The sequence below is a fragment of the Burkholderia sp. 22PA0106 genome, from assembly GCF_047497155.1.
Lineage (GTDB): Bacteria > Pseudomonadota > Gammaproteobacteria > Burkholderiales > Burkholderiaceae > Burkholderia.
Genome location: NZ_CP163162.1, coordinates 2,750,934 through 2,806,454, shown reverse-complemented (window position 1 = coordinate 2,806,454; position 55,521 = coordinate 2,750,934). Strand labels below are relative to the sequence as shown.

The 55,521-nt window shown below is 68.6% G+C and carries 54 protein-coding genes (2 of these 54 running past the window's edge); 22 read left to right on the top strand and 32 right to left on the bottom strand.

From position 1 onward, the window contains the following. On the bottom strand, positions 1–874 hold the 5' portion of the coding sequence (locus AB4850_RS12065) for a winged helix-turn-helix domain-containing protein (protein ID WP_414440035.1). The gene continues 341 nt to the left of window position 1, outside the view; the window shows 874 of its 1,215 coding nt (coding positions 1–874); the start codon lies at positions 872–874; its stop codon lies off the left edge, out of view. 705 nt (positions 875–1,579) lie between these two features. Here AB4850_RS12065 and AB4850_RS12060 point away from each other — a divergent pair. Together AB4850_RS12060 and AB4850_RS12055 are read left to right on the top strand one after the other, a co-directional pair. Beyond that, complete coding sequence (locus tag AB4850_RS12060; protein ID WP_414440034.1) at positions 1,580–1,813, top strand: FitA-like ribbon-helix-helix domain-containing protein; 234 nt, start codon at positions 1,580–1,582, stop codon at positions 1,811–1,813. Continuing rightward, the gene (locus AB4850_RS12055; protein WP_414440033.1) at positions 1,800–2,219 is read left to right on the top strand and encodes a type II toxin-antitoxin system VapC family toxin; all 420 of its coding nucleotides are present in this window, start codon (positions 1,800–1,802) and stop codon (positions 2,217–2,219) included. The genes AB4850_RS12060 and AB4850_RS12055 overlap by 14 nt, the downstream gene beginning before the upstream one ends. 27 nt (positions 2,220–2,246) lie before the next feature. Here the strand turns inward: AB4850_RS12055 and AB4850_RS12050 are convergent, their stop codons facing one another. Continuing rightward, entirely contained in the window at positions 2,247–3,644 is a 1,398-nt protein-coding gene (locus AB4850_RS12050) for an MFS transporter (protein WP_414440032.1), read from the bottom strand. A gap of 367 nt (positions 3,645–4,011) precedes the next feature. Between AB4850_RS12050 and treA the strand changes: the two genes are divergently transcribed. Continuing rightward, positions 4,012–5,706 carry an alpha,alpha-trehalase TreA gene (treA, locus tag AB4850_RS12045; protein WP_414440031.1) on the top strand — a complete coding sequence of 565 codons (1,695 nt, stop codon included), beginning with the start codon at positions 4,012–4,014 and terminating at the stop codon, positions 5,704–5,706. 205 nt (positions 5,707–5,911) lie between these two features. Here the strand turns inward: treA and AB4850_RS12040 are convergent, their stop codons facing one another. The 7 genes from AB4850_RS12040 to AB4850_RS12010 all read right to left on the bottom strand — a co-directional run bounded on the left by AB4850_RS12040 (position 5,912) and on the right by AB4850_RS12010 (position 13,536). Continuing rightward, positions 5,912–6,316, bottom strand: coding sequence for a winged helix-turn-helix domain-containing protein (locus AB4850_RS12040; protein ID WP_414440030.1), 405 nt, complete (start codon positions 6,314–6,316; stop codon positions 5,912–5,914). A gap of 515 nt (positions 6,317–6,831) precedes the next feature. Then, complete coding sequence (locus AB4850_RS12035; RefSeq protein ID WP_414440029.1) at positions 6,832–7,194, bottom strand: DUF3564 family protein; 363 nt, start codon at positions 7,192–7,194, stop codon at positions 6,832–6,834. 301 nt (positions 7,195–7,495) lie between these two features. Next, positions 7,496–7,936, bottom strand: a complete 441-nt coding sequence (gene hpaR / locus AB4850_RS12030; protein ID WP_414440028.1) for a homoprotocatechuate degradation operon regulator HpaR — start codon at positions 7,934–7,936, stop codon at positions 7,496–7,498. A 261-nt stretch (positions 7,937–8,197) separates the two neighbouring features. Further along, a complete protein-coding gene (locus tag AB4850_RS12025) occupies positions 8,198–9,292 on the bottom strand; it encodes a porin (RefSeq protein WP_414440027.1) in 1,095 nt (364 codons plus the stop codon). Positions 9,293–9,465: 173 nt separating this feature from the next. Continuing rightward, positions 9,466–10,533, bottom strand: coding sequence for an ABC transporter ATP-binding protein (locus tag AB4850_RS12020; RefSeq protein ID WP_414440026.1), 1,068 nt, complete (start codon positions 10,531–10,533; stop codon positions 9,466–9,468). Beyond that, positions 10,526–12,295 carry an ABC transporter permease gene (locus AB4850_RS12015; RefSeq protein ID WP_414440025.1) on the bottom strand — a complete coding sequence of 590 codons (1,770 nt, stop codon included), beginning with the start codon at positions 12,293–12,295 and terminating at the stop codon, positions 10,526–10,528. The genes AB4850_RS12020 and AB4850_RS12015 overlap by 8 nt, the downstream gene beginning before the upstream one ends. Positions 12,296–12,417: 122 nt before the next feature. Further along, positions 12,418–13,536 (bottom strand): ABC transporter substrate-binding protein, encoded by a 1,119-nt coding sequence (locus AB4850_RS12010; RefSeq protein ID WP_414440024.1) that lies wholly within the window; start codon positions 13,534–13,536, stop codon positions 12,418–12,420. A 138-nt stretch (positions 13,537–13,674) separates the two neighbouring features. On the opposite strand from AB4850_RS12010, the gene AB4850_RS12005 reads away from it, so the two are divergent. Together AB4850_RS12005 and AB4850_RS12000 are read left to right on the top strand one after the other, a co-directional pair. Beyond that, positions 13,675–14,376, top strand: coding sequence for a response regulator (locus AB4850_RS12005; protein WP_414440023.1), 702 nt, complete (start codon positions 13,675–13,677; stop codon positions 14,374–14,376). After that, complete coding sequence (locus tag AB4850_RS12000; protein ID WP_414440022.1) at positions 14,373–15,791, top strand: sensor histidine kinase N-terminal domain-containing protein; 1,419 nt, start codon at positions 14,373–14,375, stop codon at positions 15,789–15,791. Before AB4850_RS12005 ends, AB4850_RS12000 begins: the two co-directional genes overlap by 4 nt. Before the next feature lie 24 nt (positions 15,792–15,815). Here the strand turns inward: AB4850_RS12000 and AB4850_RS11995 are convergent, their stop codons facing one another. The 8 genes from AB4850_RS11995 to AB4850_RS11960 all read right to left on the bottom strand — a co-directional run bounded on the left by AB4850_RS11995 (position 15,816) and on the right by AB4850_RS11960 (position 24,211). Further along, positions 15,816–16,685, bottom strand: a complete 870-nt coding sequence (locus AB4850_RS11995) for an MOSC domain-containing protein (protein WP_414440021.1) — start codon at positions 16,683–16,685, stop codon at positions 15,816–15,818. An 88-nt stretch (positions 16,686–16,773) separates the two neighbouring features. Further along, entirely contained in the window at positions 16,774–17,754 is a 981-nt protein-coding gene (locus AB4850_RS11990) for an ABC transporter substrate-binding protein (RefSeq protein ID WP_414440020.1), read from the bottom strand. Positions 17,755–17,833: 79 nt separating this feature from the next. Beyond that, the gene (locus AB4850_RS11985; protein WP_414440019.1) at positions 17,834–19,042 is read right to left on the bottom strand and encodes a c-type cytochrome; all 1,209 of its coding nucleotides are present in this window, start codon (positions 19,040–19,042) and stop codon (positions 17,834–17,836) included. 27 nt (positions 19,043–19,069) lie between these two features. Continuing rightward, positions 19,070–19,894: an ABC transporter ATP-binding protein gene (locus AB4850_RS11980; protein WP_414440018.1), complete on the bottom strand. Its 825-nt coding sequence runs from the start codon at positions 19,892–19,894 to the stop codon at positions 19,070–19,072. Then, on the bottom strand, positions 19,888–20,973 hold the full coding sequence (locus tag AB4850_RS11975) for an ABC transporter permease (RefSeq protein WP_414440017.1): 1,086 nt from the start codon (positions 20,971–20,973) through the stop codon (positions 19,888–19,890). Before AB4850_RS11975 ends, AB4850_RS11980 begins: the two co-directional genes overlap by 7 nt. A gap of 4 nt (positions 20,974–20,977) precedes the next feature. Beyond that, the gene (locus AB4850_RS11970; protein WP_414440016.1) at positions 20,978–22,054 is read right to left on the bottom strand and encodes an ABC transporter substrate-binding protein; all 1,077 of its coding nucleotides are present in this window, start codon (positions 22,052–22,054) and stop codon (positions 20,978–20,980) included. Between the two features lie 116 nt (positions 22,055–22,170). Next, a complete protein-coding gene (locus AB4850_RS11965) occupies positions 22,171–23,010 on the bottom strand; it encodes a class II aldolase/adducin family protein (RefSeq protein WP_414440015.1) in 840 nt (279 codons plus the stop codon). 115 nt (positions 23,011–23,125) lie between these two features. Next, entirely contained in the window at positions 23,126–24,211 is a 1,086-nt protein-coding gene (locus tag AB4850_RS11960; protein ID WP_414440014.1) for an LLM class flavin-dependent oxidoreductase, read from the bottom strand. Positions 24,212–24,476: 265 nt separating this feature from the next. On the opposite strand from AB4850_RS11960, the gene AB4850_RS11955 reads away from it, so the two are divergent. After that, positions 24,477–24,683, top strand: coding sequence for a hypothetical protein (locus AB4850_RS11955; RefSeq protein WP_414440013.1), 207 nt, complete (start codon positions 24,477–24,479; stop codon positions 24,681–24,683). A 44-nt stretch (positions 24,684–24,727) separates the two neighbouring features. On the opposite strand, the gene AB4850_RS11950 is transcribed toward AB4850_RS11955, so the two are convergent. After that, positions 24,728–25,639, bottom strand: coding sequence for a LysR substrate-binding domain-containing protein (locus AB4850_RS11950; protein ID WP_414440012.1), 912 nt, complete (start codon positions 25,637–25,639; stop codon positions 24,728–24,730). 62 nt (positions 25,640–25,701) lie between these two features. Between AB4850_RS11950 and AB4850_RS11945 the strand changes: the two genes are divergently transcribed. The 3 genes from AB4850_RS11945 (at position 25,702) to AB4850_RS11935 (ending at position 29,853) form a co-directional block, all read left to right on the top strand. Further along, positions 25,702–26,307, top strand: coding sequence for a cysteine dioxygenase (locus tag AB4850_RS11945; protein ID WP_414440011.1), 606 nt, complete (start codon positions 25,702–25,704; stop codon positions 26,305–26,307). Positions 26,308–26,374: 67 nt separating this feature from the next. Further along, positions 26,375–28,036 carry a rhodanese-related sulfurtransferase gene (locus AB4850_RS11940; protein ID WP_414440010.1) on the top strand — a complete coding sequence of 554 codons (1,662 nt, stop codon included), beginning with the start codon at positions 26,375–26,377 and terminating at the stop codon, positions 28,034–28,036. Positions 28,037–28,647: 611 nt separating this feature from the next. Then, the gene (locus AB4850_RS11935; RefSeq protein ID WP_414440009.1) at positions 28,648–29,853 is read left to right on the top strand and encodes a porin; all 1,206 of its coding nucleotides are present in this window, start codon (positions 28,648–28,650) and stop codon (positions 29,851–29,853) included. 141 nt (positions 29,854–29,994) lie between these two features. Here AB4850_RS11935 and AB4850_RS11930 read toward each other — a convergent pair whose 3' ends face one another. The 3 genes from AB4850_RS11930 to alr form a co-directional block, all read right to left on the bottom strand. Continuing rightward, positions 29,995–30,213, bottom strand: coding sequence for a hypothetical protein (locus AB4850_RS11930; RefSeq protein ID WP_414440008.1), 219 nt, complete (start codon positions 30,211–30,213; stop codon positions 29,995–29,997). Beyond that, on the bottom strand, positions 30,213–30,569 hold the full coding sequence (locus AB4850_RS11925) for a hypothetical protein (protein WP_414440007.1): 357 nt from the start codon (positions 30,567–30,569) through the stop codon (positions 30,213–30,215). Before AB4850_RS11925 ends, AB4850_RS11930 begins: the two co-directional genes overlap by 1 nt. A gap of 448 nt (positions 30,570–31,017) precedes the next feature. Further along, positions 31,018–32,148: an alanine racemase gene (alr, locus tag AB4850_RS11920; protein WP_414440006.1), complete on the bottom strand. Its 1,131-nt coding sequence runs from the start codon at positions 32,146–32,148 to the stop codon at positions 31,018–31,020. 469 nt (positions 32,149–32,617) lie between these two features. Here alr and AB4850_RS11915 point away from each other — a divergent pair, with 469 nt between their 5' ends. From AB4850_RS11915 to AB4850_RS11895, 5 genes are all read left to right on the top strand, one after another. Continuing rightward, positions 32,618–33,001, top strand: a complete 384-nt coding sequence (locus tag AB4850_RS11915) for a DUF427 domain-containing protein (protein WP_414440005.1) — start codon at positions 32,618–32,620, stop codon at positions 32,999–33,001. A gap of 146 nt (positions 33,002–33,147) precedes the next feature. After that, positions 33,148–34,413 carry an ergothioneine biosynthesis protein EgtB gene (egtB, locus tag AB4850_RS11910; RefSeq protein ID WP_414440004.1) on the top strand — a complete coding sequence of 422 codons (1,266 nt, stop codon included), beginning with the start codon at positions 33,148–33,150 and terminating at the stop codon, positions 34,411–34,413. 1 nt (position 34,414) lies between these two features. Beyond that, a complete protein-coding gene (gene egtD, locus AB4850_RS11905) occupies positions 34,415–35,392 on the top strand; it encodes an L-histidine N(alpha)-methyltransferase (RefSeq protein ID WP_414442018.1) in 978 nt (325 codons plus the stop codon). 147 nt (positions 35,393–35,539) lie between these two features. Continuing rightward, positions 35,540–36,580 carry a bifunctional nicotinamide-nucleotide adenylyltransferase/Nudix hydroxylase gene (locus tag AB4850_RS11900; RefSeq protein ID WP_414440003.1) on the top strand — a complete coding sequence of 347 codons (1,041 nt, stop codon included), beginning with the start codon at positions 35,540–35,542 and terminating at the stop codon, positions 36,578–36,580. 95 nt (positions 36,581–36,675) lie between these two features. After that, the gene (locus tag AB4850_RS11895) at positions 36,676–38,130 is read left to right on the top strand and encodes a nicotinate phosphoribosyltransferase (protein ID WP_414440002.1); all 1,455 of its coding nucleotides are present in this window, start codon (positions 36,676–36,678) and stop codon (positions 38,128–38,130) included. Between the two features lie 88 nt (positions 38,131–38,218). On the opposite strand, the gene AB4850_RS11890 is transcribed toward AB4850_RS11895, so the two are convergent. From AB4850_RS11890 to AB4850_RS11880, 3 genes are all read right to left on the bottom strand, one after another. Further along, positions 38,219–39,229 carry a sterol desaturase family protein gene (locus AB4850_RS11890; protein ID WP_414440001.1) on the bottom strand — a complete coding sequence of 337 codons (1,011 nt, stop codon included), beginning with the start codon at positions 39,227–39,229 and terminating at the stop codon, positions 38,219–38,221. Positions 39,230–39,240: 11 nt separating this feature from the next. Then, complete coding sequence (locus tag AB4850_RS11885) at positions 39,241–40,245, bottom strand: beta-propeller fold lactonase family protein (protein ID WP_414440000.1); 1,005 nt, start codon at positions 40,243–40,245, stop codon at positions 39,241–39,243. Between the two features lie 349 nt (positions 40,246–40,594). Beyond that, positions 40,595–41,173, bottom strand: a complete 579-nt coding sequence (locus AB4850_RS11880; RefSeq protein WP_414439999.1) for a TetR/AcrR family transcriptional regulator — start codon at positions 41,171–41,173, stop codon at positions 40,595–40,597. Positions 41,174–41,262: 89 nt separating this feature from the next. Here AB4850_RS11880 and AB4850_RS11875 point away from each other — a divergent pair, with 89 nt between their 5' ends. The 3 genes from AB4850_RS11875 (at position 41,263) to AB4850_RS11865 (ending at position 43,543) form a co-directional block, all read left to right on the top strand. Next, positions 41,263–41,682 carry a rubredoxin gene (locus AB4850_RS11875; RefSeq protein WP_414439998.1) on the top strand — a complete coding sequence of 140 codons (420 nt, stop codon included), beginning with the start codon at positions 41,263–41,265 and terminating at the stop codon, positions 41,680–41,682. Positions 41,683–41,938: 256 nt separating this feature from the next. Continuing rightward, positions 41,939–43,009, top strand: a complete 1,071-nt coding sequence (locus AB4850_RS11870; RefSeq protein WP_414439997.1) for an AI-2E family transporter — start codon at positions 41,939–41,941, stop codon at positions 43,007–43,009. 162 nt (positions 43,010–43,171) lie between these two features. Beyond that, entirely contained in the window at positions 43,172–43,543 is a 372-nt protein-coding gene (locus AB4850_RS11865) for a hypothetical protein (protein WP_414442017.1), read from the top strand. Positions 43,544–43,736: 193 nt separating this feature from the next. Here the strand turns inward: AB4850_RS11865 and AB4850_RS11860 are convergent, their stop codons facing one another. Continuing rightward, a complete protein-coding gene (locus AB4850_RS11860) occupies positions 43,737–44,531 on the bottom strand; it encodes an SDR family NAD(P)-dependent oxidoreductase (RefSeq protein ID WP_414439996.1) in 795 nt (264 codons plus the stop codon). A gap of 300 nt (positions 44,532–44,831) precedes the next feature. On the opposite strand from AB4850_RS11860, the gene AB4850_RS11855 reads away from it, so the two are divergent. After that, positions 44,832–45,608: an alpha/beta hydrolase gene (locus AB4850_RS11855; RefSeq protein ID WP_414439995.1), complete on the top strand. Its 777-nt coding sequence runs from the start codon at positions 44,832–44,834 to the stop codon at positions 45,606–45,608. Between the two features lie 74 nt (positions 45,609–45,682). Here AB4850_RS11855 and AB4850_RS11850 read toward each other — a convergent pair whose 3' ends face one another. Together AB4850_RS11850 and AB4850_RS11845 are read right to left on the bottom strand one after the other, a co-directional pair. Next, positions 45,683–46,549 (bottom strand): alpha/beta fold hydrolase, encoded by an 867-nt coding sequence (locus AB4850_RS11850; protein WP_414439994.1) that lies wholly within the window; start codon positions 46,547–46,549, stop codon positions 45,683–45,685. Between the two features lie 142 nt (positions 46,550–46,691). Then, positions 46,692–48,188: a PLP-dependent aminotransferase family protein gene (locus tag AB4850_RS11845; protein WP_414439993.1), complete on the bottom strand. Its 1,497-nt coding sequence runs from the start codon at positions 48,186–48,188 to the stop codon at positions 46,692–46,694. 96 nt (positions 48,189–48,284) lie between these two features. Between AB4850_RS11845 and AB4850_RS11840 the strand changes: the two genes are divergently transcribed. Then, positions 48,285–48,950, top strand: a complete 666-nt coding sequence (locus tag AB4850_RS11840; RefSeq protein WP_414439992.1) for a pyridoxamine 5'-phosphate oxidase family protein — start codon at positions 48,285–48,287, stop codon at positions 48,948–48,950. Here the strand turns inward: AB4850_RS11840 and AB4850_RS11835 are convergent, their stop codons facing one another. Beyond that, complete coding sequence (locus AB4850_RS11835) at positions 48,951–50,108, bottom strand: hypothetical protein (protein WP_414439991.1); 1,158 nt, start codon at positions 50,106–50,108, stop codon at positions 48,951–48,953. Between the two features lie 136 nt (positions 50,109–50,244). After that, entirely contained in the window at positions 50,245–50,502 is a 258-nt protein-coding gene (locus AB4850_RS11830) for a hypothetical protein (protein ID WP_206127907.1), read from the bottom strand. Between the two features lie 417 nt (positions 50,503–50,919). Between AB4850_RS11830 and AB4850_RS11825 the strand changes: the two genes are divergently transcribed. Continuing rightward, positions 50,920–51,618 (top strand): hypothetical protein, encoded by a 699-nt coding sequence (locus AB4850_RS11825; protein WP_414439990.1) that lies wholly within the window; start codon positions 50,920–50,922, stop codon positions 51,616–51,618. Between the two features lie 95 nt (positions 51,619–51,713). Here AB4850_RS11825 and AB4850_RS11820 read toward each other — a convergent pair whose 3' ends face one another. Then, positions 51,714–52,472 carry a TerC family protein gene (locus AB4850_RS11820; protein ID WP_414439989.1) on the bottom strand — a complete coding sequence of 253 codons (759 nt, stop codon included), beginning with the start codon at positions 52,470–52,472 and terminating at the stop codon, positions 51,714–51,716. Between the two features lie 135 nt (positions 52,473–52,607). Between AB4850_RS11820 and AB4850_RS11815 the strand changes: the two genes are divergently transcribed. Further along, positions 52,608–53,495 (top strand): LysR substrate-binding domain-containing protein, encoded by an 888-nt coding sequence (locus tag AB4850_RS11815; protein ID WP_414439988.1) that lies wholly within the window; start codon positions 52,608–52,610, stop codon positions 53,493–53,495. Between the two features lie 103 nt (positions 53,496–53,598). Here AB4850_RS11815 and AB4850_RS11810 read toward each other — a convergent pair whose 3' ends face one another. Beyond that, on the bottom strand, positions 53,599–54,132 hold the full coding sequence (locus AB4850_RS11810; protein WP_414439987.1) for a flavin reductase: 534 nt from the start codon (positions 54,130–54,132) through the stop codon (positions 53,599–53,601). Between the two features lie 192 nt (positions 54,133–54,324). Next, positions 54,325–55,239 carry an AraC family transcriptional regulator gene (locus AB4850_RS11805; RefSeq protein ID WP_414439986.1) on the bottom strand — a complete coding sequence of 305 codons (915 nt, stop codon included), beginning with the start codon at positions 55,237–55,239 and terminating at the stop codon, positions 54,325–54,327. Positions 55,240–55,341: 102 nt separating this feature from the next. Between AB4850_RS11805 and AB4850_RS11800 the strand changes: the two genes are divergently transcribed. Further along, a protein-coding gene (locus AB4850_RS11800; protein WP_414439985.1) for an SDR family oxidoreductase crosses the window boundary here: on the top strand, positions 55,342–55,521 show its start. It continues 579 nt past the right edge of the window; 180 of the gene's 759 nt are visible here — the first part of the coding sequence; the start codon lies at positions 55,342–55,344; its stop codon lies off the right edge, out of view.

Sequence of the window (55,521 nt, the reverse complement as noted above, 5' to 3'; positions counted from 1 at the left end):
ACGGCGAGAGCAGCGTGGTGACCGAGGGGCGCAGCGTGCCGTCGTCGGCGCGCGCCAGCAGGTCGGCCAGCTCGCGATGCACGAACGCCTGCTCCTTCCAGCCTTCGACCGCGACCGGCAGCAGTTCGCCGGCATCGGCCAGCGCGTGCAGCTCGTCGCGATAGGCGCGCTTCGGCAGCCGATAGTAATCGGCCACCCAATCGGCGCGCACGATGCCGAGCGCACGGCAGGTCTGCTCCAGCAGTTGCGGCAGCACCTGTTCGCGCGAGGGCAGGTCGCGCGCGTCGTCCCAATGCGGCAGCACGCGTTCGAGCACGTCGTAGACGCGCTGGAAATTCTGACGCGCCGCCACCATCAACTGGCCGGTCGAGAACAGCACCTCCAGGTGGCGCTTCTCGGGCTTCCAGTCCCACCAGCCCGCGCCCTTCGCGCCGTCCTCGCGAACGAAATCGGACGAGCGCACCGGGCCGCCCATGCGCACTTGCGCGAGCAGCGTGTCGATCGCGTCGCGATGCGTGTCGTGCCATGCCGACGCGTATTTCCAGCCCATGCCGACCGGGTTCAGCATCTTGTGACGCATCAGCCCGAAGCTCTCGATCGGCAGGAAGCAGGCCTCGTGCGACCAGTATTCGAACAGGCTCGCCTCGGCCAGATGCTCGTCGAGCCAGCGCTGCTCGTAAGGGCCGAGCCGGCTGAACAGCACGAGATAGGGGCTGCGCGCGACCACGTGGATCGTGTCGATCTGCAGTTGCGCCATGCGGCGGATGGCGTCGAGCACGTCGGCCTTCACGGCCTTGCGGCGCGGCGGCGCGAGCAGGCCTTGCGCGGCGAGATGCAGCGAACGGGCGGTGTTGAGGGAGAGGATGGGCGACACGGACGAGCGGGGCAGGGAGCGAACGGAAGGTCACTCTAGCGCGATTCCCGGTGCTTCGCCGGGCGTGCGCGATGGTGCTGCGCATTGGGTATCGGGTCAGGCAGCGGACCCGCGAGATCGACGGAACACCGATGTTCCGTGCAGCCTGAGCCGGTCATGACACGATTCGGCCACACTTATCACAATCGTTGACACATCGGCGCGGCGAGTTTCCCTATAGTTGTTTCCACGCCGTGACAACTGATCGTCACAGGTTTTGCTCCCGACGCACATATGTCCATGGCACGCAGGGAGCGAATCCGGGCAACGCGATTCGTCGCCGAACCCGGAGAATTAATTCGCGCGGGCATCTGCCCGGCCTTCGGGCCGACGTGGATGTCCGCCGATTTCTTTTGGGCGCGTGAATGATGTGTGGTGGGTTGGGGCTGCCGTTGCCAGGCCTGCCCCGCTTTGTCCGAGGAAATTCGCGAGCTCTGCCGGGCTACTGACGACTACCTCGCGTATCGGCTCGCCGCACGACATGGCGCTACCACCACTCCGGCTGAGGATCCCAAGGCGCAGCCGCTCCAAGCCACCCTCTGCATGCAGAGATGACCTCGATCGCGCGGGGCGTGCTTGATCGAGTGGCCCCGGGCTGTGCTATCAATGCTTGCACTTCACGCTCCGAATGCTATCATTGATAGCATTTAAGGTGCGGAGCAGATCATGGCAAATCTACTGGTTAGAAATGTGGATGATGGGCTTGTCCAAAGCCTGCGCGAGCGCGCCGCAGCGCACGGACGCAGCGCGGAAGCCGAGCATCGCGAGATCTTGGCAAAGGCGCTGCGCGCGCCGCAGCGCAAAACCTTCGCCGAAGTGTTGATGAGTATCCCGAACGTCGGCACCGATGCCGATTTCGCGCGCGTGGATGATGGAGAGGCGCCGAATGTATTTGGTTGACACCAACGTCATCAGCGAGGTTCGGAAGCGAGATCGAGCGGACAAAGGCGTGACGGCCTTCTTCCGCAAGGCGGCACAGGACGATGTCGATTTGTATCTTTCGATCGTAACGATTGGTGAACTGCGGCGAGGGGTGGAGATTATTCGTCACCGTGGTGACAAGGCGCAGGCAACGCGACTCGAAAAGTGGCTCGTTGGCATACTCCAGGAGTTTGACCAGAACATTCTGGCCGCAGACGAGGAAGTCGGGCAATTGTGGGGGCGCTTGCGTGTCCCCCACCCGGAGCATGCGTTGGACAAGTTGATCGCCGCAACCGCGTTGATTCACGACCTGACCGTGGTGACGCGGAACGTCGAAGATTTCACCGGCACAGGCGCTCGCGTGTTGAACCCCTTCGAAGGGTAGCGCTGGACGAACGAAAGGCCCGCCCGATCACCCGCGCTTGCCGCGCGCGATCTCGTCGCCGGCATTCGGCGCGAGGCGCCGCGTGATCGGAATCGACGCGAACGAGCACAGCCCCACCACCAGGAACGCGGGCCAGAAATCCGACCACTGCACCGTGGGGTGGCCGCGCAGCGCCGCCGACATGTGCAGCACGAGGCCGGCCACCGTCACGCCGAGGCCCAGCGACATCTGCTGGACCACGCTGCCGAGGCTGGTGGCGCGGCCGATATCGCGCGGCGACATTTCGGCGTAGATCACCGAGTTCAGGCTGGTGAACTGCAGCGCCGGGAAGATCCCGCCGATCAGCACGATCACCCAGATCACCCACACGGCCATGCCCGGATGGAACGTGCCGTACATGATGATCGCGAGGCCGGCCAGCGCGGCGTTCACCATCAACACCTTGCGGAACCCGTAGCGGCGCAGCAGCCGTTGCGACAGCAGCCGCGAAACGGTGCCGCCCACGGCCGACGCGCAGGTGATCAGCCCCGATTCGAACGCGCTCATGCCGAGCCCTTCCTGCAGCGTCAGCGGCAGCAGAAACGGCACCGCGCCGAGCCCGATGCGGAACAGCGAGCCGCCCACCACGCTCGCGTGATAGGTAGGAATCTTGAGGAAGCGCAGCTCCAGCACCGGCAGCGTGGCGCGCCGCGCGTGGAGCACGTAGATGCCGAGCAGCAGCGCGCCGGCCACGCTCATCAGGAACGCGTCGCGCGGGCTGAGCAACGAGCCGTCGAGCATCGTCAGCCCCATCAGCAGCAGCGCCGCACCGGCCGCCGACAGCAGGAAGCCGAGCCAGTCGAGCGGGCCGGGGTTCGCCTCGTGCGTGTTCGCGATGTACTTGTTGGCGAGGTAGATGCCGTAGATGCCGACCGGCACATTGATGAAGAAGATCAGGCGCCAGTGCAGGTAGGTGGTCAGGAAGCCGCCGAGCAGCGGACCCAATGCCGGGCCGAACAGTGCGGGCACGGTCAGGTAGTTCATCGCGCGGATCAGGTCCGAGCGCGGCACGGCACGGAAGATGATGATGCGGCCCACCGGCACCATCATCGCGCCGCCCACGCCCTGCACGAAGCGCGCGAACGTGAACATCTCGAGGTTGGTGGAGGCCGCGCACATCACCGAGCCCGCCACGAAGATGCCGATCGCAGTGCGAAACACCGTGCGCGCGCCGTAGCGGTCGGCCAGCCAGCCGCAGATCGGAATGAACACGCCGAGGCCCACCACGTAGGCGGTGATCGCGATATTGAGCGTGACGGGGCTGTGACCGAAGGCGTGCGCCATCGCCGGCAAGGCGGTGACGATGATGTTGGCGTCCACCGTTTCCATGAACAACGCGCAAGCGACGATCAGCGGTGCGATGAAGGGATGGACTGCGAGCGGCATGGGGAATCGGCGCGCGGCAAAGCGGCCATTATTGCATCGAACCCGGTGCCGGCGTTAGTGGAACCGCTTCCGCGCGGCCAACTGGACGCATTGGCGCGCATCGCCGCCGATCGGGCCGCTTACGTCGCGGCGTGCGGCGGCAGTGCGGGCGGCCGTCGGCATCGTTGCATGCGAAACGAAATGCGGGGGCGTGAACGCGGCGGCCCATGCCGGCGCGGCACGCGATGTGCTAGCCCTGCTGCACTGCATCACCGGCCGGAGGGGCATGACGCGCAAAACGGGGGCGGCATGCCCGGCGCGGCCGGCGCGCGCTCGGAGCGCAGCGGGCATCATCGGGAGTCCGGACAGACAAGAAAAAGGAACGACGATGGCAGATACCCCATCGCGACACGAGTCGCTCCCCTCGCTGGACTGGCGCCATCGCGCCGGCGCCGTTTGCGTGATGGCCGCTGCGTGCCTCGCGCTGCCCGCGTGTACCGACATGCAAACCTCGCAGGGCGCGGCGGCGCCCGCCGGCGGCGCGTCGTCGACGGCCGCCGCCAACCCGCCCGAGGCCGCCGCGCCCGAACTGCAGCCGCCGAGCCAGCTCTACGGCGAGCTGTTCACGGCCGTGCAGAGCCAGCAGATCTACCCCGACCAGAAGACCTTCGTCGATTCGACGCCCGATGCCGATCCGGCCACCATCATGCGGCTCTACGCGCAGCAGAAGGACAGTCCGGGCTTCTCGCTGCGGGCGTTCGTCACGCAGCACTTCAAGCCGCCCGTCGATCAGGTCGTCACGCCGCCCGCGCATCAGACGCTGCGCGCGCACATCGACTGGCTGTGGCCGCGCCTGACACGCACCACCGACATCGCGCCGCGCTACGGCTCGATGATCCCGCTGCCGAAGCCGTACGTGGTGCCGGGCGGGCGCTTCCGCGAGGGCTACTACTGGGACAGCTATTTCACGATGCTGGGCCTGCAGGAAGCCGGCCACGAGGATCTGGTCGACGACATGCTCGAAAATTTCGCTCACCTGATCGATACGGTAGGGCACGTGCCGAACGGCAACCGCACCTACTATGCAAGCCGCTCGCAGCCGCCGTTCTTCGCGTACATGGTCGAGCTGGCCGCGAGCAAGGAAGGTAAAGGTGTCTACCAGAAGTACCTGCCCGAACTGCGCAAGGAATACGCGTACTGGATGCGCGGCGAGAACGGCACCGCGCGCGGCAGCGCGAACGCGCACGTGGTGGCGATGCCCGACGGCGCGATCCTGAACCGCTACTGGGACGCGAGCGCCACGCCGCGCGACGAGTCGTATCTGGAAGACGTGCAGACCGCGCACGAAGCGGCCGGCCGCCCGGCGCCCGATGTCTGGCGCGACCTGCGCGCGGGCGCCGAAAGCGGCTGGGATTTCAGCTCGCGCTGGCTCGGCGACGGCAAGACGCTGTCGACGATCCGCACCACCGCGATCGTGCCGGTCGATCTGAACAGCCTCATGTATCACCTCGAAAAAACCATCGTGACGGGCTGCACGGTCACGCACGACGCGGCCTGCGTGGCCGATTTTTCCGCGCGCGCCGCGCGCCGCGACGCCGCGATCAACCACTGGCTCTGGAACGCCAGCGGCTATTACGGCGACTACGACTGGCAGCTCGGCAAGCCGCGCGACGACCTGACCGCCGCGGCGTTGTATCCGCTGTATGCCGGCGTGGCCACGCCCGAGCACGCGATCGAGACGTCGCAGCACGTGCGCGACACGCTCGTGCAGCCGGGTGGGCTGGCCACCACCACCCGCAACACCGGCCAGCAATGGGACGCGCCGAACGGCTGGGCGCCGCTGCAGTGGATCGCGGTGGAAGGGCTGTCGCGCTACGGCGAACGCGATCTCGCCGACGACATCGGCCAGCGCTTCCTGAAAGGCGTGAAGGGCGTGTATGGCGGCGAGGGCAAGCTCGTCGAGAAATACGTGGTCGAGGGAACCGGCGTGGGCGGCGGCGGTGGCGGCGAATATCCGCTGCAGGACGGCTTCGGCTGGACCAACGGCGTGACGGAAAAGCTGCTCGACCGTTACGGCCAGTAGCCGATCGACGCGTCGGGCGGCAGCGTAACGTTTGCGCGGCGGCGCAGCGTTGGGGAAGGTGGTTGCGAGCGCAACCACCGTTGCGAAACGGCGGAATTCGCCGTCGATTTCGTCTCGCCCGCGGTGACGCGCGGGAACCGCTCTCTCATGCGGCGCGAGCCGGCGGCGCGCCCGGCTCGCGCCGGGTACGCCGCCTCGCGTTCGCTTACGCGAATGCGTGCGACGTGGCGGGCACGCCCGGTTGCGGGCTGCGGCGCAGCGTCGGTTCGTCGTGCGGCTCCACGTGCGTCATTGCGGCACCGAACAGCACCATGCGATAGCCGATCGAGTAGATCGGGATGATCCGCATGTTCTTGTCGCAGTCGAGCTTGAGCTTCGAGCGGATGCGCGAGATATGCGTATCGAGCGTACGCGACGACACGCCCAGTTCGCGGCCCCACACCGCTTCCTGAATCGCCTGGCGCGGCACGATCTTGTTCATGTTGTCGAGCAGGAATTCGACCACGTCGAACTCGCGCGGCGTCATGTCGAGCGTCTGGCCGTCGATCTCGATCGCGCGGCGGATGAAGTTGATTTTTATGTTGTCGATGTACAGATATTTGCAATCCATGATGGTCCTCGCAATTCGTCTGATAGGCCCCGGAGCGGAACACCTCTTACTCTGCAAAATCCAGGCCAGCGCCGCCGTGTTTAGCAGTGATGCTCGACAAATTTTAGTAAGCGACTGATTTGAAAGAGGAATCTTGATGCGACGAGGGGGGCGGCCGGGTGGGCCGGCGTGTCACGTCGTTACGCACTGAAGGTTTGTTACGTAGCAAGCCCCCGGGCGTTACGGGCGCGTAACGTCAGACGTAACGTCGAGGTTGCGTGCGGCGAAACGTTTGCGGGATTTGCGCGCGATGCTGCAACGGCAGCGTGCAATGTGGAGCCGGGGGCGCGAGCCTTGCCGGACGTGCGATGACCGAGGGTAAGCCCGGGCTGGCGGAGGGTGGCGAAGCAGGAGTCGAAACCTGGCGCGATGCGCTCGGGTTTGCATGACGTGAAAGCTTGAGGGAAGGCGGTCGTGCGAGGCGATTTGACGACGCCCGGTGCAAAGCCGGGCGTGCGAGACGATGCGCGAAGCGATCAGACGACGGTCGTGAAGCCGCGATTTTCGGCTTGCGTGGCGCAGCGTTCGACCGCTTGCAGGTGCCAGGCGCCGCGCGCCGATTGCCCGCCGAGCTGCGCGTCGCCGCGCCCGCCAGCCGACGAGCTGCCGATCACCTGATCGATCGACAGCCCCTGCAACTGGCACAGCGCCTCGCCACCGTCGGCCGCGCACAGCGCGACCGCGCCTTCCACATGCCTGACCTTCCCCCAGCGCGGCAGATCGATGCCCTGATGCGCCTCGCGCGACCAGAGCTGCTCGTCCGTGTCGACCCAGAGAACCGCGAACGATGACTGGTGCGTGGTTTGACTGCTTCCGTTGATTCGAATCGTGAGGCGCATGAGGGTCGTCTCCTGGATCGCGTGCTTTGGGAATGGAGTAAACAGTCTAGGGTCCATTCAGCTAAACGCAAGGTAGGCGCCCGATGAAATTGCCGCAACGGGAAGGCGGCCGCCATAGGTTGCCTGCATCGTCGCGTGCGTTGCGCGGCGGTTGCGTGCAAATGATGGGGAGAACGAACCGATCGAGAGGTGCGATGTCTGCTCAGTACGCCGCGATACCGAGAGTAATGCTCGGCTCTCCTGACGAATCGGCGGGCAGTGCGTGATGAGAGTGACGCGGCAGTTCGGGAAGCGGCGCCGCTCAGTTCGGCGTGCCGATCGTCAGCAGGCGGTCGAGCGCGGTATACACGTCGCGCAGGGTGTCGGTGCCGAGTTGCAGTTCGAGTTGGCGGTATTGGTCGTCGATGCGCGGCGCGATCTTGCGCACGAGTTGGCGGCTGCGTTCGGTCAGCGCGACCAGCAGGCGGCGCTGATCTTCGGTCGAGCGCATTCGTGTGATCAAACCGTCGCGTTCGAGCCGTTCGAGCACGCCGGTCAGGCTGGGGCTGAGAATGCAGCAGCGCCTGGCGATCTGCCCGGCTTCGAGCTCGCCCTTCGGCTCGCCATCGAGAAGGCGGATGATCCGCCATTGCTGCTCGGTCAGCGACACTTCCTTGAGGATGGGTCGGAAGCGGCCCATCAGCGTTTCACGGGCTTCGAGCAGCAGCATCGTCAGATTGCGATGGTCAATCGTGCGAGTCATGTAAATCGATTCTGGTGTTGCAAGCGAGGTAACAATCTTAACAGGACGAAATGTGTCCTATGCAATCTGATTTGTGGAAATTTGGCAGTCGTTGCAAGCGAAAACATGAATGAATTAAGCATTTTGCACGCAACATTGTTAAATTTCATTAGATGTACTTGCGATGTCGGTTTTGCGGATTTGGAAAAAAAGCGGCGGCCGTGAAGGCCGCCGTCGAGTGTGCGAACGTTCGTGCTGGCGCAGGCCCGCACGCGCGATGCGTCAGAAGCGCTGCTGGATGCCCACCGTCGCGCCGACCTGGTTGCCCGCGTAGCCCACCAGGTCGCGCGAGACGCTGGTGTTCTGCCCGTGTTTCGCGATCGCGAAGCCGCCCGATGCGTACAGCACCGTGCGCTTCGACAGCGCGTAGTTGGCGCGCAGCGAAACCAGCGTCGGGTCGGCGTCGGTGCCGCCCTTGAGGTCCTGGTGATAGACCGCGCCGATCAGCGAGAAGGTGGGCGTGAACTGATACGCACCGCCGATCCAGTAGGTGTCGCTCAATTGCGTGGCGCCTGCGGCGTGCAGGGTGCGACGATAGTTGCGGTAGCCGGCCATGGTCTTGAGCTTGCCGAAGTCGTAGCTGAGGCCCGCGTGGATCTGCTGTGCGTAGTTGACCGGATCGGCCGGGCTCACGCTGTCGTTCGCGCCGTTCTGGCGGTCGAACGTGACCACCGCCGCGAACGGGCCGTGCTCGTAGCCGCCGGCCACGCCGTATTTCGAGCTGGATTTCACGCTGCCCGGCGTGTTGCCGAGGCCCACCATCGCGCCGAAGCGAAAGTCGCCCAGTTCGCCGTCGTAGCGCACCGCGTTCGAGGCGCGCGTGAACAGGCCGTCCTTGCGGTTGCCGGTAGCGGTCGAACTGGTGGCCCACGAATAGTTCTGCGCATAGCCCATCGGGTCGAACGGCAGCAGATAGTCGTAGGTCACGGTGAAGTTGCGGCCGAGCGTCAGCTCGCCCCACTTGCCCTTCAGGCCCACCGTGGCGCGGCGCGCGAAGATGCCGTCGGGGCCGTCGTCGAAGCTGCCGTTGGCGATGTCGATGCCGCTTTCGAGCCGGAACACGGCCTGCAGGCCGCCGCCGAGATCCTCGCTGCCGCGCAGGCCCCAGCGCGAGGTGTTCTTCGTGCCCGAACGCAGCTTGAACGCGTCGCCGCCTTGCGGCCCGGCGTGGCTGGTGTATTCGAGGCCCGCGTCCATGATGCCGTAGAGCGTGACGGACGAAACGGCGTGCGCGGCGGGGGCCAGCACAGCCAACGTGGCGGCGAGCGAGGCGGCCAGCGCCGGGCGCGGCAGGGCGGGGCGGTGAATCGGTTTCATGACGGCGTGTCTCCAGTGTCGTGGTGTTATGGGTTTGATAAGGACTGCGATGAAATTGGAGCGATCGCCGCTGCCGGGTGTGCAGCGGTGGCGGGCGCGAAGGGCGATTGGGCGGCTGCCGTGATCGAAGCGATCAACGCCGACCAACCGCAACCAGCCCAATTCGCCCTGACTCAGCCCGCCGCTGAAAACGCCCAGCAATCGTTGGCCGGGAATTCCAGCCAGTGCGGGCCGGCCGCGCGCGGCACCTGGCCGAACGCGCGCAGGCGCAGCTCGCCGCAATGGAACAGGTATTCCCAGCGGTCGCCCAGGTACATCGACGTCACCAGCTCCGCACGCAGCCGGTTCGCGCCGGGCGCGTCGGCCACCTGCACGCGTTCGAGGCGGATCACCGCCTGCGCCTGCTGGCCCGGCGTGAGCGTGTCGCGCGCGAGCGCCTGCAGTTGCCAGCCGTCGCCGGCCAGCGTGACGGTGTCGCCGGCCACCGCATCGACGCGCGCCTCGATGCGGTTGTTGCTGCCCATGAATTCGGCGGTGTAGAGCGAGCGCGGCGCGCCGTACAGCTCGGCCGGCGTGCCTTCCTGCTCGATGCGGCCGTTGCGCAGCAGCAGGATTCGGTCCGACATCGCCATCGCCTCGGCCTGATCGTGCGTGACGCAAAGCGCCGACAGCCCGAGCGAGACGATCAGCTCGCGCAGCCACGCGCGCGCCTCTTCGCGCAGTTTCGCGTCGAGGTTCGAGAGCGGCTCGTCGAGCAGGATCACGGGCGGGTTGTAGACCAGCGCGCGGGCGATCGCGACGCGCTGCTGCTGGCCGCCCGACAACTGATGCGGATAGCGCGCGGCGAGATGGCCGAGGCCGAGCTGATCGAGCGCGGCCTGCACGCGTTGCCTGATCTCCGCGCCCGCCACGCGGCGCAGCTTCAGCCCGTAGCCGACGTTATCGGCCACCGTGCGGTGCGGCCACAGCGCGTAGGACTGGAACACCAGCCCGAGCGAGCGTTCCTCCACCGGCAGGTTGACGCCGCGCGCGCCGTCGAAGAAGGTGCGCGCATCGAGCGCGATGCGGCCGTCGTGCGGCTGTTCGAGGCCGGCCACCGCGCGCAGCAGCGTGGTCTTGCCGCTGCCCGACGCGCCGAGCAGGCACACCACCTCGCCGGCCTTCAGTTCGAACGACACGCCCTTGAGAATCGGATTGGCGCCGTAGCTGAGAAACAGGTTGTCGACGCAGAGCTTATCCATGAAGTTTGACTCCGAAACGCAGGGCCACGCCGAGACCGGCGCCGACCATGGCGATGTTGATGACGGACAGGGCGGCCACCTGATCGACCGCGCCCGTGGCCCACAGCGAGACGAGCAGCGCGCCGATCACCTCGGTGCCGGGCGACAGCAGATAGACGGCCGTGGAATATTCGCGCTCGAAGATCATGAAGATCAGCAGCCACGCGGCCAGCAGGCCGAAGCGCACCAGCGGCAGCGTCACGTCGAGCGAGACGCGCGCGCGGCTCGCGCCCACGCTGCGGCCGGCTTCCTCCAGTTCGGGGCCGACCTGCATCAGCGCGCTCTGGATCAGCCGCATGCCGTACGCGAGCCACACCACCGTGTAGGCGATCCAGATGCTCCACATCGAGTTCTTCAACTCGCGCAGCCCCGGCACGAACAGGAAGATCCACAGGAACGCGAGGCCGGCCAGCAGCCCCGGCACCGCGCGCGGCAGCAGCACCATGTAGTCGAGCAGGCGCGTGGCCCAGTCGTTGCGGCGGTGGCCCGCGAATGCGACCAGCGTGTAGAAGCCCACCGCCAGCGCACCGCCGATCACGCCGATGCCGAGCGTGTTGAGGATCGCGCGCACCAGGTTGTCCTGATCGAACAGCTCGACGAAGTTGCCGAGCGTCAGCACCTCGGCCAGCGCCACGCCCTCGCCCCAGTTCGTCACGAACGCGCGCAGCACGATGCCCGAGATCGGCACCACCACCGTCAGCGCGAGCCACAGCATCACGATCGCGAGCGCGAGCCAGCGCCAGCCGCCGAGCGGCAGCACCGTCGAGCGGCCGGCCTTGCCCTTCACCGTGACGAAGCGGTTCGCGCTCTTCAGCAGCCGGCGTTGCAGCAGCACGAGCGGGAACGTGATCGCCACGATGCAGATCGCCACCGCCGCCATCAGGTGATACGACGGCACGCCGAGCTTGTTGGTCAGCTTGTAGAGGTAGGTGGCCAGCACCAGGTGCCCTTCCGGATCGCCGAGCACGAGCGGCAGGCCGAACACCTCGAAGCCGAGGAAGAACACCAGCACGCCCGCGAACAGCAGCGCCGGCAGCGTCATCGGCAGGCTCACGTCGAGCGCCACGCGGAACGGCCGCGCGCCCGCCACGCGGGCCGCTTCCTCGACGTCCGAGCCGAGGTTGCGCAGCGCCGCCGATGCGTACAGATACACGTGCGGCACGTGCGTGAGGCCCACGATCAGCGTGATGGCCGCGATCGAATAGATGTGCCACGGCACCGTGTCGAAGCCGGTCAGTTGCTTGAACCACACCGAGTAGAAGCCCACCGGGCCGGCCGCCACCACGTAGCCGAACGCCAGCACCATCGGCGAGACGAACACCGGCGTGAGCAGCAGCGGCTCGAGCCAGCGGCGGCCGGGCAGATCGGTGCGCACCATCAGGAACGCGAGGATGCCGCCGAGCGGGATCGAGATGAACAGCATGCCGCCCGCGATCACGAACGAGTTGCGGGTGGCCGACCAGAAATCAGGATCACTGAAGATGAAGCGGAAGCCGTCGATGCCGAGCGTGCGGTTCGCATCGAAGAACGGCGCCGACAGCAGGCTCTGGAACAGGATGAAGCCGAGCGGCAGCGCCACCGCCACGGTCAGCACCGCGACGACGATCCAGCGCAGCACGCCGGCCAGCGGCTTCAGGCCGCCGCCGTGCGGGGCGGGCGTGCCCACGCCGGGGCGCGGGGGTGGCGCGGCCTTCGCGGCGCCGGGAGGACTGGTGGTGAGCATGAGTTCGCCCCTGCGGCCGCGCGGGCCGCATCGAGAGTGGGAAGGGGAGCGTGCGCGCGAACGCGCACCGGGCAGGGCGGCCGGGCCGCTGTGTCAGGCCCGGCGCGGCTCGAGCGCATGAATCAGCGCTTGATCGCGGCCTGCCATTGCTTGAGGAACGCGAGGCGCTTGGCCTGGTCGAGATAGACCAGCAGGCCCGCGCCGATCTGGATCGGCTTGAGCGAGGCGCCGAGCGTCTGGGTCAGCGCCGTCATCGAGGTTTCGCCCGTGACGTCGGAGCGGATCGAATACAGGTTGGCCTGGTTCGCGATCAGCGTCTGGCCGCGCTGCGAGAGCAGGTAATCCACCCACAGCCGCGCCGCGTTCGGGTTCTTCGCCTGCTTCGAGATGGTGGCGAGCCGGCTCACGACCTGCGTGTAGTCGCGCGGCAGCACATAGCCGATCGATTTGTCCTTCTTCGCCTTTGCGTAGGCATACGAACCGATGATGTTGTAGCCGATCAGGTTCTCGCCCGACGAGATCCGCTCCATCATCGCGCCGGTGCTCGATTGCAGCTTCGGCCCGGTCGCGCCGATCGCGCGCACCAGGTCCCAGGTGACGGTTTCGTTGACGTGCGCGTCCTGCGTCAGGTAGTTGAAGCCCACGCCCGATTTCTCGATGTCGTAGGTCGTGACCTTGCCCTTGAAGCGCTCGGGCTGCGATTGCAGCAGCTTGATCAGTTCGGCGCGCGTCTTCGGCACTTCGTTCTCGGCGATCAGGCGCTTGTTGTAGACGATCGCGAGCGGCTCGAACGTGGTGCCGTAGGCCTGGCGCTGGTAGTGCGCCCAGGCGGGGATGTTGGCGGCTTCGGGCGAATCGTAGGCGGCCATCAGGCCGTCGTTGACGAGCTTGACCTGGAGATCCATGGCCGAGCTCCACAGCACGTCGGCGCTGGTGCTCTTCGCCGCGTTCTCGCTGATGTAGCGGTTGTACAGCTCGGTGCTGTTCATGTCGTTGTATTCGACCTTGACGCCGTACAGGCTTTCGAAATCCTTGATCAGCGGGCGCACCAGGCTGGTGTCGGTGGTCGAGTAGACGATCAGCTTGCCTTCCTGTCTGGCCGCGTCGATCACGCCCTGGTAGTTACCCGGATAGCCGGCCGGCGCCTGCGCGGCGGCGTTGCTCGCGGCGAGCGCCGACGCCAGGGCGAGCGCGGTGAAAGCGGTGAGCGTGGCCATTGCGCCGGACTTTGCATGCAGCATGTCTTCCTCCAGATGCCCGCCGACGGGCGGGACGATGTTTGTTTGTGTGGAGCGGATCGTAAGCGTCAGGTACTTTCAGTCTGCTTTCGTTTCGGGCCACAATAGCGTCCGTTTCGTCATGGATTTCCCGAGGTCGTCATGCGCGTGCTGCTGGTCGAAGACAATCCCTCCCTCGCGCAGTCGCTGTCCGACGCGCTGTCGGCCGCGCGCTACACGGTCGATCGGATGGCCGACGGCGAGGCCGCCGACCACGTGCTGCGCACTCAGGATTACGCGCTCGTGATCCTCGATCTCGGGCTGCCGAAGCTCGACGGGCTGGAGGTGCTGCGGCGCATGCGGGCGCGGCGCAACGCGGCGCCGGTGCTGATCCTGACCGCGCACGGCTCGGTCGAGGATCGCGTGCGCGGGCTGAACCTCGGCGCCGACGACTACCTCGCCAAGCCGTTCGATCTCACCGAGCTGGAAGCGCGGGTGCGCGCGCTGATCCGGCGCAGCGCCGGCCACGAGCAGGCGCGCATCGCATGCGGGCCGCTCGAATTCGATGGCGTCGGCGGCGGCTTCCGGCTGGCCGGCGAACCGCTCGCGCTCACCCCGCGCGAGCGCGCCGTGCTGGAGGTGCTGATCCTGCGCAACGGCCGCGCGATCAACAAGGAAGCGCTGTCCGAGAAGATCTTCGGCATCGACGAATCGGTCAACGCCGATGCGATCGAGATCTACGTATACCGGCTGCGCAGGAAGCTCGAAGGGCGCGGGGTGGCGATCGTCACGCTGCGCGGGCTCGGCTATCTGCTCGAAGCGAAGGATGACGAAGCCAGCCCGGGCGCGGGCGGCGCATCGTGAGGCGCCTGAACCTGCGCATGCAGGTGGCGCTGTGGCTGCTCGTGCCGCTGCTCGGCCTGCTGGTGCTCGATTCCTGGCTGACCTACCAGCGCGCGATGAGCGCGGCGCATATCGCGTTCGACCGCACGCTGGCCTCGTCGCTGAAATCGATTCGCGAGGGCGTGCGGCTCGATCAGGGCGACGTGATCGTCGACCTGCCGTACCTGGCCCTGGAGATGTTCGAATCGAACGACGGCGGCAAGATCTATTACCAGATCCGCGAGGACGGCGGGCGCACCGTGACCGGCTATGCCGACCTGCCGCAGCCGCCGCTTTCGGCCGAGCCGTTTCGCGCGACGTTCTACGACGCGGTGTATCGCGGCGAGCAGTTGCGCATGGCCGCGCTGCGCCTGCCGGTGCACGACGTGCCCACTGCGCAGACGCGCATGGTGCTGGTGATGGTGGGCGAGACGATCGAGGCGCGGCAGGCGCTCGCGCGTGAAATCCTGACCGGCTCGCTGAAACAGGAAGCGCTGCTGATCGTGCTCGCGCTCGGCATCGTGTGGTTCGGCGTGTCGCGCGGATTGCGGCCGCTGTCGCGGCTGTCGGCCACGGTGGCGGCGCGTGCCGACGACGACCCGTCGCCGCTGCCGGCCGACGGCATGCCGGCCGAAATCGCGCCGCTCGTCGAATCGATCAACCAGTACATCGCGCGCACCCAGCGCATGCAGGGGGCGCGGCGGCGTTTCTTCACCGATGCCGCGCATCAGTTGAAGACGCCGCTCGCGGCCGTGCAGGCCGGCGTCGAACTCGCGCAGCGGCCCGCCGAAGCGGCGCGCGCCGCCGATCACCTGCGGCGCGCGAACGGCGCGGTGCGGCAGGCGGCGAAGATCGTCCAGCAGTTGCTGTCGCTGTCGCGGCTCGAATCGGACGGGGCCGCTGCCATCGAGCGGCGGCGCGTGCCCTTGCACCGGCTCGCGCGCAGCGCCACGCTCGACTGGTCGCCGGTGGCGCGTGCGCGTGGCATCGACCTGGGCTTCGAGCACGAGGCCGACGTCGACGTGATCGCGCGCGCGGACCTGCTGACCGACCTGATCGGCAACCTGGTCGACAACGCGATCCGCTATGCGGGCGACGGCGCGGTGGTGACGGTGCGGGTGGGGCGCGATGCGGAGGGTGGGCACGGCGCGCGGCTTGCCGTGATCGACGACGGGCCGGGCGTCGCCGCGCACGAGCGCGACGCGGTGTTCGAGCGCTTCTATCGCAGCTCGGCCACCGAATCGGTGGAAGGCTCGGGATTGGGGCTGTCGATCGTGCGCGAGATCGTGCGCGTGCACGATGGCGCGATCGAGCTGGGCGATACGCCGGGCGGCGGCCTGACGGTGACGGTCAGGCTGCCCGGCGCGCCGGAGGACACGGAGGCCGCGCGCGGCTGAATGTTGCCGAACGCGCGGCGTGCGTCAGGCGTCGAAGCCGATCTCCGCATCGAGCGTCTGGCCCACTTCGAGCACGCCCACGCCCGCGCCGGCCAGCACCGCGTGCTTGCCGAACGTCAGTTCGCCGTCGAATTGCGCGCTGCCTCGGTAGGTGCTCATGGTGTCGAGCGGTTCGTACGGATGGGCCGGGTTCGGGCCGCCGAGCTGTTGATCGATGGCCGGAATCGGGCAGCGCGTGCACAGCTTCACGAGCCGCAGCCGGATCGTGCCGGCTTCACTCTCGATGTCGAGATGCTCGACGTAGTCTTCTTCATACGCTTCCAGCCCCGAGATCACGAGGTTCGGACGGAAACGGTCCATGCCGACCGACGGCACGCCGCGCTGGCCGAGCCGCGTGTTGAGGTCGTCGAGCGAGGCTTGGCCGACCACCATCACCGGGAAGCCGTCGGCGAACTGCGTGTGCGTGACGATCTCGCTGGTCCACTGGCGGTTGACCTCGCGGCGCACCTCGGGCGAGAAGCGCACGAGCCGCGCCGGCACGCCCAGATACGCGCCGAACCATTGCGCCGTGGCCTCGCCCGTATCGAGCGCCTGCACGGTGTTGCGCCAGATCGTGACGGCCAGCGTGGGTGCGCCATCGAGCGCGTGCGCGTCGAGCGGCGTGTGCAGCGTCGGCATGCCGGGCGCGTCGATCGCGAGCGTATCCTCGCCGATCGTCACGCGCACCAGCGCCAGTTTGGCGTGCTCGCGCTGCGTGATCATCGCGCCCGACGGCTCGACCACCATCCAGCCGCGATCGTGTTCGAGGCCGCTTTCGAGCAGGCGGGCGCGCACGAGCGAGATGCCCGCGCAGGATTTGATCGGATAGATGAACAGTTCGCTGAGGGTCGGCATGGCGGTGGCGCGCGGCGCGCAGGGCGGATCGTAAAGCGGGATTCTGCCAGATCGCCCGCGCTGCGAGTTGCCTTGCCGCGTGTGGTGCTCAGGCTGCGCCGAGCGGGAAGCTGCGGTCGAACGTGGGTGTGACGTCCAGCGGCTGCCGCAGCAGGCCGACCTTGCGATAGAAATCGGCGGTGGCCTGCTGCTCGGCGATCAGCGGTGCTTCGATCGGCAGCCACTGCGTCTTGCGGCGCTCGAACTGGAGCCTCGCCGCCGCCTCCGAAATGCCGATGATGCGCGCGAGCGTGGCCGAGAACGCGTCGGCGTGCTGGTACGACCACACCTGCGCGCGCGCCACGCGTTGCACGAAGTCGTGCAGTACCGGGCGCTTCGCGGCGATCGCCGCATCGGTCGCGGCCACGTAGCTCAGGCCCGACGACAGCCCGCGCCCATTGACCAGCACGCGCGCGCGATGGCTGGTTTCGGCCAGCGCCGTGTACGGTTCCCAGGTTGCCCAGGCGTCGATCGAGCCGGTGCTCAACGCCAGCATCGTGTCGGCCGGCTGCAGGAAGCGGAAATCGACGGCCGTGGGCGGCAGGCCGGCCGCATCGAGCGCCTTCAGCGCCACGTAATGGCCGATCGAGCCGCGCGTGGTGCCGATCCGCTTGCCCTTCAGATCGGCGGCCGTATGCAGCGTCGCGTCCGGCGCGACCATCACGGCGGTTCCGTAGGGATCCGAACGGTTGGCCGCGATCGCCTTCACGCGTGCGCCGCCCGACAGCGCGAAGATCAGCGGCGCGTCGCCGATCGGGCCGAGGTCGACGGCGCCGGCGTTCAGCGCCTCGCCGAGCGGTGCGGCGGCCGGGAATTCGGTCCACTCGATGTCGTAGGGCAGGCCGTTCAGCGCACTGGCCGCTTCGAGCAGCGCGCGCAGGCCGCCCTTCTGGTCGCCGGCCTTCAGCGTGACGCGCGGGCCGCCCTGCGCGAAGGCCAGCGTGCCGAACGCGGGCAGGGCGGCCAGCCCGGCGGCCGCGCCGGTCGATTGCAGGAAGCGTCGTCGGCTGCGCGAATGAGCCTGGGTCATGGGTTGGAGTCCTTGTCGATGAACGGGATATCGGAAAACGGTGGGGCCGCGGCCGCCGGTCAGGCGAGCGGTGCGGCAGTCAATGCGGATAGCCACCCTGAATGTTCGACACGGGTTCCGCATCGATGCGCGCGAGCAGCGTGTCGATACCGCCCGGTGCATTGGCCGGGTTGCCCGATGCCCCATTGCGTGCCGCCGCCGCGCGTTCGCGATCGGCTTCGACGCCGCACATCAGGTTTGCGTCGGACCAGCGCGCGCCGGGCGCGGCCGCCGCGCGCAGCCAGCCGCCGCGATCGGCGATCAGCTCCGCACCCGCGAACGCGGCGGCAGGCCGGTCGGCGATGGTCGAGAAAATCGTCCACGCGCCGGTCGTGACCGCCGTGCAGGTGGCGCGCGGGCCGTCGGCCGGAACCTGCGCGGGCGGGCGGCTGTCGCGCGTGAGCAGCAGCGTTTGCCAGCGGGCATCCTCGAACGGCGGCACGGCGCCGGCATCGAGCGCGACGATCCGCACGCGCTGGCCGCTGCGCCAATGCGAGAGCGTTTGCGTGGCGCCGTCGGCGCATCGCACATCGAGCGCGGGGATCGGCAGCGGCACCGGCCAGCCCGCGCCGCTTTCGCTGCCGCCGGCGGCGGACAGCACGCGCAGGTAATCGAGCGCGGCCCAGATGTCGCGATCGTCGAGCCGGCCCGCGAACGCCGGCATGGTGGTGTGGCCGTCGCGCTCGCGCATGCCGGCCGCGACGTGCCAGAACAGTTCGCCGTCGAGCCGGCGCGCGAGCAGCGGCCCGGCCACGGTGGGCGGCCACACCGGCAGCGCATCGGCTTGCGGGCCATCGCCGCGCCCGCTCGCACCGTGGCAGGCGATGCAGTGCTGCGCATAGACCTGCGCGCCGTGCAGCGTGGTGGCGATCGAGAATGCGACCGGCGAGGCCTGGAAACTGGTGGGCGCGGCCGGCGTGAGCCACAGCGCGGCGGGCGGCCACGGCGCGAACCACGCGGCGGCCAGCGCGCAGGCGGCCAACGGCCAGCGTGCGCGGCGCCACAGCAGCGCGGCCAGCGCGAGCAGCAGGGCCAGCGTGCTCGCGATCAGCGCGAAACCCACCTCGCGCGCGAGCCCGCGATCGATCGCCAGCGTTTCGGTGGCGACGCGCCGGCTCCACGGCCAGGCGGCCTGGCCGTGGCTGCGGCCGGCCAGGCCGAGCGCGTCGGCCAGCCCGCCGAGCGCGACCTGGCCGTCATGCAGCGCCGCCAGCAGCGGGTTCAGCCAGAGTTCGGGCGCGGCGCTCATCGCGATGCGCCCTCGCGGCTCCGTGCGCTACCAGCTCGCATCGAGGCCGAGGTGGGCAAGCGCGGTGCGGCGCAGTTCCGCGAGGCGCGGATCGCCGCGATGGCGCGGGTAGGGCAGGTCCACCGCGAGTTCGGCCACGATGCTGGCCGGGCGCGGGCCGAACACCACCACGCGCTGCGCGAGAAACAGCGCTTCCTCCACGTCGTGGGTGACCAGCAGCGCCGAGAACCGCGCGCGCTGCCACAGCGCCACCAGTTCGCTCTGCATCGAGAGGCGCGTCAGCGAATCGAGCTTGCCGAGCGGCTCGTCGAGGATCAGCAGGCGCGGATCGTTGACCAGCGCGCGGGCCAGCGCGACGCGCTGCGCCATGCCGCCGGATAGCTGATGCGGGAACGCATCGGCGAAATCGTCGAGGCCGACGCGCGCGAGCGCCTCATCCACGCGATGCCGTTCGCGCTTCGGCACGCCGCGCGCATCGAGGCCGAGCGCGACGTTGGCGCGCACGCGCCGCCACGGGTACAGCGTCGGGTCCTGAAACACCACGATGCGCGACGGGTCCGGCCGATCGATCGCTTCGCCATCCTGATGGATGCTGCCTTGCGAGGCCGGCTCCAGCCCGGCCACCAGCCGCAGCAGCGTGGATTTCCCGCAGCCGCTCGGGCCGAGCAGCGCCACGAATTCGCCGGGCGCGACCGACAGCGAGACGTTGTCGAGCACTTGCAACGGGCCTTTCGGCGTGTCGAACCAATGGCTCGCGCGTCGGATATCGATGCGCGCGCCGGCAGCGGGCGCGGGCGAGTGGGCAGCAGCGGCGGCGCGCGGCGCGGCCGTGCCTGCGGTGGCGATCACCATTTGACGGTTCCTTTCTGCCAGGCCAGCGCGCGGTCGCGCAGCACGAACAGCAGCGTGATGAGGCCGGAGAACAGCAGCGCCATGACGATCAGCGCCGCATACATGTTGGTGTACGAGGCCCAGCCTTGCGCCCAGCTCAGATACCAGCCGAGGCCCGATTTCACGCCCATCATCTCGGCCACCACCAGCACCGTGAACGATGCGCCGAGGCCCATGAACAGGCCGACGAACACCTGCGGCAGCGCGGCCGGAATCGCCACGCGCAGCACCAGGAAGCGCGCGTTCGCGCCGAGCGTGCGGGCCACGTCGTAATAGGCCTTGCCGACGCTCGCCACGCCCGACCACGTGAGCACCGCCACCGGGAAGCCGGTGGCCAGCGCGATCAGGAACACGGCCGCCGACCAGCTCGACGGGAAGAAGTAGAACGCCAGCGGCAGCAGCGCGGTGGCTGGCAGCGGGCCGACCACGCGCAGCACCGGATGCACCCAGTAGCCGATCGCGCGCGACCAGCCCACCGCCACGCCCACCACGAAGCCCACCGTCGCGCCCGCCCCCACGCCCACGGCCAGCAGCTTCAGCGAATTGAGCACGCTGCCGCCGAGCCGCGGCCAATCTTCCAGGTAGACCTCGATCAGCGCCTGCGGCGGTGCGAAGAACGGCGTCGGCAGCCAGCCGGTCTTGGCCGTGGCGATTTCCCAGGCGGCCAGGCCCAGCGCGATCGCGGCGAGCCACGGGCCGGCCGGGCGCAGCCGCGCCAGCACCGCGCGGCCCGGCGCGACGAACGGGCCGCCCAGCGCGAGCAGTGCGATCAACACGGCGATCGCCCAGCCCGCCGTGCCGATCTGCTCGGTGTAGGCCCAGTCGGCGAAGCCCACGATACGGTTCGGCCAGAGCCGGGCGATCGCACCGAAGCCGGCCCAGGCGAGCGCGGCAACGAGGCCTGCGCCCCAGATGCGCGAGGCGGGCGAGGCCGGTGCGGCGCACGCCGAGCAGGCGGCCGAGGCGGAAGGCGAAGGAGACGGCACGCGCTCCGCCGGGCGGCGGCGCGTGTCGAGGGCGGCGGAATCGGGCGTGGCCATGGCGTTACCCCAGCACGTTCGCGTACACCGCCTGCGCGAAGCGCTGCGGGTCGGTGGTCTTCTTGATCACGCCGATACGGCGGAAATCGTCGGTGTAGAACGCGATTTCCTGCTGCAGATCGACGTTGGTCGGATGGTGTTCATAGGTCAGCGTCGAATAGAGCTTGCGCAGGTCGTCCGGGCTGACCTTCGGCGTGTACTTCGCGAACAGCTTGGCCGATTCGTTCGGGTTCTCGCGCGTGTAATCGGTGGCCTCGACGATCGAGCGCGCCAGCGCGGCGGCGGCCGGCCGGTCGTTGCGCACCAGTTCGCCGCGCGCGCCGATCACGCAGCAGACCTTGTGGCCGTATTCGTCCGAGAGGTTGCTCGCCAGTTGCGTGTACTTGCCCGGCTCGCGCTTTTCGAGCAGGTAGAGGTTCGGGTCGCCGTCGGCGATCGCGTGGATCTCGCCCTTGTCCACGGCCACGCTGAGCAGGTCGGCCGGGTATTGGCGCCAGCTCACGTCGCGCTCGGCGTCGATGCCGTGCTTGGCCAGCAGGATCGAGAAGAAGTTCTTGCCGGGCGAGGCCAGGTCGCTCACGCCGATGGTCTTGCCCTTGAGCGCCGCGAGCGAGGTCACGCCGGCGTGGTTCGCGCCGAGCATGCGCACGCAGCCGCCGTGCGAGCTGCCGATGATCTTCACGTCGAAGCCCGATTCGAGCGGCTTCAGCCAGCGGTGGATCATGCCCACCGCCGCGTCGGCCTTGCCGGTGGCGATCGATTCGAGCAACTGGTCGGTCGAGCCGCTGTAGTTGACCAGTTCGACCGACAGGCCGTTCTTCTCGAAGATGCCGCGCTCCTGCGCGATGACGATCGGCGTCAGGCAGAACGCGCCCTGGTTCCAGGCGAACTTCAGTTTGCGCAGCGGCGGTGCGGACCACGCGGTGCGGCCGAGCGCGAGCGATGCGCCGGCCAGCGCGGCGGCGCCTGCGGTGCGCAGCGCGCGGCGGCGGTCCGGGCGGGCCGGTGCATGCGGCGCGGCGGGCGCGCCGTCCTGAACGGCGGCCGCCGGTTGCGAGTCGTGATCGAGCGAAGCGGACATATGACGGATTCCTTAACGTAGCGAGCGGTAGCGAAAGGAGCGCGTGTGACGGGCCGATACGTTGCCGGCCCGGTATGTGAATGTGATGCGAACGGCGTGAACGAGGCGGGCGGGCGTCAGTCGAGCAGGTCCGGTTCGGCTTCGACGAGGCCCGCGTACAGGCTCTCGAACGATTGCAGCGCACCGTCGGGCTTGCCGATCTGGCCGTGGGTGTGGCGCGCGGTGTCGGCGTCGATCGGCTTGGGCGTGCCGGCCGCCTCGGCCAGCAGCGCGGTGTGCGCGACGTTGTCGAGCGCGATGTACCACCAGGCGGCGGCCTCGACGGTCGGGCCGCCGGTCAGGATGCCGTGGTTCTTCAGGATCACGCCCTTGTGCACGCCGCCATCCGGCTTCACGAGCGCCTGCGCGATGCGGTCGCCCTCGCTGGTATCGACCACCATGCCGGTGAAGTCGTCGAACAGCGCGTGATCCTCGTAGAACACGCAGGCGTCCTGCGTCAGCGGTTCGAGCGGGCGGCCGAGCGTGGACCACGCCTTGCCGTAGGTCGAGTGCGTATGCGCGGCGGCCACCAGTTCGGGATGCGCCTCGTGGATCGCCGCATGGATCGCGAACGCCGCCTTGTTGAGCGGACGATCGCCGATCACGGTTTCGCCGCGGCCGTTGACGAGCAGCAGGTCGGACACCTTGATGCGCGAGAAATGCACGCCGAGCGGATTGACCCAGAAGTGGTCGTGCAGCTCGGGGTCGCGCGCGGTGATGTGCCCGGCCAGCCCCTGCGCGAAACCGAAGCGCGCGAACAGGCGGAATGCGCCGGCCAGCCGTTCCTGGCGATGACGGCGTTCGGCGGCCACGCCCACGCGCTGCGCGGGCGGGTCGAACCAGAATTTCTGCTGCGGCTGCGCTTTGAGCGCGAGGCCGGAGGGCGTGCGGGACTGCAGGGGCAGGACGGTGGACATGGTCGGTCTTCGTGTGGGGAGGCGGCCGCGCGTGAGAAGGCGCGGCCGCCGGCATTGCGTGGTTTGGCTACGGGCGTCGGGCTTGGGGACGCGTGCGTTCGAAGCGGGGCCGGGCTCAGGCCGCGGCGCGGCGTTGCTGGCGTTCGGCGATCAGCGCGCGCGTGCGCGGCAGCAGCTCGCGGCCGTAATCGATGGCGTCGTCGAGCGGGTCGAAGCCGCGAATCAGGAAGGTCGTGACGCCGATGTCGTAGTAGTCGGCCAGCGCATCGGCCACCTGTTCGGGCGTGCCGACCAGCGCGGTCGAATTCGAGCGGCCGCCGCTCAGTTGCGCGATCTCGGTCCAGAGCCGCTTGTCGACGCGCGGGCCGCGTTCGGCGGCGGCCAGCAGTCGTCTTGCGCCTTCGCTCTGCTGCGGGCCGCCCACGCCGAGGCCGGCGGCCTCGCGCAGCCGGCGCGTTTCGTCGAGGATGCGGCTTGCGCGCGCCCAGGCGGCATCCTCGGTGGCGGCCAGGATCGGCCGGAACGACACCGAGAAGCGCACCGAGCGGCCTTGCGCGGCCGCGGCGGCGCGCACGCGGCCGGTCAGGTCGCGCACCTGGTCGAGCGATTCGCCCCACAGCGCGTAGACGTCCGCATGCTTGGCCGCCACCTCCAGCGCCGCAGGCGACGCGCCGCCGAAATAGATCGGCACGTGCGGCTTCTGCGCCGGCTTCACTTCCGAGAAGCCCTGGCGGAACTGATAGAACTTGCCGTCGTGATCGAACGGGCGGTCTTCCGTCCAGATGCGGCGCAGGATGCCCAGGTATTCGTCGGTGCGTGCGTAGCGTTCGTCGTGTTCGAGGAAATCGCCGTCGCGCTGCTGCTCGCTGTCCGAGCCGCCCGAGATGAAGTGCACGCCGAGCCGGCCGCCGCTGAACTGATCGAGCGTGGCGATCTGGCGCGCGGCCAGCGTCGGCGCGGTGAAGCCGGGGCGGTGCGCGAGCATGAAGTTCACGCGCTCGGTCACGGCCGCCGCATACGACACCGTCAGCGTGGCCGACGGGCCGGTCGAATGATGCGGCACCAGGATCCGGTCGAAGCCGGCCTGCTCGTGGGCCTGCGCGAAGGCGCGCACGTAGTCGCGATCGACCGCGTTGCCCGACGGCGGGTGGATCTCGGATTGCTTCTGGCTGGTGATCATGCCGATGAATTCGACGCTCATCGCGGTGCTCCGATGCGGACGGCCCGGTGGGGTGCGGGCGGGATGACGAGGCCGGCGGCGGCGCGAACGGCGGCCCCAGCCGGAACATGGCGGCCAGATTAGCGTCGGGATCATGCAAGACGTAAATAATTATTTGCGCAATGAATATCAAATTTGCATGGTTTGCGCGGGCGTGCGGGGGGCTTAGGCTGTGGGTCGATTGGTTGCTGGAGAATGGCTCGCGGACGCACGCGTGATCAGGAGCGGCGAGCTGATGGCGAGTTGATTGACCGAGCCTTTCGCGGCTGGGCGCGTGCGCGTCCGGCCCGTTTGCGCTGGCGCGTTGGATGGTTTCATCGATCGTGCCGATCGCGTTGGTTGGTCGGATCGGGGTGATGTGGCGACGCCGGCGCTGGCCGAATGCCGCCGCTTCGCGCTCGCGTACATCGCGCCGCGCGAGCCGGTGGGAAGGATGAAGGGAAAGCGGGGTTGAGGCAGATGCAGCGGCGTATCGGTATCAGCAGGCATCAGACGGCATCAGGCCGCCGCATCCTCCACGCCGAGCGCCGCGAAGCGTTCGCGCGCCGCACCGGCCACGGCCTGCGCCGGCGCGGCCAGCCGCTCGACGCCCTCGCGCTGCGCGAGCCACAGATCGATCGAGGGCCGGAAATCGCTGACGTTGACGACTTCCAGCGCGTCGCGCAGCGGGCTGGTATCGAGCAGCGGCAGCGGCACGAGGCCGAGCCCGAAACCGTCCACCACGGCTTGCAGTTGCACGTCGCGGCTGAACGCGTCGAGCGCGATGTTGACCGGCAGGCGCTGCGCATCGAGCGCGCGCTTGAGGCTCGCGCGAAAGCCGCAGCCATCGGGGTTCAGGATCCAGCCGCGCGTATGCAGATCGGCAAGCCGGCAGCGTTTCGGGCACGCGCCGCGTGCGGCCACCACCACCAGCCGCGTGGCGCACAGCCGTTCGGCCGTGACGCGCGGCGGCAGCGCCGTGTCGCGTGCCGCGAACACCAGCGCGGCGTCGAGTTCGCCGAGCGCGAGCCGGTCGAGCAGCGGGCCGGCCCAGCCGGTTTCGACGCGCGGCGCGAGCGACGGCCAGCGCGCACGCAGCATCGCCACCAGCCCCGGCAGCAGCAGCTCGCCGATGCCGTGCGTGAGGCCCAGCCGGAACGTGCCGGCCGGCGGCTGGGTCGCGCGCACCATCTCGCGCAGCGCATCCACTTCGCGCAGCACGGCGCGGCACTGGTCGTGCACGCGGCGGCCCAGGTCGGTCGGCCGGGGCGGCTTGGTGTTGCGGTCGAGCAGCTCGACGCCGAGCGCTTCCTCGAGGTTCTGCACGCGCCGCGTGATGGCCGGCTGGGTGATGCCGAGTTCGTGCGCCGCGTGACTCAGCGACTGGCAGCGCACCACCGCCGCGAAAGCATCGATATCGCCGATTTTCATGTTACTTTTGCATGCAATGTGTTCAGGGTTATGAGCATGAATCATATTCCAAGAGGTCCCCGATGAGTGCGTTTTCCTTGCATCAAACCGCCGCGGAGCAGGCGCAGCGCGCCGCGCCGCCGCTGGCCGAATTCGTCGCCGCGTTCTCGCGGCTGCTCGACACGCGTCCCGACGAGGCGCGCGTGGTGCAGGCCGGCGGCGCGCTGCTGGCCGACCTGGTGGCGCGCGACGACTGGCTGCCCGAGGCGTTCGCGCAGCCCGATCCCGAGCGCTACCAGCAGTTCCTGCTGCATCGCGATCCGGCCGGGCGCTTCTCGGTGGTCAGCTTCGTGTGGGGGCCGGGGCAGACCACGCCGATCCACGATCACACCGTGTGGGGGCTGATCGGCATGCTACGGGGTGCGGAATATTCGCAGCCCTATGCATTGGCCGCCGACGGTGCACCCGCGCCGCACGGCGAGCCGGTGCGGCTCTCGCCGGGGCAGGTCGAGGCGGTGTCGCCGTCGCTGGGCGACATCCATCGCGTCAGCAACGTGTACGACGATCGCGTCTCGATCAGCATCCATGTGTACGGCGCCGACATCGGCGCGGTCGAACGCGCCGTGTATCGCGAGGACGGCACGCGCAAGCGCTTCGTGTCAGGCTATACGTTGCCCGCCGCGGCCTGAGCGCGGCATCACTTTTCGCGGCCTCATCGCGGCTTCACTTTTTCTTCTTCATCGATTCCCAGTCACCATGTCCGATTCCGTCGTGCCTTCCTTCGTGCTTGCCGATTCCGCCGCTGCCGCGTTTCCCGTGTCGACCGTCGCCGAGGTGCGCGCCGCGCTGCTCGCGCGTGACGAACTCGCGTTCGTCGATCTGCGCGAGGAAGATCCCTACGCGCAGGGCCACCCCCTGTGGGCCGCCAACCTGCCGCTGTCGAAGCTCGAACTCGAGGCCTGGACGCGCATTCCGCGCCGCGACACGCGCGTGGTGTTGTACGGCGAGGCAGGCGGCGTGGATCTCGCGCCACGTGCGGCGCGCGTGCTGGCCGCGCTCGGCTACACGCATGTGCATCTGCTCGAAGGCGGCCTCGACGCGTGGCGCGCGGCGGGCGGCGAACTGTTCATCGACGTGAACGTGCCGAGCAAATCGTTCGGCGAATACGTGGAATCGAAGCGGCACACGCCGTCGCTGTCGGCGCAGGAAGTGCAGGCGCTGATCGACACGCGGGCCGACGTGGTGATCGTCGACGCGCGCCGCTTCGACGAATACCAGACTATGAGCATCCCGACCGCCACCAGCGTGCCCGGCGCCGAACTGGTGCTGCGCGTGCGCGAACTCGCGCCGGACCCGGCCACGCGCGTGATCGTCAATTGCGCGGGCCGCACGCGCAGCATCATCGGCACGCAATCGCTGGTCAACGCGGGGCTGCCGAACCCGGTGGCGGCGCTGCGCAACGGCACGATCGGCTGGTTGCTGGCCGGGCAGACGCTCGATCACGGCGCGGCCCGGCGCTTTCCCGACGAGGTGTCCGAGGCGAACCGCGAGGCGGCCCGCCGCAACGCGCGCGAGGTGGCCGCGAAGGCCGGCGTGACGCGCATCGCGGCCGCCGAAGTGGATGCGCTCGCCGAAGGCGGCCGCCGCACCGTGTACCGGCTCGACGTGCGCACGCCCGAAGAGTACGCGGCGGGGCACTTGCCCGGCTTCGCGAACGCGCCGGGCGGCCAGCTCGTGCAGGAAACCGATCATCACGCGTCGGTACGCGGCGCGCGCATCGTGCTGGCCGACGACGACGGCGTGCGCGCCGACATGAGCGCCTCCTGGCTTGCGCAGATGGGCTGGGACGTGCGCGTGGTGGAGCCGGTGGCAGCCAGCGAACGCTCGGCCACCGGCGCCTGGCGCGCGCCCGCGCCCGAGGCCGTGCCGGTCGAGCGCATCGCGCCGGCCACGCTGGCCGCCTGGCGCGCCGAAGCCGGCGCCGATGCGGATGCCGAGGTGGCCGTGCTCGACGTGACGGCCAGCGCGAACTACGTGAAGCGTCACGTGCCGGGCGCGTGGTTCGCGATCCGCGCGCAGTTGCGCGAGGCGCTGGCCGCGATCCCGGCCGCGCGCCGCTACGTGGTGACCTGCGGCACCGGCCAACTGGCGGCGTTCGCGGCGGCCGACCTGCGCGCGCTGCTGCCCGCCGACGTGGGCGTGTATCGGCTCGACGGCGGCACGCTGGCCTGGATCGACGCGGGCCTGCCGCTCGAAACCGGCGAGACGCGGCTGGCCACGCCGCGCACCGACCGCTACCGCCGCCCGTACGAAGGCACCCAGAGCGCGGCGGCCGCGATGCAGGCCTATCTCGATTGGGAGTTCGGCCTGGTCGAGCAACTGGGCCGCGACGGCACCCATCATTTCGACGTGATCTGAGCAACGGGCGGCGCTTTCGAGCGCCCGCCCGCGTTCCAGGCCTACAAGCAGGCATGACCGGCTTGCCGCTGTTCGCGATCACGCGCCTGCCCGTGCGGCGTGTTCCAAGCCTTCCGTCTCCCGGCTGTACCTCCCGCCATCCGATCGTCCCGGCACGCGTCTGACGCGCTGCCGGGCGATGCCTCGTGCGCCCGTCGCCTGACGACGACATTGATGTCTTACGAATTCCGTTCCATCTGAAGAATTTGGAAAAGACTATGTAATGTCCGGCACTTTCGGCACGCACTGGAAATTAAGCGTTTGCGTAATCGCAATGGATGTTGCGCCGCAGTATCTCCGACACACTATGACAATTTGGTTACGGCCGATAGCAAGCGAAAAGTAAATCAGGGTTTATGCCGGGAAAGGTTTCGACGCTGGCCCTTTCAAATAAAAAACGCTTTGTGCAGCGCGCCTTAGCGCTAACCGTTTAGTGAATTCCCTCGTTGCAAACAGCCTACGACGCACATTTGATTGTTATTGAATCGTCAGCTTCTCGGTCAGAATGGCTCCCGCATGGAACTCGCCCATGCCGTGGGAAAAGACCAAAGAATCTTGAGGATGGAGAAGCAATGAAAAAGAACGTAGCGGTTGCCATGACGGCCATCGGTCTTGCAGTGCTGGCTACGGCCGCGCAAGCGCAGAGCAGCGTCACGCTGTACGGGATCGTCGATAACGGGCTGGCTTACCAGAACAGCAGCGGTGCGCTGGGTCAGACCTCGGGCGGCCATTCGTCGGTGAAGATGTCCACGGGCGTCTGGGCAGGCAGCCGCTTCGGCTTGAAGGGTGCGGAAGATCTGGGCGGCGGCACGAAGGCGGTCTTCACGTTGGAAGCGGGCGTGAACACGGCGAACGGCACGTCGCAATTCTCGGGCGGCATCTTCACGCGTCAGGCCTTCGTCGGCCTGTCGGATTCGAAGTACGGTACGTTGACGGCCGGCCGTCAGTACACGGCCTACTACACGCTGCTGTCGCCGTATAGCCCGACCACCTGGCTGACCGGCTATTTCGGCGCGCACCCGGGCGATATCGATTCGCTCGACACCAGCTATCGCGCGAACAACTCGCTCGTCTACATGTCGCCGAAGTTCTACGGCTTCACGTTCGGCGGTTCGTACTCGTTCGGCGGCCAGCCGGGCAGCGTCAACGCCGGCTCGACCTGGAGCGCGGGCGTGCAGTACATGAACGGCCCGCTCGGCGTGGCGGCGGCATTCCAGCGCGTGAACAACGCGGCGTCGGGCGGCGGCGCATGGAGCGCGAACTCCACCACCTCGAACGGCGGCGCGCAGGCAGCCGTCTCGGCGATCAACAACGGCTACATCACGGCGCAGGCGCAACAGCGCGTGGCCGTCACGGCGGGCTACCAGTTCACGCAGCAGTGGGACGTGTCGGTGTCGTACTCGAACGTGCAGTACATCCCGGGCTCGAACTCGACGTTCCGCAACACGGCGATCTTCAACACGGCCGGCGCCGTGCTGCACTTCAAGCCGGTTGCCGTGTGGGATCTGGCGGTGGGCTACAGCTACACGGCCGCCACGCTCGCCAACGGCGTCGCCAGCGCAGCGCGTTACCACCAGGTCACGGCATCGCAGTACTACAGCCTGTCGAAGCGCACGGGCCTGTACGCGGTCGAGGCCTACCAGCACGCGTCGGGCAACACGGTGTCGAACGGCCGCGTGATCGCCGCCACGGCATCGATCGGCGACGGCTTCAACTCCGTGCCGGCCACCAACAAGAACATGGTCGGCCTGGGCGTGGGTATCATCCACCGCTTCTAAGCCTCCGCCTGCGCGCGGCGCTTGGGCGTCGCGCACATGACGAAACGGGCAGCATCCGCGTTGGCGGGGCTGCCCGTTCTGCATTGGGGAGGCGGGAAGGTGCGCCGCTACGGGGGCGCGAGGCGATGCGGTGCTGGCCGCTCAGCCGTGGCTGTCGACCCAGGCGCGAGCCCAATCGAGGCCGGCGTGGCGCGCTTCGTCTTCGGTATCGAACACGCCGAGCACGCTCGATGCTTCGACGAGACGGTTGTTGCGAGTGATGGTGCCGCTGGCCGCGTAGCGGTCGGGCTGCATGATTTCTTCCTGCTGGAGGATGGCGTGCCCCCAGATCTGGTAGCCCTGGTAGCTTTCGGCTTCCATCAGCGCAGCACCTGGGCGCGCACGCCGCCCGGCGCGCCGACGCGCAGCACGTTGCCGTCCGGCGTGAACAGGCGGGGAATTTCCGGGGTGCCCGGCGCGGCATGCGGCGCCACGGCTTCGCCGACGCGCGGCTTCGTGGCGGCCTTCGCGGTGTCGAGCGCGGGCGGGCGCACGCCGGCATCCACCAGGCGCGGTGCGACGCGCTTGTGCTTCGTCGCTTTCGGCAGGCCGGCCTGCGTATCGCGATGGGCGCCGCCGCGCGATTCGGGCGGGTTCCAGATTTCGACGTAGCGGTCGCCTGCGAATGCCGGCGACGCAATCGCCAGCAACAGCAACCCGCATCCAACCAGTTTCATGTGTTCTCCGTGTTCGCCGGAATGGGCAAGGCCCGGTTCCGGGCTGGCCCGCGCGCTGCGCGGTGACCTCGCGCGGCGGGTGTCGGCCAGCGCGTGATTGTCTCACGGACGTACGGACGAACAGGCGATTTTTACCGCGGGCCGGGCGCCGAAAGACTGGATGAATATACAGTATTTCGAGAGGTGTGGCGATCGAAGAACAGACCGCTGGCTGCCGGCCCAGACGGGGCGCGGGTTCGGCGGGCGCGGGGCGCGGCGGGTGTTCGAACCATGCCCGACGAGCCGTGAGGCGCAGGCCGCAAGACCGTCGTGTGCGCGCGACGCCGCGGGACAATGCGGCCGGCCCGTGACAGGGCCGGCGGGGAATGATGCGCAGCGGCGCAACGGGGATGGCGCCAAGCATGCAGCCGGAATTCAATCGGAATTCAGCCGCGCATTCAACCGAACCTCAGCGCCCGTAGCTGCCGGTGCGCAGCGGCTGTGCGTCGTCGTGCGCCACCGCATCGCTCATCGGCTCGACCACCACCGGCACGCGCTGCGCGATCGCGCACATCAACTCGTAGCCGATCGTGCCGGACGCTTCCGCCACTTCGTCCACGTGCACTTGCTGCCCCCACAGCTCGACGTGCGAGCCGACCTTGGCGTCGGGGCAGGGCGTGAGGTCGACCGTCAGCATGTCCATCGACACGCGGCCCACCACGCGCGTGCGCACGCCGTCGACGGCGATGGGGGTGCCGGTCGGCGCGTGGCGCGGGTAGCCATCCGCGTAACCGCAGGCCACCACGCCGATGCGCATGGTTTGCGGGGCGGCGAAGCGGCGGCCGTAGCCGACGGTTTCGTCGGCCGCGAGGGTCTGCACGCCGATCAGCTTGCTGCTCAACGACATGGCCGGCTGCAGCCCGGTATCGGCGATGTCGCGCGCGATGCCGGTGGGCGACGCGCCGTACAGGATCGTGCCGGGGCGCACCCAGTCGCGATGCGCGGCCGGATGCCAGAGCACTGCGGCGGAATTCGACAGCGAGCGCTCGCCGGGCAGGCCTTCGGTGGCGGCGTCGAACACCTGCATCTGCCAGTCGGCCTGGCCTTCGTCGGCATTGGCGAAGTGCATCATCAACGCGATCCGGCCGATCGACGGCGCGGCCGCCGCGCGCCCCCAGGCCGCGCGGTAAGCCTCGGGCCGGAAGCCGAGCCGATTCATGCCGGAATTCATCTTCAACTGGATGTCGATCGGCTGCGACGGGCGCGCCGCTTCGAGCAGCGCGAGCTGTTCGTCGCCATGTACGGAGACGGTCAGGCGGTAGCGGTCGGCGGTGGCCACGTCGGCCGCGTCGAACACGCCTTCGAGCAGCAGCACCGGCTTGGTCCAGCCCAGCTCGCGCACGCGCACGGCCTCGTCGAGATCGAGCAGGGCGATGCCGTCCGCACTGGCCAGCGCCGGATAGATGCGCTCGATGCCGTGGCCGTACGCGTTGGCCTTCACCACGGCCCACACGCGGGCCGCGCCGGCGCGCTGGCGGATGACTTCGAGGTTGTGACGAACGGCGGCGGGGCGGATCTGGGCCAGGATCGGACGGGGCATGGTGTTCTCGGGCGGATTCGGCTTGAATGCGCGGCGCGGTGGCCTCGATCGGGCTTCGACCGGCGCTGGATCGCGCGTAACGTTGAATTGGCAGTGACGAGCGCCATCTTATTGGCTTTGAGGCAGTTTTATTTAATGTATTTGTGGATTTTTTGGTAAAGAGCGCCGGTTCGGCGGGCTTGGCACGGCCTTGTCCGGCGCCGTCGCAGGAACGGAAACTGCGAGATTTTCCGGACGGATCGAGCGCGTGGCATCGGTTGCTCGACCGATGGGCAAGCAGGCCGCCGCGCGGCATGCTGGCTCGCGAGCGAATTCATGAATGAGTTCGTTGAAGCAGCCGGATCGGCGTCGGTGCGGATGGACCATCCATCGCTACCATGGCGCGTCCGCGGCAGCCTCACACGACGTTCACGGAATCGACGTAAAGTGCGAGATTAATCCCATTGCGATGCCCCTGAAGGAGCGACCCATGTCCTCGTCAGACCGCCCCGTCCGGGTCCCCGGCCCCGATCATCCGATTACCGTTTCGCCCACCGGCGCGCAGGTGCGCGTGCTGGCCGGCGGCGCGCCGCTTGCCGATTCGCACGGCGCGCTGACCTTGCGCGAGGCGAACTACCCACCCGTGCAATACGTGCCGCGCGCCGACGTGGACATCACGCGGGTGGTGCGCAGCTCGCACACCAGCTACTGCCCGTACAAGGGCGAAGCCACGTATTACACGATCGTCGGCCTCGGCCCGCGCGGCGAAAACGCGATCTGGTCGTACGAAGCGCCTTATGACGCCGTGGCCCCCATTTCCGGCCACTTCGCGTTCTACCCCGAGCGCGTCGACGCGATCGAGATCGCGCCTTGAGCCGTTTTTCAACGATTGCGTAACCGTTGCCGCCGCTTGCACGAACTGACGTGCACCGGCGCGCCGGCGGACCGCGCGTCCTCCGCCTGACCGACCCGCCCGCTCGCCCGCGCGACCGGGCACCTCTCCCTCTCCGGAACGCCACGATGACCAAGAACGAACTGACGGCGCAAACGCTCGCGTCGACGCTGGAGCAGGACCTCAGCGAAGTCCGTCGCGCCAGCGTTGCGCTGGCCGCGCCACTGAGCGCCGAGGATCAGGTGCTGCAATCGATGCCCGATGCCAGCCCGACCAAATGGCACCTCGCGCACACCACCTGGTTCTTCGAGACCGTGATTCTCGAGCGCCGCCTGCCGGGCTACACGCCGTTCGATGCGCGCTATGCCTTCCTGTTCAACTCGTACTACGAAGCGCTCGGGCCGCGTCATGCGCGGCCGCAGCGCGGGATGCTGTCGCGTCCCACGCTCGACGAGGTGCACGCCTACCGCCGCCATGTCGATGCGCATCTGCTCGAACTGGTGCGCGGCGCGGATCTGCCGCTGCTGGTCGAGATCGCGCCCGAGATCGTGCTCGGGCTCAATCACGAGCAGCAGCATCAGGAGCTGTTGCTGACCGACATCCTGCATGCGTTCTCGGTCAACCCGCTGCGGCCGGCCTATCGCGACGACGGCGGCGCGCCGCGTCTCACGGGCGCGCCCGAACTGCCCGCCGATGCGCGCTGGCTCGCGCATCCGGGCGGCATCGTCGAGATCGGCCACGACGGCAACGGCTTCGCGTTCGACAACGAAGGCCCGCGCCATCAGGCGCTGGTGCGGCCGTTCGAGATCGCCGACCGGCTCGTCACGAATCGCGACTACGCGGCGTTCATGGCCGATGGCGGGTATCGCACGTCCGCGCTGTGGCTGTCCGACGGCTGGGCCGCGGTGCAGCGCGAGGGCTGGTGTGCGCCGGCTTACTGGCAGGCGTTGCCGGGCAGCGAGGACGGCGTGCAGGCGGGCGGCGATCCGCTGGCCGGCTGGCTCGGCTTCGGCCTCGACGGCACGCAGCCGCTCGACCCCGATGCGCCGGTCGCGCACCTGAGCTTCTTCGAGGCGGCGGCCTATGCCGAATGGGCCGGCGCGCGCCTGCCGACCGAGTTCGAATGGGAGGCCGCGTTCGGCCTGCCCGGCATCGCGCAGATGCTCGGCCACGTGTGGCAGTGGACGCGCTCGTCCTACGACCCGTATCCGGGCTTCCGCCCGCTGCCCGGCATCGCGTCCGAATACAACGGCAAGTTCATGGTCGGCCAGCAGGTGCTGCGCGGCAGCAGCATCGCCACGCCGAGCGGCCACGCGCGCCCGACCTACCGCAATTTCTTCCCGCCGGCCGCGCGCTGGCAATTCACAGGAGTGCGCCTTGTACGAGACCTCTGACCTGTTCCGCGCGAATCCGGGAGCGGCCCCCCGCACCCGCACCTCCAACCCGTTCGGGCGCGATCTGATCGATGCGCTGGCCACCCGGCCGCGCAGCATCTCGCCCAAATACTTCTACGATGCCGCCGGCTCCGCGCTGTTCGACCGGATCTGCGAGCTGCCCGAGTACTACCCCACGCGCACCGAGCACGCGATCCTCGAACGGCACGCGGCCGACATCGCCGCGGCGATCGGCGCCGATGCGAACCTGATCGAGTTCGGTGCCGGCTCGCTGTCGAAGATCCGCTTCGTGCTCGATGCGTGCCTGGCCGGCGAGCCGCCCGCGAGCTACGTGCCGGTGGACATCTCCGCCGCCTACCTGCGCGACGCGGCGCTCGCGCTGCGCCGCCATTACCCCGAACTCGCGGTGGAGCCGGTCGCGGCCGATTATCTGCAGGCCGAATCGATGCAGGCACTGGCGCGCGTGCCGGACCGGCGCGTGGGCATCTTCTTCGGCTCGACGATCGGCAACTTCTCGAACGACGAAGCCGATACGTTCCTGCGCCGCACGGCCTCGCTGCTGGCGGGCGGCGGGCTGCTGATCGGCGTCGACCTGGTGAAGGACACCGAAATCCTGAACCGCGCCTACAACGATGCGGCCGGCGTGACGGCGGCGTTCAACCTGAACCTGCTCGTGCGCGCGAACGCCGAACTGGGCGCCGATTTCGAACTCGCCGACTGGGCGCACCGCGCGTTCTACGATACCCACCTGCAACGCATCGAGATGCATCTGGTCAGCCGCCGCGATCAGACGGTGCACGTGAACGGCCGCGCGTTCGATTTCGTCGAAGGCGAGACGATTCATACCGAGAATTCGCGCAAGTTCACGGTGGACGGCTTCCGCGCGATGGCCGAGCGCGCGGGCTTCGTGCCGGGCGCGGTGTGGACCGATCCGGCCGGCCTGTTCAGCCTGCACTGGCTGGCCAGCCCGGCGAAGTAACGGTTCGAGATCCGAAGTAACGAGGCGCGCCCGGCCTGCGTCGGGCGCGCCTGGAAATTCGAATTGACGTTCGGTGTGCGATCGAATTACGATGGCAGCCAGTTTCCGGGATAGACCCGGAGCACTTCACACTCTTGAGGGAGCCTCATGAGCACGCAGTCCAGGCGCTTCGACGCGCTCGTTTTCATCGGCCGTTTCCAGCCGCCTCACCGTGGTCACCTCGATGTCCTGAAAGCCGCCTTGGCGCAATCGCCGCGCGTTTGCGTGCTGATCGGCTCGACCGACCGCCCGCGCACCATCAAGGATCCCTTCTCGTTCGACGAGCGCCGCCAGATGCTCGAATCGCTGCTCGACGACAGCGAGCGCGCCCGCGTGAAGATCGTGCCGGTGCAGGATTCCACCTACAACGACACCGATTGGGTGCGCTGGGTCCAGCAGTCGGTGGCCGGCGCGCTTGGCGGCGATGCGGCGCAGGCGAACATCGGCCTGATCGGCCACGAGAAAGATGCTTCCTCGTACTACCTGCGCATGTTTCCGCAATGGCCGTTCGTCGAGGTCGAGCCGAGCGAGGATATTTCGGCCACCGAAATTCGCGAGCAGTATTTCGCCGAGCGGCCCAACAGCTTCGTGTCGTGGGCCGTGCCCGCGCCGGTGTTCGCGTGGCTGGAGGCGTTCCACACGCGTCCCGAGTTCGCGCAGCTCAAATCCGAAGCCGAATTCATCGCCGCGTATCGCAGGAAGTGGGCGGCCGCGCCGTATGCGGTCACGTTCGTGACCGTCGATGCGGTGGTGGTGCACTCCGGTCACATCCTGCTGGTGCGCCGCCGCAGCGCGCCGGGGCAGGGGCTGTGGGCGCTGCCGGGCGGTTTCGTCGAACAGGACGAACGGCTCGACGCGGCCTGCATCCGCGAACTGCGCGAGGAAACCGGCCTCAAGCTGCCCGAGCCGGTGCTGCGCGGTTCGCTGAAGGATCGCCAGGTGTTCGACCATCCCACGCGCTCGCTGCGCGGGCGCACCATCACGCACGCGTCGCTGTTCCACTTCCCGACCGGCGACCTGCCGCGCGTGAAGGGCAGCGACGACGCCGACAAGGCGCGCTGGGTGCCGCTCAACGAGTTCGAGACGATGCGCGACCGCATGTTCGAGGATCACTTCGACATCGCGTATCACTTCCTCGGCAAGCTGTAACGTTTCTCCGCATCCCCCGCCCGGCGCGAGCCGGGCGCGTTTGGTCCGCCGGGACAGACCCGGCGGCTTCCCCCCGGTCCAGAGGAGCTCTGACCATGCAAACCGCAGACGCCGGCGGCCTCGCCGCGATTCTCGCCAATCCGATTCTCGATACGGATTCCTACAAGGCTTCCCACTTCCTGCAATATCCGCCCGACGCCACGGCGATGTTTTCCTACATCGAATCGCGCGGCGGCCGCTATGCGCGCACGCTGTTCTTCGGGCTGCAGATGCTGCTCGAGACGCACCTGAGCCGGCCTGTCACGCACGCGATGATCGACGAGGCGCGCGCGTTCTTCGCGCTGCACGGCGAGCCGTTCAACGAGGCCGGCTGGCGGCGCGTGGTGGAGAGATACGACGGCTACCTTCCGCTGCGCATCCGCGCGGTGCCGGAAGGCTCGGTGGTACCGGTCGGCAACGTGCTGATGACGGTCGAGTGCGACGATCCCGAGCTGTTCTGGCTGGCTTCGTATGTCGAAACGATTTTGCTGCGGATCTGGTACCCGGTCACGGTGGCCACGCGCAGCTGGCACCTGCGCCAGACGATTCGCGGCTATCTGGAGCGCGGCGACGACGATCTCTCGCAACTGCCGTTCAAGCTGCACGATTTCGGCTCGCGCGGCGTGTCGAGCGCGGAATCGGCCGCGATCGGCGGCGCGGCGCACCTGGTCAGCTTCATGGGTTCGGACACGGTGCTCGGCGTGCTGGCCGCGAACCGCTGCTACCGCGAGCCGATGGCCGCCTATTCGGTGCCGGCCGCCGAGCACAGCACCATCACCGCATGGGGCCGCGACGGCGAGGCCGACGCGTATCGCAACGTGCTGGCGCGTTGCGGCAAGCCGGGCGGCCTCGTCTCGGTCGTGTCGGACTCCTACGATCTGTTCGCCGCGCTCGACCTGTGGGGCGGCCCGCTGCGGCAGGCCGTGATCGATTCGGGCGCGACGCTGGTGGTGCGGCCCGATTCGGGCGATCCGCAAACCATCGTGCTGCGCACCGTGCGCGCGCTCGACGCGTCGTTCGGCTCGACGGTCAACGGCAAGGGCCGCCGCGTGCTGAACCATGTGCGCGTGATTCAGGGCGACGGTGTCAACGAGGCCTCGATCGAGGCGATCCTGGCGGCGCTCGACGCGGCCGGCTATTCGGCCGGCAACGTGGTGTTCGGCATGGGCGGCGCGCTGTTGCAGCAGGTCGATCGCGACACGCAGCGCTTCGCGATGAAGTGCTCGGCGATCCGGCGCGGCGAGGCGTGGCAGCCGGTCGGCAAGGATCCGGTCACCGATCCGGGCAAGCGCTCGAAGCAGGGGCGGCTGACGCTGCAGCGTCACCGCGCGACGGGCGACTATCGCACCGTCGCGCTGCCGGCGCAGTGGAGCGACCGCAGCATCGAAGGCGAATGGGAGGAGGCGCTGCACACCGTGTTCGATACGGGGCGGCTGCTCGAGGAAACGACGCTGGCCGAGGTGCGTGCTCGCGCGCATGCGGGGGAAACGCTGGCGGCGGCAGCGGCCTGATCTATCGGCAAGCGTGAAAAAACGCCGGCGCAGCGATGCGGCCGGCGTTTTTTATCGTGTCGCAGCGTGCTGCGAGACGAGCGCCGCCTCAGGCCGAACGCGCCATGAACGCACGGCGGCACGCAAGACGCACGCGCGCCGCGATCCTTACCAGCGCCAGCCCGTTCTGCGCCCACACGCCCATCCCATAGTCGCGCCCCGGCCCGGCCGCGCTCGCGAGCTGATCCGAGATGCCGGTCGGCTCGAGCTTGCGGGTCCAGTCGGCTGTGCGAAACAGCATGTCCCACCACGGGAACAGCACGCCGAAATTGCAGCCGTAAGCCACGCCGGTGTGGCCGTATTCGACCGCGTGATGGCGGCGATGAAACGCCGGGCTGACGATCAAACGCTCCAGCAGCGGCCCGTAGGCGATTCGCGCATTGACGTGTTGAATGCTCTGCAAGGTATTGCTGACCGCCACCAGCACCACGTATTGCCCCGGCTGCACGCCGATCAGCAGCGCCAGCAGTGCGAAGAACGCGCCCTGCACGACCACGTCGACGAAGTGATTGCGATCGTCGTTCCAGAACGACATGCGCTGCTGGCTGTGATGCACGGCATGCAGCTCCCACCACACGCCGAAGCGATGCTGCCAGCGGTGATACCAGTAGCCGGCGAAATCGAGCGCGACCACGTAGATCGCGAACGACACGAGCGGCTGGTCGGACACGCCGGGCCAGAACTCGTCGAGGTTGACGTTCCAGACGCGGTGCACCTGCATCCAGGTTTCGGCGTGATTGAACAGCGGTTGCAGATAGACGAAGAACAGCCCGTTCACCACGCCGAGCTTGGCGATCCAGGTGTACCAGATGTCGGCGCGCACCGGCCGGCGGTCGGGCCAGCGTTCGAGCGGCCGCCAGGCTTCGAGCGGGCGCAGCACCGCCCAGGTCAGCGCGATCTCGCACACGGCCACGATTACCCAGTACAGCGCATCGTAGATGTCCTCGTCGTAGTCCATCAGATGCACATGGAACAGCAGCGGCTGCACCAGATCGACGAACACGCCGGTTTGCACGGCGCCGATCAGGTTGTCGGCCGAAGCCAGCAGCGTATCGAGCATGACGGCCTCCGTCAGTCGGGGTTCGGCGCGTAGACGGGCGCGCGATCGGCGAAGAACAGGCCGTGCGGCGAGCGGCCCACGGCGATCGTGGTGACCAGCTTGCGCGTGCTCAGGTCGATCACGCCCACATGACGCGAGAAGCGGAACGTGACCCACAGGAAGCGCTTGTCGGCCGACAGTTCCATGTCGTCGGGGCCGGGCATCAGGCCGGTGATGTCGCCGGTGTTGGTCAGCGCGGTGTAGTCGAGCACGCTGATGGTGCTGTCCACGCGGTTCGTGACGGCCACGTGGCGGCCATCGTCGAGCGAGCGGAAGTTGTGCGCGCCGCGCCCGGTGTGGATCTTCTTCACCACCTGATGCGTGACGCAATCGACCACCGCCACGTCGTCCTCGCCGGTCATGCCGACCAGCAGATAGCGATTGCCCGGCGTCATCCACAGGCCGGCCGGGTCCTGCCCGACGTGCATGCGCCAGTCCACCGTTTGCGTCGGCAGGTCGATCGCCACCACCTCGCCCGACTCCTGCAGCGTGACGTACACGGTGCGGTTGTCCGTCGAGAACGTCATGTGGCTCGGCATTTTCGCGAGCGGCAGGCGCTTGGCGAGCGTGAAGTGCAGCGGCGCGTCGTAGTGGTAGATATCCACGCGATCGAGCCGCAGCGCGTTCGTGACGAACCAGTGGCTGTCGGGCGAGAAGCCGAGCTGATACGGATCCTCGATGTCCTGCAGCGTGCCGATGACGCGGCCGGTCGGCGGGTCGACGAACATCAGGCTGTCGGACACGGAGTTCGCCACGATCAGCGTCTTGCCGTCGGGCGTGATCATCAGGTGATGCGGTTCCTTGCCGGCCGGCAGAGTGTCGACCACCTTGCGGGTGGCTTCGTCGATCAGGTTGATCCTGGCTTCGCCCGAATCGAGCACGATGACGTTGTCGGCGTGGGCGGCGAGCGGTGCGCCGGCGGCGCAGCACAGGGACAGCAGCAGCACGCGCAGGCGCGCGGCGGGGGAACGGAACATCTTGGACTTCCTGAGGCGGGCGTGAGGTAAGCGGAGCCGTGCGGCGCGGCTCGGGCGAGCGCGCGCACGGCAGACGCGCAAGTTACCGGCTGCGTATTCAGGCGTCCAATGCATTGTGCGGATGAGACGATGCGCTGCGCGTATGAGTGGAACAATCGCGGCGAGCTTGCGCCGCAGCGCGTTACGGCGCGCAGCAATGCAGGGGAAATCGAAGGTCGCGTGCAAGCGGATCGACGGCGTGACGCAGGTTCGGTGGAAGCGTGGTTGAAAGTCGCCGGGAAGAATCGAGCGCGAATGGTTGTGCGTGAAACAAGTTGCCTATGCAACGATGGGCGCCCGATGCAGGGCTTCAGCGCAGCGTGCCGAACACGCCACCGAGCGCGGTGCGCAGCAGGTCGCCCGAGGTCGGCCGGCTCACGAAGCTCATGGCCGGCGCGTAAGTCAGCTCGAAGATCAGCGCGCCCACCGTTTCCGCATCGATCCGCAACGCCGGGTCGAGCGCGAGCAGCCGCTCGCCGAGCGTGCGCCAGTGCGAGCGCAACACGGCTTCCTGCGATTCGCGGAAGGTATCGGCGGGTTTGGCGTGGCGCGCGTATTCGAGGATCAACAGCGGCCAGTTGCCTTCGCGCGAATGCCGGTCGGCCCATGCGGCGATCCGGTCGATCGCCTCGGGCAAGGCGGCCGCGCCGTCGATCGCCGCGTGCAGATCGGCGAGGCTGCGCTGGCCGTGCGCCTCCAGCACTTCGAGAAACAGCGCTTCCTTGCCCTGGAAGTTCGAGTACACCGCGCCCTTGCTGAAGCCGGCCACTTCCGCGATACGGTCGAGCGAGGTGGCCGCGTAGCCGTCGCGCGCGAACATCGCGACCGCGACCTCCAGCAGCTTGATGCGCGTTTGCGCCTGACTTGCCTCGCGGGTCAGCCTCGCCATGCCTGTCTCCCAGTGGAATGAGTGGGTGTTGGTTGAATGCCCGTCAGTATACAGATACCATTCGGTATTTGAATCGACTGGTTTGTCTTATGTACAAGAAAGGAACCGCCCTGGAATTGCAGTTTTCGCCGCGCCGGCTGACCGGCGAGACCGGCCAGCCGTTGCAGATCGAACTGGCCGCCGACGAAGCCGACCGGCTCTACCACGCGCTCGACGCCTATCTGGCCGGCAATCCGGTGCAGGGCATGGAGCCGCTCGTGCTCAGTCTCGACGACGCCGATGCCGATGACGATGCAACCGCCGTACCCGCCAACGCCAGCGAAGGCGCCGCGCCGGCCACCGATTTTCAACAGTTCGTTTGCCTGATCTGCGGCTGGATTTACGACGAGGCGATCGGCGACCCCGAGCACGGCCTCGCGCCCGGCACCCGCTGGGAGCAGGTGCCCGACGACTGGCGCTGCCCGCTGTGCGATGTCGGCAAGGAAGATTTCGCGTTGATGGCGTTCTGATCGAACCCGAACCCGAACATGCACGAGGCGGGGCGTGCAGCGCGCGCCTGCCGCGCCTGCCTCGCGACAGGCGGCGGCGGGCTCAAGCACCGATGACGAGGCGTGCAACGCGCCTTTCCCGCCCACCCGCCGCGCGCCTTGCAATGACCTCACCCATCGCCACCTTCCTTTGGCGTTTTGCAAGCCGCCCGCGATCGTCCTTTAAGATGGCGGCACGGCCTTGTTTTGCCGCCCCTTTTTCGATGAGAGTGTCCCGATGAGTCAAGTCCCCCGTCCGACGCCGGATGCCGCGCGTCCCAAGGCGCAGGCGATCGCGCTCGCCGCGCTCTACACAGTGCTCGTCGCGCTGGCCCTGTGGGTAATCCGCGCCTTCCTGCCCGCCGTCGTCTGGGCCGGCGTGATCGCCATCGCGCTGTGGCCGGCGCTGCGGCGGATCAACGGGGTGCGCTGGCTGACCGGGCGCAAGACGCTGGTGGCGGTGCTGCTGACCTCGGCGGTCGGCCTGCTGCTGGTGGTGCCGGTGGCGGTGGCCGTGGTGCAGGCCGCGGCCCAGTTCCACGACGTGTTCGCCTGGGTGCGCGACGCGCGCACCAACGGCATTCCGCTGCCCGACGCGGTCAATCACCTGCCGTTCGGCGCGCAGCAGGTCAGCGCGTGGTGGCAGGCGCATCTGGCGCAGCCGCTGCACGCGCCGACCGGCGTGAAGGGCATGAACGGCGAGGCCTTCGTCAGCTACGGCAGGGCGTTCGGCTCGCACATCGTGCATGCGGCCGTGCTGTTCGGCTTCATGCTCGTCACGCTGTTCGTGATCTTCCAGGGCGGCCCGCGCGTGTCCGATTCGCTGCTGCGCGGCGTTCGGCGCGCGTTCGGCGAGAACGGCGCGTCGCTGATCCAGCGCATGGCTTCGGCCATCTACGGCACGGTGACGGGCCTCGTGGTGGTGGGGCTGGGCGAGGGCGCGTTGCTCGGCGTGGCCTACGCGTTCGCCGGCGTGCCGCATGCGGCGCTGCTCGGGCTGGTCACGGCGGTGGCCGCGATGCTGCCGTTCTGCGCGCCGGTGGTGTTCAGCGGCGCGGCGATCTGGCTGTTCATCGTCAAGGGCGCGGCGGCCTGGGCGATCGGGCTGGCGGTGTTCGGCTTCGTGGTGGTGTTCATCGCCGAGCACTTCATCCGCCCGGTGCTGATCGGCGGCTCGGCGCGGCTGCCATTCCTGCTGGTGCTGTTCGGCATCCTCGGCGGCGCGGAAACCTTCGGCCTGCTCGGCCTGTTCATCGGCCCCGCGCTGATGACGGTGCTGACCGTGCTGTGGACCGAATGGATCGATTGAGCACGCGCCCGCCACGCGCGGGCGGTTTTCTGGCGCGCTATTCTTGTGCGCGCAACCACTTGGCGCCGCGCGCCGTTCTCAACAGAATTCAACATAAAGGACCGCAAGGTGCTTTAGGATGCGTGGATGACAACCGATCGCGCCGCCCGGGTTCTATCCGGCATGCTGCCCACGCCCCCGCGTTCCTCCATCGCCGTGCTGCCGGTCGCTGCGAGCCTGCTGTTGTCCGGCTGCTCGTGGTTCGGCTGGCTGCATCCCTCGTTCTCCTACGCGCGCCTGCCGGTGCCGAAGGCGGCGTCGCAACACGGTGCGACCCAGCAGCGCGTGGTGGGCGCCGGCGGCAATCCGTCCAGCGTCTGGATGGTGCGCAGCGGGACCGGCGTTTGCTACAACTACATGCTCCAGCACGGCAACGAGCACCAGCCGTACTACGTGGTGTTCGACCGCCACGGCTTCGTCACGCATCATGGCTTCGCCACCTGCATGGAAGCCGATCGCAAGGGTTTGCTGCGTCGCGCGGCGCCCGCCGCCTGAGCTTTTCGGGCTGTTGAGCGCTTAAGCCTACCGAACCACCGAGCTTTCGCGCTTTCGAGCGGAAAGGGCGCCGCGGCCGGCGCGGGCCATGCCGCTTGCGCCGTGCTGTCAGGCCTTGCCGGGTTTCCAGGCGGCCGAGGCTGCTTCCCACGCCGCTGCCGGCAGCGCAACCCGGCCCGCCGCCTCCTCGAACTCAAGCCAGCGTATCCACCACCCCGCCATCCACGCGCAACGCCGCGCCCGTGGTGGCCGACGCCTGCTGCGAGCACACGTACACCACCAGGTTCGCCACCTCCTCGGTCGTGGCCGGGCGCTGCAGGATCGAGCTGGGGCGCTGCGTGCGCACGAATTCCACCGCCACTTCGTCGACCGTCTTGCCTTGCTGATCGGCGCTGTCCTTGAGCATCGCCTTCACGCCTTCCGACAGCGTCGGCCCCGGCAGCACCGAGTTGACCGTCACGCCGCTGCCGGCCGCGAGCTTGGCGAGGCCGCGCGCGATCGACAACTGCGCCGTTTTCGAAAACCCGTACTGGATCATGTCGGCCGGGATGTTCAGCGCCGATTCCGACGAGATGAACACCACACGCCCCCAGTCGCGCTCGAGCATCGCCGGCAGGTAGTGGCGCGAGAGCCGCACGCCCGACATCACGTTCATCTGGAAGTAGTGCTCCCATTCGTCGTCGTCGATGTCGAAGAACGGCTTCGGGCCGTAGATGCCGGCGTTGTTGACGAGGATATCGACGTGCGGCGCAGCTTCGGTCAGTTGCTTGACGCCGGCCGCGTGCGACAGGTCGGCGGCCACGCCCGAGGCGGCGACGCCGGGCACCGACGCGCGCAGCGCCGCGAGCGCGGCCTCCACCGAGCGCTCGCTGCGGCCGTTGACGATCAGCGTCGCGCCGGCGCGGGCCAGGCCGTCGGCGATGGCGTAGCCGATGCCGCCCGTCGAGGCGGTTACCAGCGCGGTCTTGCCAGTCAGGTTGATCTGCATGAGAAAGACTCCGGAAAGGGTGTTGTAACGAAGGCAGGCGGCGAGCCGCTGGCGGCCTGCGGGTGGACGACGAACCGTGTGTCAGGTTAGACGAATCGGCGCATGCCCGTGCGCACGCCGTCCGCTGCCTGCCGAGCCACCCGATCCGGTGCTTCGGCGCGGCCGCAAAAAATATTTTGGATGACGCTGGAATAAAACGCGAGGTGCTTGTGTTCGCCCATTTGTACCGCAGCGTTTCCTGGCCTCTCAGGCAAACGAAGCGTTCCACTCCCCTCAATGAAGTGTTTCCGGAGAAGTCAGATGAAGCTGAAATCCTTGATCGCCGCCACCCTCGCCTGCACCGCCCTGACGGGCGCCGCCACGGCCTTCGCGCAGGACAACACGGCCGCCGCGCCGATCAAGAACGTGGTGCTGGTGCACGGCCTGTACGCCGACGGTTCGAGCTGGGCCAAGGTGATTCCGCTGCTGCAGGCCAAGGGCCTGCACGTCACGGCGGTGCAGAACCCGACCACCTCGTTCGACGCCGACGTGGACGCGGTCAAGCGCGCGCTCGCGCAACAGGACGGCCCGACGCTGCTGGTCGCGCACTCGTACGGCGGCATGGTGATCAGCCAGGCCGGCGACGATCCGAAGGTCAAGGGCCTGGTGTATATCGCGGCGCGCGCACCCGATGCCGGCGAGGATTACCCGGCGCTGACCAAGAAATTCCCGGCCGCCCAGGCGTCGGCGGGCCTGCAATGGTCGCAGGACGGTTTCGGCAAGCTGTCGGAACAGGCCTTCGTGCATGATTTCGCGGGCGATCTGCCGGCGTCGGAAGCGCGCGTCTATTACGCGGTGCAACAGCCGATGGGCAAGCCGATCACGATGGCGAAGACCACCGTTGCCGCGTGGCACGACAAGCCGACCTGGTACGCGGTGTCGACCGAAGACCGCACGATCAACCCCGATCTCGAACGCTTCATGGCGCAGCGCATGCACGCGCACACGATCGAGATCCAGTCGAGCCACGTGTCGCTGCTCTCGCATCCGGCCGCCGTGGCGAACCTGATCATCGAAGCGACCGGCGAAGCGAAGTAAGCGTTGCAGTAGGCAGGAAACGGAGGCGAGGATCGGCGCGGGTGCGTCGATCCTTGCTTTCGCACTCCGAAGTATCAGGCGGGCGGCGCGACGCTGCGCATCCAGTGGGCGATGCCGCTCACCACCTGTTTCTCGATGCCGAAATAGCCGTGCGGCGACAACGAGCTGCACGGGTTCGACGACTGGGCCACGCCGCCTTCCACGCGCAGCACGGTGGCCGTGGTGTGCGACATCGACCGGGCGATTTCGTCGGCGCGCGCAGGCGGCGCGACGGTGCAGGCATCGTCGCGGTTCGCCACCACCAGCGCCGGCGCGCGCACGCGCTCTGGCCGCGCGTCGAACACCGTCTCACCCGAATGCCCCACCACCGATACCGATTCGGTCAGCACGATGCCGGCCAGTTCGCCGTCGCGCGCGGTCGAGCCGGCTGCCATCGCCGCGATCGAGCCCTGGCTGGTGCCCATCGCCCACAGCGGCTGGTCGGTCAGCGTGTGCGCGTATTCGAGAATCTCGCGCAGCACTTGCCGGTAGGCCTCGGTGCTGCGCTCGCCGCGCAGCGACTTGGTGCCGATCGCATCGACGATCACCACGCCGTAGCCGAGCCGCGCCCACAGCTCGCGGGTTCGCACCACGAAGTTGTTGTCGTGGCGCAGCGTGCCGTCGCGCTCGATGCCGACGTCGCCCGCGCCGCCCGGAAACATCACGATCACGCCGCGCATCGGGCCGGCCGGGCCATAGAACAGCACGCGCTGATGTTCGCCGCCGGGCAGCGGCAGATCCTGCACGGCGCTGCGCGTGGCGAAGTCGGCGGCGCTGGCGGCCGCCGTGGCGGGCGGCGGCGTGTCGCCGTCGCGTGTGAGGCGGTGCGCGCTGGCGCTGCCCGCAAGACCGAGCGCGAACAGCGCGCCCGCAACGACCGACAACCGGAACCGACGATTCATTTCTTGACCACCGAGTGTGCTGGAGCCCTGACAGGGACGTGACGACTGGGCGACAAGCCTACGCCACGAGCGGGCGGTCTGACCAATATGTTTTGGCGTACGCAGCAATATCGATGGCGTATGCCAGTGCGCCGGCTCGCGATCAGGCCGCGTGTCGCGAGCGGGTCGCCCGGCACGCGTCGTCGATCGCGCGTTCGAGCCGCGTCACGCCGGCCTCGATCGATTCGACCGGCACGCTGCCGTAACCGAGCACCAGGCCGTTGTAGGGCGCGATATCGGTGCCGGGCAGGCAGAACGGCGAGAGCGGGCGCAGCACGAGATCGTGCGCGGCGGCCGTGCGCGCCACCTCGAGGTCGGACACCGGGGCGTCGAGCCGCGCCGACAGATGCATGCCGCCATCGCCCGCCGAGACCGTGAGCAGGCCGCCGAGGCGGCGCGTGAGCGTGTCGTGCAGCACGTCGCGGCGCTCCGCGTAGACGCGCCGCATGCGGCGCAGATGGCGGCTGAAATGCCCGGCCTCGATGAATTCGGCGAGCGCCAGATGATCGGCGAGCCGGCCGCGCGGCGATAGCGCAGACGACACGTGTTCGAGCGCCGGCGCGATCGCGTCGGGCGCCACCACGAAGCCGATCCGCAGCGCCGGGAACATCACCTTGCTGAAGGTGCCGAGGTAGATCACCGGCGCGTCGCGCACCGCGCTCTGCAACGCGGCCAGCGGCGTGCCGTGATGGCGGAATTCGCTGTCGTAGTCGTCCTCGACGATCCACGCGCCGGCGTCGCGCGCGGCCTGCACGAGCGCGACGCGCCGCTCCTGCGACATCACCGCGCCGAGCGGGTACTGATGCGAGGGCGTGATGTAGATGAGCCGCGGCGGTGCCTCGCGCCATTGCGCCGGTTCGGGCGCGAGGCCGTGCGCGTCGACCGGAACCGGCACGAGTTGCAGCCCGGCCGCCTGCAGGGCCACGCGCGCACCGCCGTAGCCGGGGTTCTCGATCCAGGCGATGTCGCCCGCGTCGGCGAGCGCACGCGCGCACAAGTCGAGCCCATGTTGGGAACCGTCGGTGATCAGTACCTGCTCGGCCTCGCAGGACACGCCGCGCGACACGCGCAGGTAGGTGGCGATGGCCTGGCGCAGCCGCAGGTTGCCGGCGCCCGGCTGATAGTCGAGCTGGGCCGGGCCGACGCGCCGCCACGCGCGTTCCACCGCGCGCCGCCAGGCCGCCAGCGGAAACGCGTCGAGCGCCGGCACGCCGGGCACGAATGCGCCGGTGGCATACGGGCGATCGGCCTGCCGGCTCAGGCTGGCCGCGCGTTTCGACAGCGGCGGCAGGGCCAGCGGCGCGGCCTGATCGGCGCGCGCGGGCGGCAGTCCGGTGCGGGCCACGCGCGTGCCTTGCCGGTCGGCGATCACGAAGCCTTCCGCGCCGAGCCGCTCGTAGGCGTGCAGCACCGTGTTGCGCGCGATGCCGAGCGCCTCGGCCAGCGTGCGCGAGGAGGGCAGCGCCGTGTCTGCGTCGATGCGGCGTTGCAGGATCGCCTCGCGCAGGCTGGCGTAGAGGCTGTGCTGGCGCGTCGGGCGGCTGTCGCCGTGAAGCGAGGCGGGAGCGCTGGCCGTCGACAGCAGAACGCGGAAATCCATCGTGGTTCCAAAAAAGAGAGGGAAGCTGGATCTACGCATGGTGCCATGATTTCCGTATCGTCCGGAATCTTCCCCCTTGTTTTATGGAGTTACGCCATGACCGACGCCGCCGCGCCCACCGATCGCACCCGCATCCGCCGCGTGGCGCAACGCGCCGGCTACGAACGCACGACGCTCGAGGCGATCGTCGATGCGGCGCATGTCTGCCACGTCGCGTTCGCCGATTCGAACGGCGTGCACTGCATTCCCACCGCATGCTGGCGCGATGGCGCGCACCTCTATATCCACGGCTCGAACGGCAGCCGGATGCTGAAGCTGGCCGCGTCCGGCGCGCAGGCCTGCGTGACGATCACGCACCTCGACGGCCTCGTGCTCGCGCGCTCGGCGTTCAATCATTCGATGAACTATCGATCGGCGATGATCTACGGCTGCTTCGAGGTGGTGCCCGATGCCGACAAGGCGCGCGTGCTCGACGTATTCCTCGACCAGCTCGCGCCGGGGCGCAGCCGCGAGGCGCGGCCGGGCAATGCGAAGGAACTGGCGGCCACCACGGTGCTGCGGATCGGCTTCGACGAAGCCGTGACGAAGGTCCGTACCGGCGGCCCGAACGACGACGAGGCGGACCTCGGCCTGCCGGTGTGGGCCGGCGTGCTGCCGTTCGGCGTGGCGCGCGTCGCGCCGGTGCCCGATGCGGGGCCGGGCGCGATGCCCGACGCCGTGCCCGGCTATGTGCGGGAATGGGAAGCGGCCATCGTGGCCTGATCAGTCGGCCGTGTCGCCGCTCTTCGGCACCTTGCGCCAGGCCGCGCGGCCCGGCAGCGGCGACCACGCCGGGCGTTTCGCCGCGGAGGTATCGACCACCACGAGGTAGCGGCCCGCGTCGGGCGTGGCCTCGCGCGGCGCATCGCCGTCGTGCAGCACGCGCGGCACCTCGCCTTCGGCGGCGCGCGTTTCGTAGTCGGCATCGAGAATGCCATGCCGGTCGAGAAACGCATTGAGCGAGCCGGGAATCCGCACGCAGCCCTTCGAGTGACGGATGCCGAGCAGCGGCTCCAGCTTGTCGGGGTCGGTGGAGTGCATCTGGAAGCGCATCGGCGACATGCCGCCCTTGCCCCAGCCGCGCTGGCCGTCCACCCAGCCGAAATCGAAGATGCGGCGGCCGCGCGCGCCGTAGCCGCGGATGCCGTTCTCGTTCTCGGTGCCTTCCGCACGGAAATCCATGTTGACGGGCGAGTGCTCGAACACGCCGGTCGGCGACACGAAGTGGTCGTACTGGCCCGGCATGCCGGTGCCGACCGGCGACGCACCGATCCATTCCCACTGGTTGGCCGGCGTCGTGCGGAAATAGACCATCAGCGCCTGCACGTTGCGCGCGCGATCGACCAGCACCACGTATTCGCCGGCCAGATCGGCGTGGCCTTTCGCGGCCAGCGCCTGTTGCAGGCGCAGTGCATAGGCATGCTGAACATCGGCGGGCACGTCGAGCCGGCGCGTGACTTCGCTGGCATAGGCGTTGCGCATCGCGACGGCGCGCTTCGTGATCGCGATGGCGTCGTCGGCATTGGCCGGCGCCGGGTGGAACACGGGCGGCGGCAGCACGGCGGGGACTTCGGGGGCTTCCGTGGCGGAGGCGGCGGAGGCCGGTGTCGATGCCGCGCTTGAAGCCGGTGCGCCCGACGCGGCGATTGCGGCACTCGCGGCGGATGACGTGCCGGAAGAGGCATGGGCCGGTTTGGCGGCGGCATGCGCGGAAGCGGAAGCGCTCGCGGCAGCCGCGCTGCTGGCGGCATCCTGGGCGAGTGCTGGCGGGGCGACGCCAGCGGCCGCGCTCGCGCACAGCCAGACGAGCAGGGCGGCGCCGCGCACGCGGTGTACGGCGGCGGTGGAGAGTCGGGGCGACGGGGCGTCGAAATCTCGCATCACATGGCCTCGGCAAGGAAGAGTCGATACCGGTGAGGCAGGGCTCGCCCGATTTCGTTCGGCCGGGGTTGTGACGACTTGTAAGCGGGGTCGGAATACGTAAAGCGTGCGGCGTACGAGGGCGGAGACAGGCCGCTCAACCGAGATCGTCGTCGATTTCCTTGCGCTCGCGGCGTTCCTCGTTGCCGCGCCGCGCGCGCAGGCGCTGACGCGACAGCACCGAGATCACTTCGCCGGTGCTCGCGCCGGCCGGGATTTCATTGCGGATGACCTTCGCCACGAGCGGCAAGCCCGCCCGCTGCCGTTTCAGCGCGCGGGCGATCGCGTCCCGGCATGCCGGTCCGTGGCACTCCCATTCGTCGCGGATTCTTTCGCAGTAGCGGCACTTTTCCATCCGGCAAGTTTACCCGGAATCAATTTTTGATTTCGAGCCCGGCCCCGCGCGCGAAAACGTCAACTGTGACGCGCACCGGTGTGGTTCGAGGCCGACGTGCGAATTCGCAGGGCCGATGCCCAAATCGGGTTGCGTGCAATGCAGCAAAACGCCGGCCAGGCCAATCGAAAGAACCATTCGGCGTGTTAATCGCAGCGATTGTTGCGCCGCGAAACACTGCCCCGGCGGTTATCGCGAACCTTGCTTGCGTGCGCATCCAGAGGATCTTCTGCTACGAAAAAAATGTCGGAGACATCCGGGCGAATACCTACATAAAAACGCCGATAGCGGTATAGTAGGCGCGCTTGCCGGCGCCCTCCCCAGCGCCGGCCGATATCCCGGCGGGCTGCGCCGCCAACCGTGATCTCACCTCAGACGATGCAAGATATTCTGCTGCTCATCGCTGCCTCGATCGGCTTCGCGATCGTCGCGATTGCCGCCGGCGTCTGGTTCGCCGGCCGTCAGGCAAGACGGAATCCGTATTCGCAACAAGCGTTCGTGCGCCAGGCCGTGCCGCAAGCGCCGCGTCGCGCGCGCCGTGCCCGCCGTGCCGATACGTCCCCCGCTTCCCGCATCATGCCGTCCGTCGCGCTGGCAATGGCCAACGCCGATGCCGCCGCCCGTTCGTCGGCCGACGGCGCGATGATCGCGGCCGCCTCCGCCGGCGTGCGGCGGCCGTCGTCGCGCTCCCGTTCCGCCGATGTCGCCGAGCGCGAGGCGCAGGCTGCCGCCAAGGCGGCCGTGCGCGATGCGCACGATGCCGATGCGGATGCCGTCGAACTCGAACACCGTGCCGCCCAGGCCGTGCGCAACGCGCGGCCCGATGCGTCGGGCTCCGAAGCGTTGGCACTGGGCCTGCAGGATCGCGCGCAACGCGCGCGCCGTTACGCGACGCTGGCCACCCAATGGGCCGCCGATGCGCGCAACTATGCCGAACTGTCGATCGGCGAACCCACCGGCACGCATGCGGCGCTCGCGATCGAGCGCGCCATGCAGGCCGCCGGCGCACGCCGCGAAACCAAGCGCCTGGCCGCCCCGCGCCGGGGCCGCGTCCGCGGCCTGCAACCGGCGGAGTGAGCGGCGGGCGCTTGCTGTCCGCTTTGCCGCCCGCTGTCCGGTTGCGTTCCGCGTTACTTCGTTTTCCTTCCCGAATCCACCACCGCAGGGCGGCTTCAGTGCCCGCCGCCCGCCTCCGTGCGTTTGTCCTTGGCGCGCCGCGACAGCATGTTCATGCCCTCGACGAAGGCCGAGAACGCCATCGCCGCGTAGATATAGCCCTTCGGTACGTGCGTCCCGAACCCTTCGGCGATCAGCGTCATGCCGATCACGACCAGGAAACTCAGCGCCAGCATGACGATGGTCGGGTTGCGATCGATGAAGCGCGACAGCGGGCCGGCTGCGAACAGCATCACCGTGACGGCCGAGATCACCGCGATGAACATGATCGCGACGTGCTCGGTCATGCCGATCGCCGTCACGATGCTGTCGATCGAGAACACGATGTCGAGCACCAGGATCTGGCCGATCGCCGCCACCGGCGTCAGCACCGCGGCGGCCACGCCGCCGCCCGCGCTGTCGCCGCCGCCGGGCGCCACGTGATGATGCATTTCGCGCGTCGCCTTCCACACCAGGAACAGCCCGCCCGAGATCAGGATCATGTCGCGCCACGAGAACGCGTGATCGAACAGCGTGAAGGCCGGCTGGGTGAGCCGCGCGATCCAGGCCACCGTGCCGAGCAGCGCCAGGCGCAGGATCAGCGCGAGGCCGATGCCGATCCGCTGGGTGCGGGCGCGCTGCGCTTCCGGCAGCTTGTTGCTGAGGATCGAGATGAAGATCAGGTTGTCGATGCCGAGCACGATCTCCATGGCCACCAGCGTCAGGAGGGCGGCCCAGATGGCGGGATCGGCGGCGAGGGTCAACAGGTGGTCCATGGGGAGTTCCGGAATCCGATGAGAACGCGTGGTCGAGGCTTGCTATGATCGGCGCTTGCCGGGTTCGAAAAAACCAGCGTGAAGCTGATTCATACTTCGGTTTTTACGAATCGTGACGTTGCCGCCAGGGTCATCATGCTGAATTTCCGCCATCTCTACTACTACTGGGTCGTCGTCAAGGAGGGCGGGTTCGCGCGTGCGGCCGACCGGCTCGACATGGCCGTGCAGACCATCAGCGCACAGGTGCGCGAGCTGGAGCGCGTGCTCGGCCATCCGCTGCTGAAGCCGGCCGGGCGCGGCGTGACCATGACCGAGGCGGGGCAGGCGGCGTTCGCGCGCGCCGACGAGATGTTCCGGATCGGCGCGCGGATCGCCGACGACGTGCGCGCCGCCGCGAGCGGCGAGACCGCGCGGCTCGCGGTGGGGTTGACCGACGGCGTGTCGAAGCTGGCCGCGCATGCCGTGCTGGCGCCGGCGCTCGACACGCCGCAACTGCGCCTGTTGTGCCACGAGGGCGAACTGGACGAACTGCTGGCCGAGCTGGCGCTGCACCGGCTCGACATGGTGCTGGCCAGCCAGCCCGCGCCGCCGCATCCGTCGCTGCGGCTCACCAGCGAGCGGCTGGCGGCCTCGCCGGTCGACTGGTATGGGCCGGCCTCGCTCGTCACGGCGGCCGCGCGTGCACGGTTTCCCGAGTGCCTGGCCACGTTGCCGGTGCTGTTGCCCACCCCGCATTCGCCGCTGCGCGCGCAACTGGAGCGCCTGTTCGAAACGCTCGGCATCCGGCCCCGCATCGTCGGCGAGTTCGAGGACAGCGCGCTGATGGCCGTGTTCGGCGCGCGCGGGCTGGGGGTGTTTCCGTTGAGCGAATCGGGGGCGAGCGATGCGGCGTTGCTGCGCGGGCTGCGGCGGCTCGGGCGCGCCGAGGGCGCGGTCGAGGAGATCTACGCGATCCGGTCGCGGCGCGGTGAGCATCATCCGCTCGCGGAGTTGGTGGTTGGGGCGGTGCGAGAGGGGGCGTGAGGCAGGCGTGCATTGCCACGACTGCGATGCAAAAACGACAACGGCGCCTTGAAGGCGCCGTTGTCGCATGTCGTTGCCGGAGCGCGGCCTTTGCCGCGCGGCATCACACCGTCACTTCCACCGTCCGCCCCACGCGATGAAACGCGCGGCCGAAATAGATCAGCCCGTCCGCATCGGTGCGCACGCGAATCGTGGTCGCCTCCACGAACAGCACCGTGTGCGAGCCCACTTCCTTCATCTCGACGATGGTGCCCTGCACGCTGGCCAGCGCGTCGCGCAGCACCGGCACGCCGTCGCGGCCGAGGTCCCAGTCGGTCTGGCCGAAGCGCTCGTCCATCGGCAGCTTGGTCAGGCCTGCGAAATGACGCGCCAGCGATTCGTGTTCGCCCGGCAGCACGTTGACGCACAGCGTGCCGTGGCTCGTGAACGCCGCGTGCGTGCTGCTCGACCGGTTCAGGCATATCAGCAGCGTGGGCGGGGCATCGGTCACGGAGCACACGGCGCTGGCCGTCACGCCGCAGCGGCCGAGCGGGCCGTCGGTCGTGATCACGTTGACGGCGGCGCCGAGGTGCGCCATCGCGTGGCGGAACAGTTGGCGCGCTTCGTCGTCCGCAGGCGCGCGCATCGGGTCGGTCATGAAAACTCCTGAATCGGAAAGCATGACGAAACGTCGTGCCCGGGACGCGCCGGGGCCGCCGATTTCGTCGAACAGTCCGGCAGTGTCGCCCGTCTCGCCGGAAAAGTCAGGGAAACCCCTGGCTTGCCGGGGTTTTCGAGGCGGGGCGCGGCTTGTCGGGCTGCAGGCATCCAGTCGTCGGGCAGTGTTGCCTCAGGCCGGGTCGGCGACTGTCTGTTCGCGCGCATAGTGCGACGGCGGCTGCCCGACGTGCCGCGTGAACGCCACGCTGAACGTGCTGGCGGAGCTGTAGCCCACGCGCTGCGCGATCTCGGCGATGCGCCCCTGATTGCGGCGCAGCAGATCCTTGGCCAGCGCCATGCGCCAGGTCAGCAGGTATTCCATCGGCGCGACGCCGACCGCGTGGCTGAAGCGCTCGAAGAACGTCGAGCGCGACATCGCGGCCTGCTTGGCGAGCGCGGCGACGGTCCACGCATGGGTGGGGCGCTCGTGCATGCCGCGAATCGCGGCGGCCAGCCGGCTGTCGGCGAGGCCGCGCACGAGGCCCGGCGAGGCCTGGGTGCCGGCCGTCGAGCGCAGCGCCTCGATCAGCAGCACCTCCAGCAGCCGCGTCAGCACCTCCTCGCGCGCGGGCCGCTGTTCGCTCCATTCCTCCCGCATCAGTTGCACGAGCGTGGCCAGCCGTGCCTCGCCGCGCACATGCACGCGCCTCGGCAGCAGCGACACCAGCAGCGCCGCGTCGGGCGAACCGAAGCTGCAATGGCCGACCACGATGCGCGAATCGATCGGCCGCTCGGCCGCGCCGATCCGGAACTCGCCGGGGCGCAGCGGGGTGGGCATCGAGTTGTCCGCCTCGGGCGGCGGCGCGGTCAGGCTCGACATCCCCACGCCGTAGGCAGCCGGAATCAGCACGAAATCGCCGGTGCGCAGCTCGGTCGGCTCGTGGCCGTCCACCATCAGATGGCAGCCGCCGTCGAGCACCACGCAATAGAACGGCTGGCCCGAATCGGTGCGGCTGACGCGCCACGGGCTCGCGCCGTAGACGAACTTGGAAAAGCGCGCGCTCGGCTGCAACAAGCCCACGACCTCGGCTAAGGGATCGATCACGGCCGGACTCTCGCAAATGAAATTCGGATTGTTGATTGTAGCAAGTACGGCGGCGAGCCCCTATCGTAGAGGCACCTTTTCTTTGTTCGACAGGAGTCATGCATGCAAACCGTATTGATCACCGGCTGTTCGTCGGGCTTCGGCCTCGAAACCGCGCGGCTGTTCCTGGAGCGCGGCTGGCGTGTGGTCGCCACCATGCGCACGCCGCGCGAGGACCTGTTGCCGGCTTCCGAGAACCTGCGCGTGCTGGCGCTCGACGTGACCCGCCCGGACAGCATCCGC

Excerpts from the sequence above, each read along its gene's own strand:
- AB4850_RS11815 (WP_414439988.1), top strand. The coding sequence starts at position 52,608 with ATGCTGAATTTCCGCCATCTCTACTACTACTGGGTCGTCGTCAAGGAG.
- AB4850_RS11865 (WP_414442017.1), top strand. The coding sequence starts at position 43,172 with ATGCTGCCCACGCCCCCGCGTTCCTCCATCGCCGTGCTGCCGGTCGCT.
- AB4850_RS11940 (WP_414440010.1), top strand. The coding sequence starts at position 26,375 with ATGTCCGATTCCGTCGTGCCTTCCTTCGTGCTTGCCGATTCCGCCGCT.
- AB4850_RS11935 (WP_414440009.1), top strand. The coding sequence starts at position 28,648 with ATGAAAAAGAACGTAGCGGTTGCCATGACGGCCATCGGTCTTGCAGTG.
- AB4850_RS11880 (WP_414439999.1), bottom strand. The coding sequence starts at position 41,173 with ATGGCGAGGCTGACCCGCGAGGCAAGTCAGGCGCAAACGCGCATCAAG.
- AB4850_RS11960 (WP_414440014.1), bottom strand. The coding sequence starts at position 24,211 with ATGAGCGTCGAATTCATCGGCATGATCACCAGCCAGAAGCAATCCGAG.
- AB4850_RS11825 (WP_414439990.1), top strand. The coding sequence starts at position 50,920 with ATGCAAGATATTCTGCTGCTCATCGCTGCCTCGATCGGCTTCGCGATC.
- AB4850_RS11900 (WP_414440003.1), top strand. The coding sequence starts at position 35,540 with ATGAGCACGCAGTCCAGGCGCTTCGACGCGCTCGTTTTCATCGGCCGT.
- AB4850_RS11890 (WP_414440001.1), bottom strand. The coding sequence starts at position 39,229 with ATGCTCGATACGCTGCTGGCTTCGGCCGACAACCTGATCGGCGCCGTG.
- AB4850_RS11990 (WP_414440020.1), bottom strand. The coding sequence starts at position 17,754 with ATGACCCAGGCTCATTCGCGCAGCCGACGACGCTTCCTGCAATCGACC.
- AB4850_RS11810 (WP_414439987.1), bottom strand. The coding sequence starts at position 54,132 with ATGACCGACCCGATGCGCGCGCCTGCGGACGACGAAGCGCGCCAACTG.
- AB4850_RS12005 (WP_414440023.1), top strand. The coding sequence starts at position 13,675 with ATGCGCGTGCTGCTGGTCGAAGACAATCCCTCCCTCGCGCAGTCGCTG.
- AB4850_RS12060 (WP_414440034.1), top strand. The coding sequence starts at position 1,580 with ATGGCAAATCTACTGGTTAGAAATGTGGATGATGGGCTTGTCCAAAGC.
- AB4850_RS11925 (WP_414440007.1), bottom strand. The coding sequence starts at position 30,569 with ATGAAACTGGTTGGATGCGGGTTGCTGTTGCTGGCGATTGCGTCGCCG.
- AB4850_RS11875 (WP_414439998.1), top strand. The coding sequence starts at position 41,263 with ATGTACAAGAAAGGAACCGCCCTGGAATTGCAGTTTTCGCCGCGCCGG.
- AB4850_RS11855 (WP_414439995.1), top strand. The coding sequence starts at position 44,832 with ATGAAGCTGAAATCCTTGATCGCCGCCACCCTCGCCTGCACCGCCCTG.
- AB4850_RS11845 (WP_414439993.1), bottom strand. The coding sequence starts at position 48,188 with ATGGATTTCCGCGTTCTGCTGTCGACGGCCAGCGCTCCCGCCTCGCTT.
- AB4850_RS11970 (WP_414440016.1), bottom strand. The coding sequence starts at position 22,054 with ATGTCCGCTTCGCTCGATCACGACTCGCAACCGGCGGCCGCCGTTCAG.
- AB4850_RS11985 (WP_414440019.1), bottom strand. The coding sequence starts at position 19,042 with ATGAGCGCCGCGCCCGAACTCTGGCTGAACCCGCTGCTGGCGGCGCTG.
- treA (WP_414440031.1), top strand. The coding sequence starts at position 4,012 with ATGGCAGATACCCCATCGCGACACGAGTCGCTCCCCTCGCTGGACTGG.
- AB4850_RS11850 (WP_414439994.1), bottom strand. The coding sequence starts at position 46,549 with ATGAATCGTCGGTTCCGGTTGTCGGTCGTTGCGGGCGCGCTGTTCGCG.
- AB4850_RS11820 (WP_414439989.1), bottom strand. The coding sequence starts at position 52,472 with ATGGACCACCTGTTGACCCTCGCCGCCGATCCCGCCATCTGGGCCGCC.
- AB4850_RS12010 (WP_414440024.1), bottom strand. The coding sequence starts at position 13,536 with ATGCTGCATGCAAAGTCCGGCGCAATGGCCACGCTCACCGCTTTCACC.
- hpaR (WP_414440028.1), bottom strand. The coding sequence starts at position 7,936 with ATGACTCGCACGATTGACCATCGCAATCTGACGATGCTGCTGCTCGAA.
- AB4850_RS11895 (WP_414440002.1), top strand. The coding sequence starts at position 36,676 with ATGCAAACCGCAGACGCCGGCGGCCTCGCCGCGATTCTCGCCAATCCG.
- alr (WP_414440006.1), bottom strand. The coding sequence starts at position 32,148 with ATGCCCCGTCCGATCCTGGCCCAGATCCGCCCCGCCGCCGTTCGTCAC.
- AB4850_RS11980 (WP_414440018.1), bottom strand. The coding sequence starts at position 19,894 with ATGGTGATCGCCACCGCAGGCACGGCCGCGCCGCGCGCCGCCGCTGCT.
- egtB (WP_414440004.1), top strand. The coding sequence starts at position 33,148 with ATGACCAAGAACGAACTGACGGCGCAAACGCTCGCGTCGACGCTGGAG.
- AB4850_RS12025 (WP_414440027.1), bottom strand. The coding sequence starts at position 9,292 with ATGAAACCGATTCACCGCCCCGCCCTGCCGCGCCCGGCGCTGGCCGCC.
- AB4850_RS11950 (WP_414440012.1), bottom strand. The coding sequence starts at position 25,639 with ATGAAAATCGGCGATATCGATGCTTTCGCGGCGGTGGTGCGCTGCCAG.
- AB4850_RS11885 (WP_414440000.1), bottom strand. The coding sequence starts at position 40,245 with ATGTTCCGTTCCCCCGCCGCGCGCCTGCGCGTGCTGCTGCTGTCCCTG.
- AB4850_RS12055 (WP_414440033.1), top strand. The coding sequence starts at position 1,800 with ATGTATTTGGTTGACACCAACGTCATCAGCGAGGTTCGGAAGCGAGAT.
- AB4850_RS11930 (WP_414440008.1), bottom strand. The coding sequence starts at position 30,213 with ATGGAAGCCGAAAGCTACCAGGGCTACCAGATCTGGGGGCACGCCATC.
- AB4850_RS11965 (WP_414440015.1), bottom strand. The coding sequence starts at position 23,010 with ATGTCCACCGTCCTGCCCCTGCAGTCCCGCACGCCCTCCGGCCTCGCG.
- AB4850_RS11870 (WP_414439997.1), top strand. The coding sequence starts at position 41,939 with ATGAGTCAAGTCCCCCGTCCGACGCCGGATGCCGCGCGTCCCAAGGCG.
- AB4850_RS11860 (WP_414439996.1), bottom strand. The coding sequence starts at position 44,531 with ATGCAGATCAACCTGACTGGCAAGACCGCGCTGGTAACCGCCTCGACG.
- AB4850_RS12020 (WP_414440026.1), bottom strand. The coding sequence starts at position 10,533 with ATGGATAAGCTCTGCGTCGACAACCTGTTTCTCAGCTACGGCGCCAAT.
- AB4850_RS11995 (WP_414440021.1), bottom strand. The coding sequence starts at position 16,685 with ATGCCGACCCTCAGCGAACTGTTCATCTATCCGATCAAATCCTGCGCG.
- AB4850_RS11915 (WP_414440005.1), top strand. The coding sequence starts at position 32,618 with ATGTCCTCGTCAGACCGCCCCGTCCGGGTCCCCGGCCCCGATCATCCG.
- AB4850_RS11975 (WP_414440017.1), bottom strand. The coding sequence starts at position 20,973 with ATGGCCACGCCCGATTCCGCCGCCCTCGACACGCGCCGCCGCCCGGCG.
- AB4850_RS11945 (WP_414440011.1), top strand. The coding sequence starts at position 25,702 with ATGAGTGCGTTTTCCTTGCATCAAACCGCCGCGGAGCAGGCGCAGCGC.
- AB4850_RS11830 (WP_206127907.1), bottom strand. The coding sequence starts at position 50,502 with ATGGAAAAGTGCCGCTACTGCGAAAGAATCCGCGACGAATGGGAGTGC.
- AB4850_RS11840 (WP_414439992.1), top strand. The coding sequence starts at position 48,285 with ATGACCGACGCCGCCGCGCCCACCGATCGCACCCGCATCCGCCGCGTG.
- AB4850_RS12050 (WP_414440032.1), bottom strand. The coding sequence starts at position 3,644 with ATGCCGCTCGCAGTCCATCCCTTCATCGCACCGCTGATCGTCGCTTGC.
- AB4850_RS11835 (WP_414439991.1), bottom strand. The coding sequence starts at position 50,108 with ATGCGAGATTTCGACGCCCCGTCGCCCCGACTCTCCACCGCCGCCGTA.
- AB4850_RS12015 (WP_414440025.1), bottom strand. The coding sequence starts at position 12,295 with ATGCTCACCACCAGTCCTCCCGGCGCCGCGAAGGCCGCGCCACCCCCG.
- AB4850_RS12040 (WP_414440030.1), bottom strand. The coding sequence starts at position 6,316 with ATGGATTGCAAATATCTGTACATCGACAACATAAAAATCAACTTCATC.
- AB4850_RS12035 (WP_414440029.1), bottom strand. The coding sequence starts at position 7,194 with ATGCGCCTCACGATTCGAATCAACGGAAGCAGTCAAACCACGCACCAG.